This window comes from Buchnera aphidicola (Brachycaudus tragopogonis) (assembly GCF_964059175.1).
GTDB lineage: Bacteria > Pseudomonadota > Gammaproteobacteria > Enterobacterales > Enterobacteriaceae > Buchnera > Buchnera aphidicola_BM.
On sequence record NZ_OZ060418.1, the window covers coordinates 288,358 to 346,028 of the forward strand.

At 25.0% G+C, this 57,671-nt stretch carries 52 protein-coding genes and 1 pseudogene (2 of these 53 only partly in view); 32 read left to right on the plus strand and 21 right to left on the minus strand.

All coding sequences use genetic code 11. From position 1 onward, the window contains the following. Positions 1–281, minus strand: partial view of a translation elongation factor 4 gene (lepA, locus tag AB4W64_RS01340; protein WP_367678255.1) — the 5' end (the start) only. 1,513 nt of this gene lie to the left of the window's left edge; the window shows 281 of its 1,794 coding nt (coding positions 1–281); the start codon lies at positions 279–281; its stop codon lies off the left edge, out of view. A gap of 204 nt (positions 282–485) precedes the next feature. Here lepA and mnmA point away from each other — a divergent pair, with 204 nt between their 5' ends. From mnmA to ribA, 11 genes are all read left to right on the plus strand, one after another. Next, positions 486–1,589, plus strand: a complete 1,104-nt coding sequence (gene mnmA, locus AB4W64_RS01345) for a tRNA 2-thiouridine(34) synthase MnmA (protein WP_367678256.1) — start codon at positions 486–488, stop codon at positions 1,587–1,589. Continuing rightward, a complete protein-coding gene (hflD, locus tag AB4W64_RS01350; protein WP_367678257.1) occupies positions 1,567–2,259 on the plus strand; it encodes a high frequency lysogenization protein HflD in 693 nt (230 codons plus the stop codon). The genes mnmA and hflD overlap by 23 nt, the downstream gene beginning before the upstream one ends. Before the next feature lie 11 nt (positions 2,260–2,270). After that, complete coding sequence (gene purB, locus AB4W64_RS01355) at positions 2,271–3,641, plus strand: adenylosuccinate lyase (protein WP_367678258.1); 1,371 nt, start codon at positions 2,271–2,273, stop codon at positions 3,639–3,641. Between the two features lie 43 nt (positions 3,642–3,684). Then, positions 3,685–4,110: a transglycosylase SLT domain-containing protein gene (locus AB4W64_RS01360; RefSeq protein WP_367678259.1), complete on the plus strand. Its 426-nt coding sequence runs from the start codon at positions 3,685–3,687 to the stop codon at positions 4,108–4,110. Between the two features lie 275 nt (positions 4,111–4,385). Then, positions 4,386–5,168 carry an enoyl-ACP reductase gene (locus AB4W64_RS01365; RefSeq protein ID WP_367678260.1) on the plus strand — a complete coding sequence of 261 codons (783 nt, stop codon included), beginning with the start codon at positions 4,386–4,388 and terminating at the stop codon, positions 5,166–5,168. Between the two features lie 159 nt (positions 5,169–5,327). After that, complete coding sequence (gene rnb / locus AB4W64_RS01370) at positions 5,328–7,265, plus strand: exoribonuclease II (protein ID WP_367678261.1); 1,938 nt, start codon at positions 5,328–5,330, stop codon at positions 7,263–7,265. Between the two features lie 129 nt (positions 7,266–7,394). Next, positions 7,395–8,039, plus strand: a complete 645-nt coding sequence (locus tag AB4W64_RS01375) for a YchE family NAAT transporter (protein WP_367678262.1) — start codon at positions 7,395–7,397, stop codon at positions 8,037–8,039. 43 nt (positions 8,040–8,082) lie between these two features. Continuing rightward, on the plus strand, positions 8,083–8,733 hold the full coding sequence (gene lipB, locus AB4W64_RS01380) for a lipoyl(octanoyl) transferase LipB (protein ID WP_367678263.1): 651 nt from the start codon (positions 8,083–8,085) through the stop codon (positions 8,731–8,733). 130 nt (positions 8,734–8,863) lie between these two features. Beyond that, the gene (lipA, locus tag AB4W64_RS01385) at positions 8,864–9,817 is read left to right on the plus strand and encodes a lipoyl synthase (protein WP_367678264.1); all 954 of its coding nucleotides are present in this window, start codon (positions 8,864–8,866) and stop codon (positions 9,815–9,817) included. Positions 9,818–9,955: 138 nt separating this feature from the next. Further along, positions 9,956–10,666 (plus strand): orotidine-5'-phosphate decarboxylase, encoded by a 711-nt coding sequence (gene pyrF / locus AB4W64_RS01390; RefSeq protein ID WP_367678265.1) that lies wholly within the window; start codon positions 9,956–9,958, stop codon positions 10,664–10,666. Between the two features lie 45 nt (positions 10,667–10,711). After that, the gene (gene ribA, locus AB4W64_RS01395; RefSeq protein WP_367678266.1) at positions 10,712–11,302 is read left to right on the plus strand and encodes a GTP cyclohydrolase II; all 591 of its coding nucleotides are present in this window, start codon (positions 10,712–10,714) and stop codon (positions 11,300–11,302) included. 196 nt (positions 11,303–11,498) lie between these two features. Here ribA and cls read toward each other — a convergent pair whose 3' ends face one another. From cls to trpD, 8 genes are all read right to left on the minus strand, one after another. Beyond that, positions 11,499–12,959 (minus strand): cardiolipin synthase, encoded by a 1,461-nt coding sequence (gene cls, locus AB4W64_RS01400; protein ID WP_367678267.1) that lies wholly within the window; start codon positions 12,957–12,959, stop codon positions 11,499–11,501. Between the two features lie 161 nt (positions 12,960–13,120). Then, positions 13,121–13,528, minus strand: a complete 408-nt coding sequence (gene yciA / locus AB4W64_RS01405; protein ID WP_367678268.1) for an acyl-CoA thioester hydrolase YciA — start codon at positions 13,526–13,528, stop codon at positions 13,121–13,123. A gap of 35 nt (positions 13,529–13,563) precedes the next feature. Then, complete coding sequence (locus AB4W64_RS01410) at positions 13,564–14,097, minus strand: septation protein A (RefSeq protein WP_367678269.1); 534 nt, start codon at positions 14,095–14,097, stop codon at positions 13,564–13,566. A gap of 28 nt (positions 14,098–14,125) precedes the next feature. Then, a complete protein-coding gene (locus tag AB4W64_RS01415; protein ID WP_367678270.1) occupies positions 14,126–14,869 on the minus strand; it encodes a YciC family protein in 744 nt (247 codons plus the stop codon). A gap of 105 nt (positions 14,870–14,974) precedes the next feature. Then, positions 14,975–15,784 carry a tryptophan synthase subunit alpha gene (trpA, locus tag AB4W64_RS01420; RefSeq protein ID WP_367678271.1) on the minus strand — a complete coding sequence of 270 codons (810 nt, stop codon included), beginning with the start codon at positions 15,782–15,784 and terminating at the stop codon, positions 14,975–14,977. Further along, positions 15,784–16,971 (minus strand): tryptophan synthase subunit beta, encoded by a 1,188-nt coding sequence (trpB, locus tag AB4W64_RS01425; protein ID WP_367678272.1) that lies wholly within the window; start codon positions 16,969–16,971, stop codon positions 15,784–15,786. Before trpB ends, trpA begins: the two co-directional genes overlap by 1 nt. Before the next feature lie 35 nt (positions 16,972–17,006). Further along, entirely contained in the window at positions 17,007–18,368 is a 1,362-nt protein-coding gene (gene trpCF / locus AB4W64_RS01430; protein WP_367678273.1) for a bifunctional indole-3-glycerol-phosphate synthase TrpC/phosphoribosylanthranilate isomerase TrpF, read from the minus strand. Continuing rightward, on the minus strand, positions 18,349–19,377 hold the full coding sequence (trpD, locus tag AB4W64_RS01435; RefSeq protein ID WP_367678274.1) for an anthranilate phosphoribosyltransferase: 1,029 nt from the start codon (positions 19,375–19,377) through the stop codon (positions 18,349–18,351). The genes trpCF and trpD overlap by 20 nt, the downstream gene beginning before the upstream one ends. 218 nt (positions 19,378–19,595) lie before the next feature. On the opposite strand from trpD, the gene AB4W64_RS01440 reads away from it, so the two are divergent. From AB4W64_RS01440 to topA, 4 genes are all read left to right on the plus strand, one after another. Further along, positions 19,596–20,504, plus strand: a complete 909-nt coding sequence (locus AB4W64_RS01440; protein ID WP_367678275.1) for a DMT family transporter — start codon at positions 19,596–19,598, stop codon at positions 20,502–20,504. After that, positions 20,497–21,249, plus strand: a complete 753-nt coding sequence (locus AB4W64_RS01445) for a pseudouridine synthase (protein WP_367678276.1) — start codon at positions 20,497–20,499, stop codon at positions 21,247–21,249. The genes AB4W64_RS01440 and AB4W64_RS01445 overlap by 8 nt, the downstream gene beginning before the upstream one ends. Before the next feature lie 84 nt (positions 21,250–21,333). Continuing rightward, on the plus strand, positions 21,334–22,386 hold the full coding sequence (sohB, locus tag AB4W64_RS01450; protein ID WP_367678277.1) for a protease SohB: 1,053 nt from the start codon (positions 21,334–21,336) through the stop codon (positions 22,384–22,386). 89 nt (positions 22,387–22,475) lie between these two features. Beyond that, positions 22,476–25,052, plus strand: a complete 2,577-nt coding sequence (topA, locus tag AB4W64_RS01455; protein WP_367678278.1) for a type I DNA topoisomerase — start codon at positions 22,476–22,478, stop codon at positions 25,050–25,052. Between the two features lie 34 nt (positions 25,053–25,086). Here topA and AB4W64_RS01460 read toward each other — a convergent pair whose 3' ends face one another. Beyond that, positions 25,087–25,884 carry an inositol monophosphatase family protein gene (locus tag AB4W64_RS01460; protein ID WP_367678279.1) on the minus strand — a complete coding sequence of 266 codons (798 nt, stop codon included), beginning with the start codon at positions 25,882–25,884 and terminating at the stop codon, positions 25,087–25,089. Positions 25,885–26,107: 223 nt separating this feature from the next. Between AB4W64_RS01460 and rlmN the strand changes: the two genes are divergently transcribed. The 4 genes from rlmN to glyA all read left to right on the plus strand — a co-directional run bounded on the left by rlmN (position 26,108) and on the right by glyA (position 31,030). Then, entirely contained in the window at positions 26,108–27,202 is a 1,095-nt protein-coding gene (gene rlmN / locus AB4W64_RS01465; RefSeq protein WP_367678280.1) for a 23S rRNA (adenine(2503)-C(2))-methyltransferase RlmN, read from the plus strand. 98 nt (positions 27,203–27,300) lie between these two features. Continuing rightward, a complete protein-coding gene (ispG, locus tag AB4W64_RS01470; protein WP_367678281.1) occupies positions 27,301–28,398 on the plus strand; it encodes a flavodoxin-dependent (E)-4-hydroxy-3-methylbut-2-enyl-diphosphate synthase in 1,098 nt (365 codons plus the stop codon). Positions 28,399–28,452: 54 nt separating this feature from the next. Next, positions 28,453–29,727 carry a histidine--tRNA ligase gene (hisS, locus tag AB4W64_RS01475; RefSeq protein WP_367678282.1) on the plus strand — a complete coding sequence of 425 codons (1,275 nt, stop codon included), beginning with the start codon at positions 28,453–28,455 and terminating at the stop codon, positions 29,725–29,727. A 49-nt stretch (positions 29,728–29,776) separates the two neighbouring features. Beyond that, positions 29,777–31,030: a serine hydroxymethyltransferase gene (gene glyA, locus AB4W64_RS01480; RefSeq protein WP_367678283.1), complete on the plus strand. Its 1,254-nt coding sequence runs from the start codon at positions 29,777–29,779 to the stop codon at positions 31,028–31,030. 95 nt (positions 31,031–31,125) lie between these two features. Here glyA and bioD read toward each other — a convergent pair whose 3' ends face one another. Further along, positions 31,126–31,797 carry a dethiobiotin synthase gene (bioD, locus tag AB4W64_RS01485; protein ID WP_367678284.1) on the minus strand — a complete coding sequence of 224 codons (672 nt, stop codon included), beginning with the start codon at positions 31,795–31,797 and terminating at the stop codon, positions 31,126–31,128. Positions 31,798–32,114: 317 nt separating this feature from the next. Then, positions 32,115–33,080, minus strand: a pseudogene (bioB, locus tag AB4W64_RS01490) (biotin synthase BioB); the annotation flags it as partial. A 79-nt stretch (positions 33,081–33,159) separates the two neighbouring features. Here bioB and bioA point away from each other — a divergent pair. Beyond that, complete coding sequence (gene bioA / locus AB4W64_RS01495) at positions 33,160–34,446, plus strand: adenosylmethionine--8-amino-7-oxononanoate transaminase (RefSeq protein ID WP_367677737.1); 1,287 nt, start codon at positions 33,160–33,162, stop codon at positions 34,444–34,446. A 17-nt stretch (positions 34,447–34,463) separates the two neighbouring features. Here bioA and pgl read toward each other — a convergent pair whose 3' ends face one another. Both pgl and mfd read right to left on the minus strand, forming a co-directional pair. Continuing rightward, entirely contained in the window at positions 34,464–35,474 is a 1,011-nt protein-coding gene (pgl, locus tag AB4W64_RS01500) for a 6-phosphogluconolactonase (protein WP_367677738.1), read from the minus strand. A gap of 93 nt (positions 35,475–35,567) precedes the next feature. After that, a complete protein-coding gene (gene mfd / locus AB4W64_RS01505) occupies positions 35,568–38,048 on the minus strand; it encodes a transcription-repair coupling factor (protein WP_367677739.1) in 2,481 nt (826 codons plus the stop codon). Positions 38,049–38,376: 328 nt separating this feature from the next. Here mfd and AB4W64_RS01510 point away from each other — a divergent pair, with 328 nt between their 5' ends. The 5 genes from AB4W64_RS01510 (at position 38,377) to gap (ending at position 42,565) form a co-directional block, all read left to right on the plus strand. Next, positions 38,377–39,546 (plus strand): FtsX-like permease family protein, encoded by a 1,170-nt coding sequence (locus tag AB4W64_RS01510; RefSeq protein WP_367677740.1) that lies wholly within the window; start codon positions 38,377–38,379, stop codon positions 39,544–39,546. Further along, the gene (gene lolD / locus AB4W64_RS01515) at positions 39,539–40,225 is read left to right on the plus strand and encodes a lipoprotein-releasing ABC transporter ATP-binding protein LolD (RefSeq protein WP_367677741.1); all 687 of its coding nucleotides are present in this window, start codon (positions 39,539–39,541) and stop codon (positions 40,223–40,225) included. Before AB4W64_RS01510 ends, lolD begins: the two co-directional genes overlap by 8 nt. An 18-nt stretch (positions 40,226–40,243) precedes the next feature. Then, a complete protein-coding gene (locus tag AB4W64_RS01520) occupies positions 40,244–40,630 on the plus strand; it encodes a hypothetical protein (RefSeq protein ID WP_367677742.1) in 387 nt (128 codons plus the stop codon). A 20-nt stretch (positions 40,631–40,650) separates the two neighbouring features. Beyond that, positions 40,651–41,472 carry an FtsX-like permease family protein gene (locus AB4W64_RS01525; RefSeq protein ID WP_367677743.1) on the plus strand — a complete coding sequence of 274 codons (822 nt, stop codon included), beginning with the start codon at positions 40,651–40,653 and terminating at the stop codon, positions 41,470–41,472. A gap of 94 nt (positions 41,473–41,566) precedes the next feature. Continuing rightward, entirely contained in the window at positions 41,567–42,565 is a 999-nt protein-coding gene (gene gap / locus AB4W64_RS01530; RefSeq protein ID WP_367677744.1) for a type I glyceraldehyde-3-phosphate dehydrogenase, read from the plus strand. 132 nt (positions 42,566–42,697) lie between these two features. Here gap and queF read toward each other — a convergent pair whose 3' ends face one another. Both queF and fldA read right to left on the minus strand, forming a co-directional pair. Then, entirely contained in the window at positions 42,698–43,486 is a 789-nt protein-coding gene (gene queF, locus AB4W64_RS01535) for an NADPH-dependent 7-cyano-7-deazaguanine reductase QueF (RefSeq protein WP_367677745.1), read from the minus strand. Between the two features lie 130 nt (positions 43,487–43,616). After that, the gene (fldA, locus tag AB4W64_RS01540) at positions 43,617–44,123 is read right to left on the minus strand and encodes a flavodoxin FldA (protein ID WP_367677746.1); all 507 of its coding nucleotides are present in this window, start codon (positions 44,121–44,123) and stop codon (positions 43,617–43,619) included. 194 nt (positions 44,124–44,317) lie between these two features. On the opposite strand from fldA, the gene phrB reads away from it, so the two are divergent. The 7 genes from phrB to AB4W64_RS01575 all read left to right on the plus strand — a co-directional run bounded on the left by phrB (position 44,318) and on the right by AB4W64_RS01575 (position 53,345). Continuing rightward, on the plus strand, positions 44,318–45,751 hold the full coding sequence (phrB, locus tag AB4W64_RS01545; protein WP_367677747.1) for a deoxyribodipyrimidine photo-lyase: 1,434 nt from the start codon (positions 44,318–44,320) through the stop codon (positions 45,749–45,751). A gap of 13 nt (positions 45,752–45,764) precedes the next feature. Continuing rightward, positions 45,765–46,508 (plus strand): Nif3-like dinuclear metal center hexameric protein, encoded by a 744-nt coding sequence (locus AB4W64_RS01550; RefSeq protein WP_367677748.1) that lies wholly within the window; start codon positions 45,765–45,767, stop codon positions 46,506–46,508. Positions 46,509–46,586: 78 nt separating this feature from the next. Continuing rightward, positions 46,587–49,328: a 2-oxoglutarate dehydrogenase E1 component gene (locus tag AB4W64_RS01555; RefSeq protein WP_367677749.1), complete on the plus strand. Its 2,742-nt coding sequence runs from the start codon at positions 46,587–46,589 to the stop codon at positions 49,326–49,328. A gap of 13 nt (positions 49,329–49,341) precedes the next feature. Continuing rightward, positions 49,342–50,529 carry a dihydrolipoyllysine-residue succinyltransferase gene (gene sucB, locus AB4W64_RS01560; RefSeq protein ID WP_367677750.1) on the plus strand — a complete coding sequence of 396 codons (1,188 nt, stop codon included), beginning with the start codon at positions 49,342–49,344 and terminating at the stop codon, positions 50,527–50,529. Between the two features lie 142 nt (positions 50,530–50,671). Beyond that, entirely contained in the window at positions 50,672–51,367 is a 696-nt protein-coding gene (gpmA, locus tag AB4W64_RS01565; protein ID WP_367677751.1) for a 2,3-diphosphoglycerate-dependent phosphoglycerate mutase, read from the plus strand. A 127-nt stretch (positions 51,368–51,494) separates the two neighbouring features. Then, positions 51,495–52,457 (plus strand): 6-phosphofructokinase, encoded by a 963-nt coding sequence (pfkA, locus tag AB4W64_RS01570; RefSeq protein WP_367677752.1) that lies wholly within the window; start codon positions 51,495–51,497, stop codon positions 52,455–52,457. Positions 52,458–52,544: 87 nt separating this feature from the next. Then, a complete protein-coding gene (locus AB4W64_RS01575) occupies positions 52,545–53,345 on the plus strand; it encodes an MIP/aquaporin family protein (protein WP_367677753.1) in 801 nt (266 codons plus the stop codon). A 13-nt stretch (positions 53,346–53,358) separates the two neighbouring features. Here AB4W64_RS01575 and tpiA read toward each other — a convergent pair whose 3' ends face one another. The 5 genes from tpiA to aroA form a co-directional block, all read right to left on the minus strand. Further along, positions 53,359–54,120: a triose-phosphate isomerase gene (gene tpiA / locus AB4W64_RS01580; protein WP_367677754.1), complete on the minus strand. Its 762-nt coding sequence runs from the start codon at positions 54,118–54,120 to the stop codon at positions 53,359–53,361. Between the two features lie 97 nt (positions 54,121–54,217). Beyond that, on the minus strand, positions 54,218–54,502 hold the full coding sequence (gene ihfB / locus AB4W64_RS01585; RefSeq protein WP_367677755.1) for an integration host factor subunit beta: 285 nt from the start codon (positions 54,500–54,502) through the stop codon (positions 54,218–54,220). 69 nt (positions 54,503–54,571) lie between these two features. Then, positions 54,572–56,248 (minus strand): 30S ribosomal protein S1, encoded by a 1,677-nt coding sequence (rpsA, locus tag AB4W64_RS01590; RefSeq protein WP_367677756.1) that lies wholly within the window; start codon positions 56,246–56,248, stop codon positions 54,572–54,574. Positions 56,249–56,371: 123 nt separating this feature from the next. Beyond that, positions 56,372–57,031, minus strand: coding sequence for a (d)CMP kinase (cmk, locus tag AB4W64_RS01595; RefSeq protein WP_367677757.1), 660 nt, complete (start codon positions 57,029–57,031; stop codon positions 56,372–56,374). Positions 57,032–57,078: 47 nt separating this feature from the next. After that, positions 57,079–57,671, minus strand: the 3' portion of a protein-coding gene (aroA, locus tag AB4W64_RS01600) for a 3-phosphoshikimate 1-carboxyvinyltransferase (protein WP_367677758.1). The gene runs 688 nt beyond the window's last position; 593 of the gene's 1,281 nt are visible here — the last part of the coding sequence; its start codon lies beyond the right edge, outside the window; it ends in the stop codon at positions 57,079–57,081.

Sequence of the window (57,671 nt, forward strand, 5' to 3'; positions counted from 1 at the left end):
GCTGCTAATGATCGAGAGACCTCGTAAGAAAAATCTACATGACCTGGTGTATCAATAAAATTCAAATTAAAAATATTATTTTCTCTGTTTTTATAATTAATCATCACACTTTGAGCTTTTATTGTTATACCTCTCTCTCTTTCTAAATCCATAGAATCTAGCACTTGATTAGACATTTCTCGTTCAGATAATCCACCACATATTTGTATTAATCGATCGGATAAAGTTGATTTTCCATGATCAATATGAGCTATAATAGAAAAATTTCTTATATTTTTCATGTGTACTTTTTTTATACCATATTTATTATTAACATTTATTTTAACATGCACTAAAAATATTTTTTATTGTTTTTATTAATTTTTAATTTAAATATTTTTTCAAGAAATTAGTTTAATATGTTTTAAAGATGTATATATAATATATAATACAATATAAAATATTTGGAAAATATATCTATAAAATGTTAGATAACAATATTATTTATGATACTAAAAAAAAATAAAAAAGTAATTGTTGCAATGTCAGGAGGTGTAGACTCATCTGTTGCTGCATGGATTCTAAAAAAAAAATACCAAGTAGAAGGTTTATTTATGAAAAATTGGGAGGAAGATGATAAAGAAAAATATTGTAATGCTAAGAAAGATTTATGTGATGCTGAAAATGTCTGTAAAAAATTAAATATTCATCTTCATAAAATGAATTTTTCTGAAGAATATTGGGAAAAAGTTTTTAAAAATTTTTTAAATGAACATAAAAAAGGAAAAACACCTAATCCAGATATATTATGTAATAAAGAAATTAAATTTAATATCTTATTAAACTACTCTACTCAAGAATTACAAGCAGACTATATTGCAACAGGTCATTATGCTCGTATAAAAATAATCAATGGAAAGCATTTATTATTAAAATCTACAGATCTTAAGAAAGATCAAAGTTATTTTTTATATACTTTAAATGATATGCAACTTAAAAAAATTTTATTTCCTATTGGACACTTTAAAAAACATGAAGTAAGAACTATTGCTAAAAAAATCAATTTAGAAGTTGCTGAAAAAAAAGATTCTACTGGAATTTGCTTTATAGGACCAAAGAAATTAAAAAATTTTCTCAGTCTTTATATTAATAAAAAAATAGGCAATATCACTACAACTAGTGGAAAAATTATAGGACAACATGATGGTGTTTTCTATTACACTTTAGGACAAAGGAAAGGACTAGGTGTTGGTGGAATAAAAGGAACATGTAATATTCCATGGTATGTAGTTGATAAAAATATAGAAAAAAATATATTAGTTGTTGCGCAAGGTTCGTGCAATAGAGATCTTATGTCCATAGGTTTAATCGCTAAAAATATTAATTGGGTTAACGGAAAAAATAAAATAATTTTTCCACTATTTTGTCAAGTAAAAACAAGATATCGTCAAGAAGATGTGAATTGTAATATAGAATATATAAATAATGCCTATATTAGAATTTTATTTTACACCCCAGTCATTGCAGTTACACCTGGACAATCAGTGGTATTTTATCTATCAAAAATATGTATAGGTGGTGGTATTATTGAATCCAGATTACCATTATAATAGTTTTTTTATTAAAAAAGTGAGTAAGGAGATAGCTGTTATTAAAGAAATATATTCAATTACGTTATCATTTGCAGGTATATGTCAATCAGCTTATTTAGTACAACAATTAGCTTATTCAGGAAAATGTGATCATAATGCATTTCAAATATGTTTAGAAAGTGTTTTAGAAATAAAACCAAAATCTTTAATTACAATATATGGTAATAATGAAAAAAATTTACATCTAGGGTTAAAAACATTAATATCTATACTAAAATTTTCTAATTTTTCTTATTTATATGTTGAATTGATGAAATATATTTTGGATATGATTTTCATTGAAAATAAACTAAAAAAAAATCGCGAACATATTGATTTAATCAAGAAAAGTTTAGAAAACATATGCAATGAATATCATCAAAATAACAATTTTAGTACCTTAATTAATAAAATAGCAAATGTATATATCCACAAAATAAGTTCTTTAGGTTCGCAAGTTTTAGTAAAAGGAACAAAGAGTTTTCTAGAAGATATAGAAATACAAAAAAAAATTAGATGTTTATTATTTTCAGGCATTCGTTCTATAGTTTTATGGAGACAATTTGGTGGCAATCGATTAAAATTAATATTTTTTAGGTATCATATTATTCAAAAAGCAAAAAAAATATTATTTGATTTAAAAAACTAGGATTTTAGAATATGAAATTAACTTCATTAACAGCTATTTCTCCTATTGATGGTAGATACAATAATTCCACTGTTTTTTTAAGAAACATTTTTAGTGAATTTGGTTTTTTTAAATATCGTCTGAATATAGAAATTCAGTGGCTAAAAAAAATAATCAACATGGCTGAAGTATTAAAAATAAAGAATATCGATGATAAAAAAATATTTTTACTAGATGATATTCTTAATAATTTCAATGAAAAAGATGCGCTGCATATTAAAAAAATAGAAAAAACAACTAATCATGATGTAAAAGCTTTAGAATATTTTTTAAAAGAGAAAATTTCTAAATTCAACAATTTTTCATCAATTGTAGAATTTGTACATTTTGGTTGTACTTCAGAAGATATTAATAATATAGCATATGCTTTAATGCTTAAAGATACTCGTAATACAATAATTTTACCATTGTGGAAAAAAATTATTAATGTTTTAAAAAAAATCGTTTTTCAGTATCAGAACAATCCTGTATTATCTTTAACTCATGGTCAACCAGCCACTCCGTCAACTATAGGAAAAGAAATTGCTAATTTTTATTTCCGTATGAAACGTCAATATACACGGTTGAAGAGTATAGAAATATTGGGTAAAATTAATGGAAGCACAGGAAATTATAATGCACACTTAGCCGCATATCCTGAAATCAACTGGCATAAAATTAGTGAAGAATTTATTACATCATTAGGAATCAATTGGAACCCATATACTACTCAAATTGAACCGCATGATTATATTGCAGAGTTATTTAGTTGTATATCATTATTTAATACAATATTAATTGACTTCAATCGTGATATTTGGGGTTATATTTCTCTTAATTACTTCAAACAAAAACTAGTAGATTTTGAAATTGGTTCTTCAATAATGCCACATAAAGTGAATCCGATAGATTTTGAAAATTCTGAAGGAAATTTAGGACTATCTAATGCTTTGATGCATCATATGATAACAAAACTACCCATTTCTCGATGGCAACGTGATTTAAGTGATTCTACGGTACTGCGTAATTTAGGTGTTGCTATTTCTTATTCCACAATTGCATATAATTCTGTATTATTAGGTATTAATAAATTAGAAATAAATGAGATTCAATTGTTAAAAAATTTAAATAAAAATTGGTCTGTTTTATCTGAACCCATACAAACAGTCATGCGCCGTTATGGAATTAAGAATGCATATGAAAAATTAAAAGATTTAACACGAGGCAAAGAGATAAATAAAAATATTATACATGTATTTATTTCTAGTTTAGATATTCCCAATGAAGAAAAAAAACGTTTAAAAGAACTGACTCCTGCTAATTATATTGGTTATGCTAGTCAGATTATCAATGAAATTGAATAAAAATAGTTTTTTTATATAATCAATATATTAAGGAAACTTTCTTGTGACATTAGCAATTTTAATTATTTCACTAGTCTTATTGACTGGATGTAATAAATTTTCAAATAAAAAAATATATACAAAAAAAAATTATTTTTTAAATAAACATAGTATAGAAAATACAATTCATAATTGGAGTTATCTTATTAAAATTTCTGCAAATCAATATAATATTGATGAAAAATTAATTAAAGCTATTATTTATACTGAGTCTTCTGGAAATCCTTATGCTAAAAGTCATTCAAATGCAATTGGATTAATGCAAATTAAACCCTCTTCTGCAGGAGCAGAAATATACCGTATGAATGGTAAAAAAGGTCAGCCTTCTATTCAATCATTATATAATCCAAAAATTAATATAAATATAGGAACTGCTTACATTAGTTTGTTACAAAAAAAAAACTATTTGGCATACGAAATAAAGATGTAATGAGATGTGCAACTATAGTTGCATATGTTAATGGAACTAATGCACTTCTTAAAATATTTTCTAAAAATAGACATGAATCAATAAGAATCATTAACACTATGACAATGGAGTCTTTTTGTAAGTATATAAAAAAAAACATCCAGCAAAGCAAGCATCTCTTTATTTGAAAAAAGTAATGATGGTATACAATTTAATTTAAACAATTTATATTAATAATTAAAAAATCTCTAATATCAAAGAATTATTATAAAAATAATACAATTGAGATTTCAAAAATGGAACTGTTAAAGGGTAAAAAAATTTTAATAACTGGAATTTCTAGTACTAGATCTATTGCTTTTGGTATTGCAAAATCTATGTATTATCAGAAAGCAGAATTAGGATTTGTATGTCAAAATGAAAAAATAAGAAAAAAAATTAAAAAAATAGCAGCATCAATGAAATCTGACATTGTACTATCATGCGATGTGTCAAGTGACAAAAATATAAAAAAGTTATTTTTGAATTTAATTAAGGTATGGAAAAAATTTGATGGATTAGTACATTCTATTGCGTATTGTCCTAAAGAGCATTTAAATGGAGATTTTATTAATAATGTTACTAGAAAAGGATTTAATATTTCTCATGAAATTAGTTCATATAGTTTTCTAGGATTAGTAAAAGAATGTAGGAATATGTTAAATAATTCTTCTTCTTTATTAACTTTATCTTATTTAGGTGCACAACGTGTAGTACCAAATTATAATATTATGGGTTTAGCTAAAGCTTCATTAGAAGCAAGTGTGCGTTATATGGCATACACATTAGGTAGAAACAATATTCGAGTTAATGCGATCTCATGCAATCCTATAAAAACCGTCTCATCTTTTCAAATTAAAAACTTTAATCAAATAAATAATTTTCATCGTAAATCTTCTTTGATAAAAAATTCTATTACTACTGAAAATATAGGAAATGTAGCATCTTTTCTATTGTCTAACTTATCTACTGGTATTACTGGTTCAGTTATTTATGTTGATAATGGTTGTAATGTTAGTTATATAAATAATTTTTCATAATATTTTATATAACAATATTATTTATTATTATAAATAATAATAGTATTTTTTTAATAAAACATATAAAATTTTATTTTTAAAAAATAAGTTATATATTTAAATTAATTTTAAATTTATAAGATTATTAATTTTCTACTATGACAATTAGGTTGTACTATTATGTTCCAAAATAATCCATTACTTGCACAGTTAAAAAAAAATCTACATGCTCAAACACCACGAGTTGAAGGCATAGTAAAAAGCACTGAAAGAGGATTTGGATTTTTAGAAATTGATCCACAAAAAAGTTATTTCATCCCTCCCAAAAATATGAAAAAAGTTATGCATGGAGATAAAGTCATTGCATTATTAAAAATAGAAAAAGACAGAGAAATTGTAGAACCTGAAAAGTTAATTGAACCTTTTTTAAATAGGTTTGTTGGGAAAATAGAAAAAAAAGATGACAGATTATTTATTATACCCGATTATCCTTTTTTAAAAGATCTTATAATATGTAAACCTAATAAAAATTGTACAAATATTTTTCAAAGTGGAGACTGGGCAGTAGCTAAACTAATAAAGCATAAACTTAAAGGAGACAATTTTTTTTATGCAGAGTTAATTGAAAAAATTGTACAAAAAGATCATCCATTAACACCATGGTGGGTAACTTTATCACGTCATAATCTTGATAAAAATGAACCTTTAGTAGAAAAAAAAGATCTTTTAATAAAAGAGAATTATCCTAGAAAAGATTTAACAGATTTAGATTTTATTACTATAGATAATGTAAATACTAAAGATATTGATGACGCACTATTTATTAAAGATTTATCTAATGGTGAACTTTGTTTAACTGTAGCTATTGCTGATCCTACTGCATATATAAAACATGGTAGTAAATTAGATATTGTAGCCTCTAAAAGAGGTTTCACAAATTATTTACCAGGTTTTAACATTCCTATGTTACCTAGAATTTTATCAGAAGATATATGTTCATTAAATCCTAATGAACGTCGTCCAGTATTAGCATGTCAGATCACTATTTTAAAAGATGGTAACATTTCTAAAAAAATTCATTTCTTTTTAGCATGGATAAAATCAAAATCAAAACTATCTTACGAAAATGTTTCAGATTGGCTTGAAAAATCTGGTACATGGAAGCCAAAAAAAAAGTCTATTGAAGAACAGATATTACTTTTATATCGCTTATGTTTATTACGCATAAAATGGCGTGAAAAAAATGCAGTATTGTTTAAAGATAGTTTGGAATATCGATTTCATTTATCCGATGCTGGGAAAGTTATAGATGTATTTATTGAAAAACGTCGTATTGCGCATAAGATTATTGAAGAAGCAATGATTATTTCTAATATGTCTGCAGCTAGTTTTTTATCTAGTAATATTGGTTTTGGCATATATAATGTACATACTGGGTTTGATCTTATTAATGCTGAAAATGTAGTTGCATTTTTAAAAAATTATAATTTAAATTTTACTGTACAAGAAATCACTACACTGAGAGGTTTTTGTAATCTTAGACGTGTTTTAAATATATTATCAAATAATTATATTGATAGCCGTATTCGTCGTTTTCAATCTTTTGGAGATTTTAGTATTGTACCAGGTCCTCATTTTGCATTAGGTTTTGCAGAGTACGCAACTTGGACTTCTCCTATTAGAAAATATAGTGACATGATTAATCATCGTTTATTAAAAGCTATTATAAACAATGAAAAACCAATTAAACCTAGTGAAGATATTAAATTAAAAATAAGTGAACAAAGAAGGCGTAATCGTATGTCTGAAAGAGATGTTTCAGATTGGTTATACACCATACTTTTACAGAAAAAACAATATAGAAACAATAAATTTAAAGCTGAAATAATTGATATTTCTAGAAGTGGTCTAAGAGCTCGATTAGTTGAAAATGGTGCTAATGTTTTTATTCCTGGAACATTCTTACATCCAATAAGAGAGCAATTAATATTTAATCAAGATATAGGGAAAGTTTTTGTAAAAGGAGTTGTACAATATCAAGTATCTGATTTAATCGAAGTGACTTTATATGATATTCGATTAGAAACAAGAAGTATTATTGCTAAACCTGAACACTAAATAGAAATGGAAATAAAAAAATAAAAATATTTTGTATGTTAATATGATAAAAAAATATATTATCCTAAATAGGATAAAAGATTTTAAATAATCAAGTTATTAAAATTCAATATAAATTGGGAGCATAGTATGAATATTTCAATTTTTGATTTATCTATATATATAAAATTTTTTATAGGTTTGTGTGCTTTGGTTAATCCGATTGGTATGATTCCCATTTTTACAACTATGACAAATAATCAGTCAATTATAGAAAGAAACAAAACTAATTTAGTAGCTAATTTTTCAGCTGCTTTAATTTTAATAATATCATTATTTTTTGGTAGTAGTGTTTTAAACATTTTTGGCATCTCTATTAATTCTTTTCGTATCGCTGGTGGAATACTAATTATTAGTATAGCTTTTTCTATGATTACTGGTGAATTTATTAAAAATATTCAAAAAAATAAAGATCAAAAAAAAGAAATAATTGATAACATTAGTGTAGTTCCTTTAGCAATGCCTTTAATTGCAGGACCGGGAGCAATTAGTTCAACTATTGTATGGAGTACTTACTATTCTACTTGGTCTAATTTATTTGGATGTAGTTTAGTAATTTTTTTATTTTCATTTGTGTGTTGGTTATGTTTTCAAGCTGCTCCATATTTTGTTCAAATATTAGGACAAACAGGTATTAATATTATTACTCGTATTATGGGTTTATTATTAATGTCTCTTGGAATAGAATTTATTGGAGCTGGTATAAGTGCTATTTTTCCTGGATTATTAAATTAACTTTTTTAACTCGTATTAAATAACTATTTATTGGATAGTGCTTTTGAAAAACAAAATTATTTTTTTTCGTTTGTTAGGTTTAGAAAACTGGTTAACAACTTTTAATAAAATGAATAATTTTACAATATTACGTAATGTAGATACATTTGATGAAATTTGGTTTGTTGAGCATTATCCAATTTTTACTCAAGGACAAATGAAAAAAAAAGAAAATATAAATTTTATTCATAATATCCCAATAGTAAATTCTGATAGAGGTGGTCAAATTACGTATCATGGTCCTGGACAACAAATATTATATTTTTTAATTAATTTAAAACGTCGTAAAATTAATATTCGTCAATTAATAGATATAATGGAAAAAACAGTCATAGAAACTTTAAAAAATTTTTCTATTAAAGGACATGTTCGAAAAAAATTACCAGGTGTTTATGTTAATAAAAAAAAAATATGTTCTTTAGGATTAAGAATCAAAAAAGGATCTACTTTACATGGTTTAGCGCTTAATGTAAACATGGATTTAACACCATTTAATTATATTAATCCTTGTGGAGATATTAATATAAAAATGACACAAATAAAATGTTTTCATCCAAATATTCAATTAAAAGATATACGTATTGTTTTAATTGAAAAATTATCTAAAATTTTAGACGTAGTCATGATTAATGGTGAGTATTATCAAAATAATTAAACATATACTTTTTAATAAGGTATAAAATTCATATGAAATATAAAATTTTTTTGAGCAACTTTTTTTAGTTTTATTGTTAATTTAATATATAGTATATATTTTAATATTTGTAATTGAGATAATAAATTTCATGAATAAACCTAAAAATGTTTTTATGGGAAAAAAAACATCAAAAAAATTAAATATAATTCCCACTAAAAAAATTGTTCAATATGAAAAAAAAATGAAAAAACCTGATTGGATAAAAATCAAAATTCCTATTAACACATCTCGTATAAATCAAATAAAAAATGCTTTACGTAAAAATAATTTACATTCTGTTTGTGAAGAAGCTCATTGTCCTAATTTATCAGAATGTTTTAATAATGGAACTGCAACGTTCATGATTCTTGGATCAATATGTACACGAAATTGTCCTTTTTGCGCAGTATCTCATGGCAAACCTAATCCTGTAAATATAGAAGAACCTGAAAAATTATCTAGTACGATATTTGATATGGGAATTGACTATGTAGTTATCACATCAGTTGTACGTGATGATTTATATGATGGTGGCGCTCAGCATTTTGTTAATTGCATGAAATCTATCCGCAATAGAAATAAAGTAAAAATTGAAATATTGGTTCCTGATTTTCGAGGGAAAATAGAATTAGTTTTAACAATATTTAATACTGAATTACCTGATGTTTTTAATCATAATATAGAAAACATTCCTAGAATGTATAAAAAAATTCGACCTGGAGCTAATTATCAAAGATCATTATTCTTGTTAGAATCATTTAAAAAGAAATATTTTCATATTCCTACAAAATCAGGTTTGATGCTAGGGCTAGGGGAAAAAGATTCAGAAATTATTCAAGTAATGAAAGATTTATATTCTAGCGGAGTTACATTATTGACAATAGGACAATATCTTCAACCTAGCATTCATCATCTCCCAGTACATCGTTATATATCACCCTTAGAATTTGATGACATTCAAAAAGAAGCCTTATCTATTGGTTTTACTAATGCTTTTTGCGGTCCTTTTGTACGTTCATCATATCATGCTAGTTTTCAATCGTGTTTACCTATTAAGAAATAATATTTGATAATTTTTTTAAAAATTTACTTTTGATAAATATTTTTACATATCATGCCATGAACATATTTTACATCAAAAAAATGTATAGAAAACAATATTTTTTATTGATGTATGTTGTTTTATACTAGAGGTTACATAGTGTTAAATCCTAATTTATTTAATATACCCAAAATTATTATTGCATTAGATTTTTGTGATAAAAAATCAGCTATGAAATTAGTAAATCTTCTTAATCCATCTATTTATTATCTAAAAATTGGAAAAGAAATGTTTACAATTTTAGGTTATAAGTTTATAAAAGAATTACATCAACTGGGATTTAACATATTTCTTGATTTAAAATTTCATGATATCCCTAATACTGTCTTTAATGCTACAAAAGCAGCTGCAGATTTAGGAATATGGATGTTAAGTGTACATGCTGCTGGTGGTAAAAAAATGTTAATTTCGGCAAAAAAAGCTTTAAAATCTTTTAAAACAGCACCTTTATTAATAGCTATTACAGCTTTAACTAGTTTAAAAGAAGAAGAATTAAAAGAAATAGGTATTCAGATTTCATTAGCTGAGTACATTTTAACTTTATCTAAGTTATCTAATGATTGTGGTTTAGATGGAATTGTATGCCCAGGAAAAGAAGCAAAAAAAATAAAATTTTTATTTGGCAATAAATACAAAATTGTTACGCCAGGAATTCGAGTTGCTGAAGATTTATTGTATGATCAAAATAACATTATTACTCCTCAAGAAGCAAAAGAATGCAAAATAGATTATATAGTAATAGGACGTTCGATTACTATGTCAAAAGATCCCATTAAAAAATTAGAATCAATTATGAAATCCATGCAATAAAATTTCATATCAAAAAATATATTTGATTTTAAATTAGGAGGATTTATGCAATTAATAAAAACAGAGAAAGCGTTGTTACCAACACCTTGGGGGAATTTTTCTATATTTGGTTTTGAAGAAAAGAAAAGTGGAAAAAATCATATTGCTCTTGTATATGGTGATATTAAAAAAGATGTCCCTATTCTTTCTCGAGTACATTCAGAATGTCTTACAGGAGATGCTCTATTTAGTTTGAGATGTGATTGTGGTAATCAATTAGAAATGGCATTAGAAAGAATTTCTCAAGAAGGAAGTGGTGTGTTAATTTATCACCGTCAAGAAGGAAGAAACATTGGTCTGCTAAATAAAATAAAAGCTTATGCTTTACAAGATAAAGGATTAGACACAGTAGAAGCTAATCATAAACTTGGTTTTTCTGCTGATGAAAGAGATTTTTCATTATGTGCTGATATATTTAATATTTTAAATATTAAAAAAATTCGTTTATTAACAAATAATCCATTCAAAGTAGAAATGTTAAGCAATGCTGGAATTAACATTGTAGAAATAGTTCCTATAATTACAAAAAAAAATGTTCAAAACTCTTATTATTTAAACACTAAAGCTAAAAAAATGGGGCATTTATTACCTGAATAATTTAAAAAAATAAAAAAATGCTTTACTATGATAAATAGTAGGGGTTTTTTTTAATGAACCCCCAAAAAAATTATTTTAAATATTTTTATCTTATAAAAAATATACTGTAAAGCACTTTAAAAGTGTTTTTAGTTGTAAATTTATTACAATTTTATTTTTAGAATGTTGTATGTGAAGAAAGTAAATAATTTTTATATCATAACAATGGACTTAAAAAATAAAATATTTTTTCGAGAATACGGGTCCAATATGCACGCATATACCAAACCTTTTTGTCTAATAATTGTGAATCTAAAATATATTGATTTTGTATATAAAATAAATTTCGACCAAAATTACTATCATCGATTACTAAAGTAATTTCGAAATTTAACCAAAGACTCCTCATGTCTAAATTTGCAGTTCCAATTAAACTCAGCTGTTGATCTACTAATATACTTTTACTATGTAATAAACCCTTTTTAAATTGATAAATTTTTACACCTGCTTCTAATAATTCACTAAAAAAAACTCGGCTAGCCCATTTTACTAAAATAGAATCATGATATAAAGGAATAATAATACTCACTTTCACTCCTCTTTGAGCAGCAGTGCAAATAGCATGCAATAAATCTTCACTAGGAACTAAGTAAGGTGTAGTCATAATTAATTCATTTCTGGCTGCATAAATAGCAGTTAATAATGCTTGATGAATCATATTTTCTGGAAAACCTGGTCCAGATGCAATAACTTGAATGCTAGAATCTTGATTGTATTTATTTTCTAAAATTTTTTTATGTGGTAATTGAGGTAAAATTTTAAAACCAGTCTCAATTTCCCAATCACATGAATAAATTATTCCTATTGTTGCAGCTATAGGACCTTCTATTCGTGTCATTAAATCGATCCATTGACCGATTCCAGAAGATTTTTTAAATAAATATGGATCAACAAGATTCATACTTCCAGAATATGCAATATAATTGTCAATTAATACAATTTTTCTATGTTGTCTAACATCTAATCGTCTTAAAAAAATTCGGAACAAACTAACTTTGAGTGCTTCTACAACTTGAATACCAGATTTTCTCATCATATCAACCCAAGGGCTTCTAAAAAACTCTATACTTCCTGCAGAGTCAAGCATTAATCTGCAATGTATTCCTCGTTTTGCGGATGCAATGAGAGCCATTGCCACATCGTCTGCTATTCCACCTGGCTTCCAAATATAAAAAACCATCTCAATGTTTTTACGTGCTAAATAAATGTCACGTATTAACGTTTGGATTGTTTTTTTTGTATTAGTTAAAAGTTTTAAGTCATTATTTTTAATTCCTGGCATACCTTGCCTATGCTTACATAATTGAAACAAAGAAGTTGCTACTTCACTATTTTTTATTTGAAAAATATATTTACAAGACTTGAGTTCGTTTAGCCATTTATTGGATATAGACCAAATTCTATTAGCAATTTTTTTTTGTCTTTGTCCTAAGTATAATTCACCGAAAAAAAACCAAATAAAAATACCAATAAACGGAATAATATAAATTATTAAAAGCCAAGACATAGAAGAAGGTATACTACGACGTTTAATTAAAATTCGAAAAGTAATATTAGCTATTAGTAACCAATATATTAAAAAAACTAGACATTTTAACAAATTATAGAAAACATCCATCTATTAAAGCTCCTATTTATTATTTTTTTTAAAAACGTTTTATTTTTATGAAATATTGTTTGAATTTAAAAAAAATATTATATTTCAAACATATAATATGCAGAATATTTAAGATAATAGGATACTCAATTAAGTAGTATAAATTTATTTTTTATATTTTTTTAAATAATACTCATGGGTAACAATTCACGAGGTTTTCCTATTTTATTAATGGCTACGTAAATAAATTCTGCTGCGGCAGCACAGTAATATTGACCTAATGGTTTAGAATGAGCTTTTTTAACCCATATTTCCACATTTATTTTAATAGAGCTTTTCCCAATTTTTATACAATTTGCATAGCAAGTTACAATGTCACCTACTGATACAGATTGTAAAAAATTAATTCCATTTACTCGTACGGTTACCACTTTTCCTCCTGCTATTTCTTTTGCTAATATCGCTCCTCCCATATCCATTTGAGACATAATCCAACCGCCAAATATATCACCATTAGCATTAGTATTATCAGGCATAGCAAGAGTTTTTAATACTATTGTTCCCTGTGGTAATTTATTTTTTTCTGACATTGTTAAAATATTCACTCTATTATGTTATAAAAAAATTATTTTTTTTTTGGTGTTTTACAATTTATATAAATACCAGTTATTAAAATCAAAAAAAACGTTAATATCGTAAATCCGAAAACTTTAAAATGCACCCAAGTTTTTTCTGAACACCAAAATGCGATATAAATGTTTAAAAGGCTACAAAATAAAAAAAATAAAGACCATAAAAAGTTAATTTTACGCCAGTAAATATTAGAAATATTGATATCTTTTTCTAAAAATCTTTGTATTATTGGTTTTTTTGTTAAAAATTGACTAACTAATAATATTATAGAAAAAATTATATAAATTATTGTTATTTTCCATTTAATAAATTGACTGTTATGAAAAAATATTGTAAGAGAGCCTAAAATAGAAATAACAAAAAAACTAAATAAATTAATTTTATCTATTTCATGATAAAGAAACCAATAAAGAATGCATATTAAACCTGATACTATAATTAAAGCACCAGACGCTATAAAAATATCGTAAAATTGATAAAATATAAAAAATGTAAGCATTGGTAATATATTTAATATTTGTTTCATCATATAAATCCAAACAAACTTTTAATTTTTAAGAACGCAAAAATATCATATAAAATCGAAATAAGTATATAACTAAAACAGAGAATAGTATATTTGTACTGATGTTTAATACTAAAAAAGTAACATTGTGATTAATAAAATAAATATTAGAAAGTATTGCCGTTAAAATAAATTTTCCAGATATCCAAAATAGTACACCTGGTCCTATTATTTTTATATTTTTCCAAGAAATATTTATACTAAGACGTATAGAATCTATAAAGCTATATTGTTTAAAAGAAAGAATAATTGGTGCTAACGATAACAATATTGATAATAATATACCTGGTATAATAAATAATATAAAACCTAATTGTGTGATAAAAGTAACCATGCAGTTTAGTATAAACAAACTAGGTAAAGATGCAAATAAGGAAGATATTGAATATATAATAGATTTTTTTTTATTATTAGACAAATGAGAAATTAAAGCAATCATGCTGCCTAACAATAATGTTTTACTCATTAATAATTCAACAATTTTAAAAATAGAATATTTCAACAATTCATGTTTTTCATCTAAATTCATATTATTAATTAATTCTAATAATGAATTAAAATTCATAAATTTGTTGTTTTCTATTATAGATATAATATGCATATCTGGTTTAATTAACATATTTACTAATATGCTAATAAAAGTAATAGAAATAGATATAAAAAAAATACTACCGATTTGTTTAGAGAAAAAACAATTTGTATCATGACGTAATTCACTAACTGTCATTGGCATATGTATAACTCCTTGTAAAGACTTTATATAATGTAAAGATTATACATATAATTTTAGACAACGATATTTTTTTAAAATAAAAAAAAAATATTTTTTATAAAAATGCTATACTAATTTAGTAGAAAGTTTCAATTTTTTAGTAAAATTTTTTATTTCTTTAATCATTTCATCTTCTTGAGTTAAATGTTTTTCAATAATATTTATAATTGCTGAGCCACATATAACACCAGAAACTCCTAATGAAAGAGATTTTTTGATTTGTTCAGAATCTGAAATTCCAAAACCTTGCAATAAGGGAACAGAATTATATTTTTTTATTTTTCTTATAAAATCAGTGGACAATGATAATTTTTTATTTTCGATTCCTGTTACTCCTGAACGCGATAATAAATAAATATATCCTTGTGCATATAAGGAAATTTTAGATATAAAATTATCATCAGAATCTGGAGGGCATATGAAAATAGAATTAATTTTATATTTATTTGCAGTTTCATAAAAAATTTTTGATTCTTCAATAGGCACATCTGCTATCAGAACAGAATCTAAACCAGAATTAAAACATTGAAAATAAAAATTATCAATACCTTGATTATATATAAGATTAGCATATATTAAAAGACCAATAGGTATCTGTGGGTTCTTTTCACGTAATGTTTTAAGTGCTTGAAAATATTGAAAAAAAGTATTTTTTTTATACAAAGCTCGTAAATTGGCTTTTTGAATCGTTGGTCCATCAGCTAGTGGATCAGAAAAAGGAATTCCAATTTCTAAAGAATCTGCTCCATTTTTTATTAAAACATCAACAATTTTCAATGAAATATCTAAAGAAGGATCTCCTAAAACTATAAAAGGAACTAAACATCCTTCTTGTAAGAAGGATAATCGTTTAAACATTTTTTTATATCGACTCATTATTGATTACCTTTTTTTAAAATATCATGAACGGTAAAAATATCTTTATCACCCCGACCAGAAAGATTTACAATTAAAATTTGTTCTTTTTTAGGATTTAAATGCATTAATTTTAAAGCATAAGCTATCGCATGTGAAGATTCTAAAGCAGGTATAATTCCTTCTTTTTTACATAGAGTTTGAAATGCATCAATAGCTTCTTTATCAGTGATAGATACATATTCAGCACGATTTATACTATTCAACCAAGCATGTTCAGGGCCAACAGATGGGAAATCTAATCCTGCAGAAATTGACCAAGATTCTTTAATCTGACCTTCTTTATTTTGCATTAAATGAGATTTCATGCCAAAAAATATACCAGTTCTGCCATATTTTAATGGTGCTCCATGTTTTCCTGTGTTGATTCCCTTTCCTCCTGGTTCTACACCAATTAAATTCACTTCATTATCATTGATAAAATCTGAAAAAATACCAATAGCATTAGAACCTCCTCCTATACAAGCAATGATTGAATCTGGAAGTCTTTTTTCTTGTTCTAAAATTTGTCTTTTTGTTTCTTTTCCAATAATTCTTTGAAATTCACGAACCATAGTGGGATAAGGATGAGGTCCAGCTACGGTACCGATCATATAATGTGATGTTTTATAATTGGTAGACCAATCACGTAAAGCTTCATTACATGCATCTTTCAATGTACCAGAACCATTTTTTACTGATATCACTTCTGCACCCATTAATTTCATGCGAAAAACATTAGGATTTTGTCTTTTTATATCTTTTATACCCATATAAATTCTACATTTTAAATTTAACAGTGCACAAGCAATTGCTGTAGCCACACCATGTTGTCCAGCACCAGTTTCAGCAATAATTTCTTTTTTTTTCATTCTAAGTGCTAACATAGCTTGTCCTAAAACTTGATTAGTTTTATGTGCACCACCATGTAATAAATCTTCTCTTTTAAGATAAATACGTGTTTTTGTACCTTTAGTTAAATTATTACACAATGTTAGAGCAGTAGGTCTTCCTGCATAATTTTTTAATAAATTATGTAATTTTTTTTGAAAATTTTCATCTTCTTGTGCATCAACAAAATGTTTTTCTAATTCAAACAAAGCTGGCATTAATATTTGAGGAACGTACATGCCGCCAAATTCACCAAAATAAGGGTTTAGTAAAGTCATCTAATTATTTCCTATCGTGTATTAAATAAAAAAATTTAATAATATCTTAATTTTTGAAAAACTAATTTTATTTTTTTATGATCTTTAATACCAGGCGATATTTCTACACCAGAATTAAGATCTAATCCTGAACAATTTAATGTAGAAGCTTCTATACAATTATCTGGGTTAATACCTCCGGCTAAAATAACTTTGTCTAATATGCAATGTTTAAGTATAGACCAATTAAAAGTTGTATTACTTCCTCCAAATGAGGAATCAAACAAATAATTATTTACATAATCCCAATTAAGACTTGGCAATGTTGATTGAATAGCAAAAGCTTTCCAAATTTTAATATTTTGAGGTAGTATTTTTCTTAGTTTATTAATATATTTTGCATCTTCTTGACCATGCAATTGAACTGCATATAAATCAATTTCTTCAGAAATATTGACAATAATATTAATATCTTCATTTTGAAATACTCCTACATGCCTTAATTTACTATCGATTATAATATTTTTTGCTATTTTTTTAGTAATGTTTCGAAATGAATTTTTTATAAAAATGAATCCACCATAAATTGCTCCATATTTTTCAACTATTTTAATGTCATCATTTCGAGTTAGTCCGCATACTTTGTTATTACCTATAATTATCGAACGTACAGCTACATCTAAATTTTTTTTAGACATCAAATGAGATCCAATTAAAAAACCATGAACAAATTTACTTAATTCTCTTATTTGGCGATATTTTGTTATACCTGATTCACTAATTATTGTTATATTTTTTTTAATTAAGGGAGATAATATGCGAGTACGATTCAAATTAATTGACAAATCGTGTAAATTACGATTATTAATACCAATAATATCAACATTTAAACGAATAGCTCTTTTTAACTCCGTAAGATTATTTACTTCAGTTAATATACCCATATTTAATTCTTTTGCTATGTCGTATAAATTTTTATATTGAGTATCATTTAAAACAGATAACATTAATAAAATAGCATCTGCATTATAATATCTAGCTAAATATACTTGATAAGGATCAATAAAAAAATCTTTACATAAAATAGGTTGAGATACACATTCTCGAACTATTTTTATAAACTTTAAATTGCCATCAAAATATTTTTCGTCTGTTAACACTGAAATAGCAGAAGCATATTTTTTATAAACATTAGCAATTTTAACTAAATTAAAATCATTTCTAATTGTTCCTAAGGAAGGAGATTTTTTTTTACATTCTAATATAAAACAAGGTTTTTTTTTCTTTAATGCATTATTAAAATTACGCGTATTAGTATTAATATTTTTTTTAAAATTAATTAAAGGTTGCTTTTTTTTTCTAATATTAATCCAATTAAATTTTTCTTTTATAATTTTTTTAAGTATTGTTTCTTCCATATTTTTCTTCTTTTAGCATATCAACAATATTAATTATATGTTTATAAACATCTCCACTACGAATTGCATTTAATGCCAATTGAGTGTTTTCTTTTAAATCTTCGTATCCAAATATTTTTAATAATATTGCTACGTTTGCTGCTATTAATTCTTCATGTAATTTACTACCTTTTCCTTGCATTGTTTGATTAATGATATGATAATTTTCTTCTAATGAACTTTCTAAAAACATCTTTTCAGAATGATTTGTTAAACCAAAATCTTGAGGTTGTAATTGATATGAAAAAATGTTTTCATTACAGAGTTCGGAAACATATGTCGTTCCATGTAGTGTTACTTCATCAGTATCATTACCATGCAAAACAATACCTCTTTTATATTTGAGATTTTTTAGTATATTAATTACAGGATTGATAAGTTTTTTATGATAAACACCAATAACAGATAAAGGAGGTTTTGCAGGATTAAGAAAAGGTCCTAATAAATTAAAAATAGTTTTAGTTTTTAATATTTTACGAACATTATTAGAATATTTAAAACCATTATGATATTTAGGTGCAAATAAAAAACAAATATTTAATTGATCTAGACTTTGACGAGATTTTTCTGAAGATATGTTTAAATTAATGTTAAATCTTTTTAAAAGGTCAGATGAACCAGATTTACTAGAAATTCCTTGATTACAATGCTTTGCAATTTTAAAACCACAGGTTGCAGCAACAAAAGCGCTTGCAGTTGAGATATTAATAGTATTTTTAATATCTCCACCTGTACCTACTATATCAGAAAAAATATATTCAGGTCTTGGAAAAAATTGCATTTTTTCTGAAAATGCATAAATTGCTCCTGTTATTTCTTCTATTGATTCACCTCGTACTCGCATTGCCGTCAATATCGATGATAGTTGTATATCTGTAATTTTTCCAGAAGCGATTAATTTAAATAATTTATAACTTTCTTTTTCACTTAAAAATTTTGACTCATAAATTTTATTTAAAAGATTTTGCATTTATTACCTTCATTTTTTTTACAAAAAACATTTATTTTATATAAAATATTTATATATTTATTGTTTTTTTAATTTCACAATAATCTATTGATATAAATAATTCAATTTAAATTTAATAAACTTTTTATGATTTTAAATCAGTTTAAAACTAAAAAATAATATGCAACTATTATTTTAATATTTTACATACAATACTTCTTTTAGGATTATAATAAAAAATGAATAAACTAATAATAATTACATTATTTTCTTTGGTATCTATTACTTGGGGAACAACCTGGATTGCTATGAAAATTGCAACAGAAACTATTCCTCCATTTTTTGCTACGGGTATGCGTTTTTTAATCGCTTCTCCTTTATTAATTATACTTGCTTACTATACAAAAACTCCTCTTCTATTTCCGCACGGACAACGATTATTTCAATTAATGATTGCAATTTTTTATTTTTCTATACCGTTTACATTAATGCTTTATGGAGGTATCTATGTTAGTTCTTCTATTGCATCTATTATTTTTTCAAATATGCCCGTAGCTGTATTAACAGTATCGTTTTTATATTTTAAGCAAAAACTATTTTTTACTCAAAAAATTGGAGTAATAATTTCTTTAATTACATTATTAATTGTTTTATTAATAGAATTAGAATCAAATTGTTTTCTTCAATGGAAGGGAATTTTAGCTTTACTTTTTGCTTTATTTAGTCATGCTATGATTTATTCTGTATGTCAAAAAACATGTTGTAATGTATCTATAATTACATTCAATGCTTTACCATCATTATTTTCTGGCATACTACTATCAACTATATCCTGGTTTTTAGAAAATCCTAATATTAATGGTTTTTCTAATAGATCTATATTAGCTATAATTTATCTTGGAGATTTTTCTGGTATTTTTGGAATTTTGTCTTATTTTTATTTACAACAAAAAGTAAGTGCATTTTATGCATCTACTGTTTTTTTGATTTTTCCACTGATTGCAGGGTTTTTAGAAAGATATATTTATAAAAATACAATTCTATTATGTGAAGTATGGTTTATTATTCCTTTAATTATAGGAATATTATTAACTTTAATTCCAGTCAAAAAAGATTTAAAAATACAAAAGGAATTTAAACATGGCTGAAAAAATACAAAAAATATTATCTCATCTTGGTTGCGGTTCACGTCGCAGTATTGAAAAAATGATTAAATCTGGAAGTATATTAATTAATGAGAAAAAAGCAGAAATTGGTCAACGCGTAGATAAAAAAATCATTAGAAACATTAAAATTCTAGGAAAAGAAATATCTATAAAAAAAATAAAATTTCAAACTAGAGTTTTAATTTATAATAAACCTGAAGGAGAAATTTGTACTAGAAATGATTTTCAAAAACGTTCAACTGTTTTTGATAAATTGCCATTGTTAAGCACGAATAGATGGATTAGCATTGGAAGATTAGATCTTAATACCCAGGGGTTGTTATTGTTTACAAATAACGGAAATTTAGCGCATCAACTGATGCATCCTCAAAATCAAATAGAACGAGAATATTACATGCGTATTTTTGGAAAAATTAATAAAAATACAATGAATATTTTAAAAAATGGAGTTAGAATTAAACATGGTTATGCCTCATTTAAAAAAATAGAGCGCTTTTCTAATAAAGAATCAGGAAAAAATATATGGTTTAAAGGTGTTGTGTGTGAAGGGAAGAATCGTGAAATTAGATCTATCTGGCAAAAAATGAAATGTCAAGTAAGTAGATTAATTAGAATACGATATGGAAATATTCTTTTACCAAAAGATTTAAAATTAGGAAATTGGATTGAGTTAAATTCTATATTACTAGATAATTTATATAATTTAATCTCTTTTAAAGAAAACTAAAAAATATAATTTTTTTAATAAAAAAATTATTGATATATTTATATAATAAAAATCATTATTACATATTTTAAAAAGGTTAATTGTGTGAATTTACTTGTAAATTATGAATTATTTTTAGCTAAAATTATTACCATACTTATTTTCATTGCTTCTATAATAATATTTTTTTGTTTAATAATAAAAAGAAAAAGAAATATTAAAAATACATTTAAAATTACTGTATTAAATGATCATTATAAGGATATAAAAAATAATGTTTTTTTGTCCACAATGAACAGTTTCGAAAAAAAAATATGGTTAAAAAAAGAAAAAGAAAAAAACAAAAAAAACAATAAAGAAGAAAAAAAGAAAATATTACAAAATCAAGCGCAATATTTTCGAAACAAAAAAAAAGTATTATATGTATTAGATTTCAAAGGTGGCGTTTATGCTAATGAAGTTATAGGATTACGAGAAGAAATATCTGCTATACTTTCCGTAGCGAATCAAAAAGATGAAGTTTTATTACGTTTAGAAAGTTCTGGAGGTGTGATTCATGGATACGGATTAGCTGCTTCTCAGTTAAATAGATTACGTGAAAAAGGAATACGATTAATTGTATCAGTAGATAAAATCGCAGCCAGTGGGGGTTACATGATGGCTTGTGTAGCAGATTATATTGTATCTGCCCCGTTTGCTATAATCGGTTCAATTGGTGTAGTAGGACAAATACCTAATTTCAATAAATTATTAAAAAAATGTAATATAGATGTTGAGCTTCATACCGCAGGAGATTACAAACGTACTTTAACAATGTTTGGAAATAATACTGATTCAACACGTAAAAAATTCTGTGAAGAATTAAATAGTACACATCAACTTTTTAAAAATTTTATTCAAGAAATGAGACCATCTTTAGATATTGAGAGTGTATCTAACGGAGAGTATTGGTTTGGAACAATGGCATTAAAAAAAAAACTAGTAGATGAAATTAGTACAAGTGATGATATTTTAATTTCTAAAATGGAAGAATACACTGTATTAAATATTCAGTATATTTATACTAAAAAAATCTTAGAGCGCTTTACATTTTCTGTATTAAATAATATTAGAAAAATGTTAATAAAAGCATTTTTTTATAAAAATTATTTGTTGTAAAATAATTTTTAATTTTTTTAAAAAAATCATCTTAATTTAAAAAATTTTATTTTTTAAAGAATATAAAATATTATTGACCGGATAAAAATATGCAAAAATCTCTTGTTATAGTTGAGTCTCCAGCAAAAGCAAAAACTATAAGTCAATATTTAGGTCATGAATATATAGTTAAATCTAGTATAGGACACGTACGAGATTTACCAACTAATAATTCAAAAAATAAAGATAAGATTAAAGATTCTATATTAATTCCTAAAAAATCTAATAAAAAAAATATTTTGATACAAAAAATGGGAATTGATCCTTATCAAAATTGGAAAGCTGAATATTGTATTTTACCTGGTAAAGAAAAAATAATATCTGAATTAAAAAATCTTGCTAATCAAGTTCATTATATATATCTTGCTACAGATTTAGATAGAGAAGGAGAAGCAATAGCATGGCACTTAAAAGAAGTAATTGGTGGAGATTTATCTAAATTTAGACGAGTTGTGTTTAATGAAATTACAAAACGTTCAATAGAAAAAGCTTTTAAAAATATAGGTCATATAAACATGAATCGAGTACGTGCACAACAAGCGCGTCGTTTTATGGATCGAATTGTAGGTTATATGATATCTCCTTTATTATGGACAAAAATTTCAAGAGGTTTATCTGCAGGACGTGTTCAATCTGTAGCAGTTCGTATTATATCAGAGCGTGAACATGTAATAAAAAATTTTATACCAGAAGAATATTGGCAGTTAAATGTTTCTGTTTTTTCAAAAAAGAAAGAATTTATTACTATAAACGTAACTCATTTCCAAAATAAAAAGTTTTGTCCAATTAAAAAAAGTGAAGTAGATTGCGCTATAAAAAAAATTAAAAATTCATTTTTAATTGTTCAAAAGTATGAAAAAAAAACATGTTTTAAAACAGCACCAGCTCCCTTTATTACTTCTACTTTACAACAATATTCTAGTCTTGTTTTGGGTTTTAGTGTAAAAAAAACAATGTTTTTAGCACAAAAATTATATGAAGCAGGTTATATTACTTATATAAGAACCGATTCAAATTATATAAGTAAGCGTGCTGTTAAAAAAGTTCGGATGTACATTCAGAATCATTACGGAAATGATTATTTACCTGAACAGCCTAACTTATATTCTAATAAAAAATATTCTCAAGAATCTCATGAAGCTATTCGCCCTTCTGATATTCAGATAAAAAAAATAAATTTAGACAACTTAAATTCCGATGCTCAAAAACTATATACATTAATTTGGAATCAATTTATAGCCTCTCAAATGACACCAATGAAATACGAATCTATAATTATAACAGTAATAGCTAACAAATTTAAATTGCAAAAAAGTGAGCGAATAATAATATTTAAAGGTTGGACTGAAATTGTAAAAGAAGAAAAAAACGTTACTTCATATTGTCCTAATTTAGTTATAGGGAGTTTATTATTTATAGATAAATTTTTACCTGTTCAAAAATTTACTAAACCTCCACCACGTTTTAGTGAAGCATCCTTAGTTCGTGAATTAGAAAAAAAAGGAATAGGAAGACCTTCTACATACGCTGCTATTACATCAAAAATACAGGAACGAGGATATGTTAACATTAAAAAAAATAAGTTTTATGCTGAAAAAATGGGAGAAATTTTAACTATTCGATTAAAAAAAAGTTTTAGCGAATTAATTGATTATAATTTTACTGCATCCATGGAGCATAAATTAGATAAAATTGCTAAAAATGAAATTTCATGGAAAAATGTTTTAAATTCTTTTTTTTACGATTTTTCTAAAAATTTAGAACAAGCAAAACAAACACCAGAAGAAGGAGGTATGGAACCAAATATTATGGTCATGACTTCTATAGATTGTCCAATCTGTTGTAAAAAAATGGGCATAAAAACAGCAGTTACCGGTGTTTTTCTGAGTTGTTCAGGATATAATTCCGAACCAAAAAAAAGATGCAAAAAAACTATAAATCTTGTATCATTAAATGAATTGAATAGAAATAAAAAAGATAAAGAAGATATATTTCTAACAACAATCAATCGATGTAAAAAATGTAATATGGCTATGGATAGTTACTTTATAAACAATAAAATTAAGCTACATATTTGTGGTAATAATCCTAGTTGTATTGGTTATGAAATTGAAAAAGGAATATTTAATAGTCCTTCTTATTTATCTCAAATTATTCAATGTGAAAAATGTTCTGCAGAAATGACTTTTAAAACAGGTCGATTTGGGAAATTTTTTATATGTATAAATCAAAATTGCAAAAACACAAGAAAAATTTTATCGAATGGTGAAATATCAGAACCTAAATTAGAACCAATTTCTTTTCCAAATTTATTATGTAAGGAATCTAATGCATGGTTTGTTTTACGAGAAGGAGTTTCTGGTATCTTTTTTGCTGCAAATACTTTTCCGAAATCGCGAGAAACTAGATCTCCATTAGTAGAAGAGCTTGCTCAATTTCAGCATTTACTACCAGAAAAAATACGTTATTTATCTAATGCCCCCCACATTGATAATGAAGGAAATAAAACTATAGTATGTTTTAATAGAAAAACTAAAGAACATTATATCGGTTCTAAAAAAGAAGGAAAATTTACAAATTGGTCAGCTTTATTTTTTAATGGAAAATGGTGTGTTAATAGTAAATAAAAAAATTTTAATAAATTAAATTAAAAAAATAAAATTATAATAAAGAACATTCTCGAATTTTTTCTGTAATTAATCTGACAAATTTTGGACTACTAGTTAAATTTCCTGAATGACAATTATTATTTTCATGACCTCCTGTAAAATCACTAATTAAACAGCCGGATTCTCTTGCTTGTAATTTTCCTGCTATAAAGTTACTAGGTTCCAAATTAAAATCGAAAAAACAATCGATTCTTCCAGCTGCAACGTAAGCTAAATCAAGTACAGTAGAACCAGTACATCTAAAAAACATTCCATATGAAATTAATTTTTTATATAGTTCAAAATAGGATGATGATTTTTCATGAATGTATTTAGGTAAATTTACCGCTACTGTAGTATATTGTAAAGTATTAATATTACTACATCTAGTTCGATAACCATTTAATTGTGAACCTTGTCCTTTTACAGCTGTAAATAAGTCATTTCTTATAGGATCATATATAACAGAAATTTCTGTATTATTTTTTACAATAACCGCAATTGATATGCAAAAATGAGGAAAATGTTTAATAAAATTGTTCTTCCCATCTAGTTCATTAACTATCCAAATAGTATTGTTTTTATTTTTAATAAGTAAGCATTGTTCTTTTTTATTTAAAATAACATGATTAGGATATGATTTATGAATAATTTCACTAATTGTTTTATAAGTTTTATACATAATGTTTCTAATAAATATTTTATTTTTTTCTATGTCTTCTTTAACAAATTTTTGTGAATCATAATTTTGAATAATAATGTTCCCTCCTTTTCGTACTGCACGAATAGCAATATTTAACATGGGATGCATGAAAATCTCCTCAATTTTTTAAATTTATTAAAATCATAACATAATTTAAATATCTTTAATATTTATTAATAATGCAAAAATTTTTATATGTAATAAAAAAATGGATTAATTTCTCATGTAATATAATAATTAAATTTCAACGAAAATAATATTTTAATTATTTATACTATAAGGTAAAAATTTTTAATGAAAAAATATTGTACTGATTTATCAGGAATTTAATATGCATAATATTGATGTATTAAAAATTTCACAACATAAAATTAATTTATTAGATTTAAATCGTCAAGACTTATATCTTTTCCTTGCTTCTTTAGGTGCAAAGAAATTTTCTACAGAACAAATTATGAATTGGATTTACAATCATTATTGCAATGATTTTGATAAAATGCTGAATATTAGCAAGAAAATTAGGACTAAATTACAAGAAAGATCTTATATATTTGCATCTCAATTTATAGAAGAAAGAACTTCTTGTGATGGGACAATAAAATGGATAACATTAATTGATCATCAAAAAATTGAAACAGTTTATATACCAGAAAGAAAACGTTCTACGCTTTGTGTTTCTTCACAAATAGGATGTGCTTTAAAATGTGATTTTTGCGCTACTGGTAAACAAGGTTTTAATAGAAATTTAAAAGTTTCTGAAATTATTGCTCAAATTTGGCAGGCCAATAAAAAATTAAAACAAAAAAATATCACAAATAGTATTAGAAATATAGTTTTTATGGGTATGGGTGAACCTTTATTAAATTTAAATAATGTTGTTTCTGCGTTAAAAATTATTTTAGATGAACATGGTTTTGGTTTATCAAAACGTCGTATTACTTTATCGACTTCAGGAATAGTACCAGCACTCAATAAGTTAAGCAAAATGATTGATGTTTGTTTAGCAATTTCTTTACATGCTTCTAATGATTCTACTAGAGATATTCTTATGCCAATTAATAAAAAATATAATATTGCATCTCTTTTAAGTTCAGTATTAAAATATTTAAAATACTCTAATGCTAACAGAGGAGGAGTTACGATAGAATATGTCATGCTAAAAGGAATTAACGATTCCAATAAAAATGCTGAACAATTAGCCAATCTATTAAATAATATACCTAGTAAAATCAATCTTATTCCCTGGAATTCTTTTTTAGGTTCACCTTTTGTATGCAGTGATGCTAAAAGAATTAATATTTTTGCAGAAATTTTAAGAAATAAAGGCTTTACTACAGTGATTAGAAAAAATAGAGGACAAGATATTAATGCTGCATGTGGTCAACTAACTGGAAAAATAATTAATCGTTTTAAAAGTCTCTCATAATTGTATAAAAAATAATCTTATATGTTCTATTATATATTGATTAGTAATATAATTTGTCATCTAATGTTTTTTAGATAATATGAAAATATATAAAAAATATGAATAAATACAAAAAAATTAATAGAAGAAAATCTGATCGTATTTATGTTGGTGCAATTCCTATTGGTAATAATGCACCTATTGCGGTTCAATCTATGACTAATACTCGTACAACAAATACCTTCAAAACTATTCAACAAATTTTAGAATTACAAAAAGTAGGTGCAGATATTGTTCGTGTTTCTATACCAACTTTAGAAGCTGCAGAATCATTTAAACTCATTAAAAGAAAAGTAACGGTTCCATTAATAGCAGATATACACTTTGATTATAGATTAGCTTTGAAAGCAATAGAATATGGAGCAGATTGTTTAAGAATTAATCCTGGAAACATTGGAAATAAAAAAAGAGTATCAGAAATTATAAAATGTGTAAAAGACAAAAATATACCAATTCGCATTGGTGTTAACTCAGGATCACTAGAAAAAGATATATTAAAAAAATATAATGTTCCTACCCCACAAGCTTTAGTAGAATCAGCTATGAGACATATTGAATATTTTGATGCTTTAAATTTTAATCAATTTAAAGTTAGTGTTAAAGCATCTAATGTATTTTTAGCTGTAGAAGCTTATCAAATATTAGGAAAAAAAATTACACAACCTTTACATATTGGAATAACAGAAGCAGGAAGCTTAAGAAACGGAACAGTAAAATCGTCGATTGGGATAGCTTTTTTATTATTAGAAGGAATTGGAGATACACTAAGAATTTCATTAGCCGCTAATCCTATTGAAGAAGTAAAAGTAGGTTATGATATTTTACAAACTTTAGGTATACGGTCTAGAGGTGTTAACTTTATTGCTTGTCCTACTTGTTCTAGACAAGAGTTTGATGTAATCAATACAGTTAATCAATTAGAAAAAAAATTAGAAGATATATCTACTCCTATCGATATATCTATAATTGGTTGTGTCGTCAACGGGATTGGTGAAGCCAAAATAGCAACGTTAGGATTAACAGGAGGTTGTAAAAAAAGTGCATTTTATGAAGATGGAATACGTCAAAAAAATAAATTAAAAAATGAAGAAATTATCGAGCAAATGGAAATTAAAATAAGAGAAAAAGTAAAAAAAATAAATAAAATAAAGAACTAAAAAATAATACTTAATTTATCTTCATTAGTTATTGTGAACACACAAGAGAAAATAGTGAACAAAGAAATTAAATCAATCCGAGGCATGCATGATTATCTTCCAGAAGAATTAAAAATTTGGAATTATGTAGAGACTATCTTAAAAGAAGTTCTAGCTAGCTATTGTTATTTAGAAATTAGATTACCTTTATTAGAAAAAACAGAGATATTTAAAAGAGCTATTGGTTATATTACTGACGTAGTTGAAAAAGAAATGTATTCTTTTAATGATCGAAAAGGTAATAGTTTAACTTTACGTCCAGAAGGCACCGTAGGTTGTGTACGTGCTATAATACAAAATCATTTATTACATAAAAAAAATAATAAATTTTGGTACTTAGGTCCTATGTTTCGATATGAAAGACCACAAAAGGGACGATATCGTCAATTTTATCAGTTAGGTGCTGAAGCATTCGGATTAGATACAGAAGACATTGATTTCGAAATGATTTTATTAACAAATCGGTTGTGGAAAAAAATTGGTATTGATTTACATATTAACTTAGAAATAAATTCTATTGGTTCTCAAAAAGATCGATTAAAATATAAAAAAGAATTAGTATCTTTTCTTAAAAAAAATGAACATTTATTAGATTTAGATTCTAAAAGACGATTATATACTAATCCTTTAAGGATTTTAGATTCTAAAAATGAAACAATGCAAAAAATACTACAAGAAGCACCATTATTAAGTGAATATATTGATATTCATTCAACTAATCATTTTAAAAATTTATGTAGTATGATTACTGATCACGAAATAAAATACATATATAATAAGAACTTAGTAAGAGGATTAGATTATTATAATAGCACTGTATTTGAATGGAAAAGTGATTATTTAGGTGCACAAAACACGATTTGTGCGGGAGGAAGATACGATTCTTTAATTGAAGAAATGGGAGGCAAAAAAACATCTGCTATAGGTTTTGCAATAGGTATAGAACGTTTAGTATTGTTAATCAAATCACTAAATATTTTTTCTAAAAAAATAGAAGATATTAATATATATATTATATTTATAGGAAAAGAAAATAAATACCATGCTATAAACTTGTCTGAAGAAATAAGGAATTTATATCCAAAATTAAAAATATTTATTAATTTTTTAAATCAAAATCTTCAAAAAAAAATCAAAAATGCTATTTGTTCTTCAGCGAAAATCGCTATTATTATCAATCGATATCATATTAAAGAAAAATATTTTGTAATAAAAGATTTAAAAAATAAAAAAGAGTTTTATCTTTTAAAACATGAACTAATGATAAAAATTCAAGAATTTTTTAAATAAATGTAATACATTATTTTTTTATAATATTTTTAATTGTTTTAGGGGAAATATGTTTAATTCTAAAATAGAATTCAAAAAATATGATCCAGAATTATGGACCGCTATAGAAAAAGAAAATAAAAGACAAGAATTACATATAGAATTAATTGCATCTGAAAATTATACAAGTCATTATGTTATGCAAGCTCAGGGGTCACAGTTAACAAATAAATATGCAGAAGGTTATCCTGGAAAAAGATATTATGGTGGTTGTAAATATGTAGATATCATTGAAGAATTAGCAATTAATAGAGCAAAAAAACTATTTGATGCTGATTATGTTAACGTTCAACCGCATTCCGGATCTCAAGCTAATTTTGCTGTTTATACAGCGCTATTAAATCCTGGTGATACTATATTAGGTATGAAGTTATCTCATGGAGGTCATTTAACTCATGGTTCTCCTGTCAATTTTTCAGGTAAAATGTATAATGTTATTTCATATGGAGTAGATCTTAACGGTGATATTAATTATGAAGAACTATTATCTTTAACTAAAAAATATAAACCAAAAATGATTATTGGTGGTTTTTCAGCATATTCTGGTATCTGTGATTGGAAAAAAATGCGTCAAATTGCAGATGAAGTAAATGCATATTTTGTTGTTGATATAGCTCATATTGCTGGTCTAGTTGCAGCCAAAATTTATCCTAATCCAATTAGTTATGCACATATTGTCACTAGTACAACTCATAAAACATTAGCAGGACCGCGAGGTGGGTTGATTCTTGCTAAAAATGGAAATGAAAATTTATATAAAAAATTAAATTTATCAGTTTTTCCTGGCGCACAAGGAGGTCCTCTGATGCATATTATTGCAGGAAAAGCAGTTGCATTTAAAGAAGCTTTAGAACCAGAATTCAGAAAATATCAAATACAAATAGTTAAAAACGCAAAAAAAATGGCTCAAAATTTCTTAATAAAGGGATATAAAATAATATCTGGTGGTACTTATAATCATTTATTTTTAATTGATTTAACAAATAAAAAATTAACAGGAAAAGATGCTGATATAGCTTTAAGCAAAGCTAATATTACTGTTAATAAAAATACTATACCTAATGATGTACAAAGTCCTTTTGTCACTTCAGGCATTCGTATTGGCACATCTGCTGTAACTAGAAGAGGATTTAAAGAAAAAGAGGTTGTTACAGTATCAAACTGGATAGCTAATATTTTAGACGATGTGAATGATAATAATAATATTATTAATATTAAAAATCAAGTATTAGAGATTTGTAAAGAATATCCAGTTTATTTTTAATGAAAAAAAATAAGATATATCCATCTTTGTTAAAAAAAATATATTAACAAATAATTAAATATAATACTTTTAATAAAATTTATTTAAAACTGGTATTAAGGTAATCTAATTTTTATTTTTTCAATATTAATTTTATTTTTATTATTGAAATAAGGAATTATACCTAATAATGGAGATTTAATATAATTTAACAAAGTTTGGATATAATGTATATTATATCTATTATTTGGTAATATATAATTAGCAATCCAACCACCGCATTTGATTTCTTCTGAAAGAATAGCTTTTTCTGTTAAAATAGCATGATTTATACATCCTAATTTAATTCCAACAACAATAATGACAGTTAATTGTTCTTTTTTAACCCAATCAGAAAAAGTATTTGTATAAGATAAAGGAGTGTACCATCCACCAGCACCTTCTATTAAAACCCAATTACTTTTTGCAGTGATTTTTTTTAAACCTAAAGATAAATCTTCAATTTTAATAGTTTTTTTTTGAAATTTACTTAACATATGAGGAGGAGCATTTTCTAAAAATGAAATAGGGTTTACTTCTGTATAACTTAAAGTTATTGAACTATTCATTTTAAGAATCATTGCATCATGATTTATGATGCCGTATGATTTTTTTTTAGATCCAGAAGAAACAGGTTTATATCCTGCTGTATCATACCCTGCTTTTGTTGCTTTTTTTAATAGAATACTGCTTGTAAAAGTTTTACCAACATTGGTATCAGTACCAGTAATAAAAAATTTTTTAATCATAATTTTATCTTATTTTAACAATTAATTGAACTTTAATAAAGTTAATTCCCTATAAAGTTATTAACAATATTTAGTATATTTCTATAATTGAGTAACTCGATAAATTTAATTGTGTGCAATTTATAAAAATAACACAATAATTATAATATTGAGTTACTCTAGATTATAAAATATAAAATTTTTTAAAAAAAATATATAAGATTTATATAAAAAATGTTTATTAAAAATTCTTTAACATAACATGTTTTATATTATTATGTTGCTGCATTATAATATTTATCTTCTTTAATTTTTGATGATTTCATAATAGAATTATATTTATTTTCTTTTGGTATAGTTTGTTTCTTATATTCACGATTTAAATTTAATTTTTTCAATAATTTTAAATCACTTTCTTCTTCTGGATTGCTTGCAGTAAGTAATTTACATCCATAAAAAATAGAATTTGCTCCAGCCATAAAACACATTGCTTGAGTTTGATCATTCATATTTTGACGTCCAGCAGATAATCTAATATAAGATTGTGGCATCATGATACGAGCAGCAGCCACTACTCTAATAAATTCAAATGGTTCTATATTTTGATTATTCTCCAAAGGCGTTCCTGCAATTTTTACTAACATATTAATAGGTACACTTTCTGGTGGAACAGATAAATTAGATAGTTCCATTAATAATTCCATACGATCTTGTGTTTTTTCTCCTAAACCCATGATGCCGCCAGAACAAATTTTCATACCAGCATCTCGAACTATATTTAAAGTATCTAATCGTTCTTGATACGTACGTGTAGTAATAACGTTACTATAAAAATTACGCGATGTATCTAAATTATGATTATAAAAATCTAAACCTGCGCTAGCTAATTTTTTTGCTTGTAAACTATTTAAAGTTCCTAAAGTCATACAAGTTTCCATACCCATCAATTTAATTTCTTTAATAATTTTTTCTAAATAAGGAATATCTTTTTCTTTTGGATTTTTCCAGGCTGCACCCATACAAAATCGACTAGAACCTGAAGATTTTGCTTTTTTTGCAGCACTTATAATTTTTTCCATTTCTAATAACGGTTCTTTTTTTAAGCCTGTTTTATATCTAGAGCTCTGGGGACAATATTTACAATCTTCTGGACAAGAACCTGTTTTTATTGAAAGTAATGTACTAATTTGTATTTTATTTGGATTAAAATACTTCCTGTGTTTTTTTTGAGCTTCAAACATAAGATCAAAAAATGGTTTTTTAAAGAGTATTTTTGTTTCTTCTAGAGTCCATTTTTTTTTCATATTATCTCCAAAAAAATTATGATTTTGTTTTATTAAAGGTTTATACTAGATTATTGAATATTTTTATATATAAATAATAATGAGTCAATCTGATACACTTTTTGATTATAAACATATTTGGCATCCTTATTCATCTATGATTAATCCTATTCCGTGTTATTCTGTTGTATCAGCTAAAGGGGTATATTTAAAACTTACAAATAAAAAAAATATAATAGATGGTATGTCTTCATGGTGGTCTGCAATACATGGTTACAATCATCCTGTTTTAAATCGAGCTTTAAAGAAACAGATAAAAAAAATGTCTCATGTTATGTTTGGAGGGATTACGCATCCTCCAGCTATAGCACTTTGTCGTCAATTAATTGAATTAACACCAAAAAAACTAGATTGTGTATTTCTTTCTGATTCCGGTTCAGTTGCGATTGAAGTAGCAATAAAAATGTTAATTCAATATTGGCAATCATTAGGTCAAAAAAGAAAACAATTCCTCACTATTCGCAATGGATATCATGGTGATACTTTTGCTGCAATGTCAATTTCTGATCCCGACAATTCTATTCATCAAATATACAATAATTTATTACCAAATAATTTATTTGCAGATGCACCAGTTTCTTCTTTTCATAAAAAATGGCAAAAAAGTGATCTTATATCTTTTAAAAAAATAATAGAAGAAAACTCATTAAAAATAGCAGGAGTGATATTAGAACCTATAGTACAAGGTGTAGGAGGAATGAATTTTTATCATCCTGCATATTTAAAAAAAATAAAAAAATTGTGTGATAATTATTCTATTCCGATAATTTTTGATGAAATTGCAACAGGTTTTGGTCGTACCGGAAGACTTTTTGCTTTTGAACATGCTGGTGTTATACCAGACATATTATGTTTAGGAAAAGCTATTACTGGCGGTACAATTACTTTGGCTGCTACTTTAACATCGCGACATATTGCAGATACTATTAGTATAAGTCAAGCTGGTTGCTTTATGCACGGTCCCACTTATATGGCGAATCCTTTAGCATGTGCTGTTGCAAATGCAAATATAAAAATATTAAAAACTAATAAATGGAAAATACAGGTGTCTAATATTGAAAAACAATTATCTAAAAATTTGTTGCCTTTAATCCATTATCCATATGTTGTTGATGTACGTGTATTAGGTGCTATTGGTGTAGTTGAGTGTTCTCATTTAGCGAATGTATTCTTAATGCAAAAATTTTTTGTTGAAAATGGAGTCTGGATTCGGCCATTTAAAAAGTTAATTTATATTGTTCCGCCTTATACCATTAGTGTTGCTCAATTAAATAAACTAACTAATGTTATCACTCAAGCTGTCAACAATAGATCATTATTTATATAAAAATGTAAAAAAATATATTAATATTTATTTAGTTTGTGTATAAGAACCCATATCGGATTTTTACTAGTATTATAGATATGGATTTTTTTTAATTCTCCATTTAACTTAGAAATACTATATACAACAAATGTATTAGATTTTTCTCCAGCTACTACTAAAAAAGTATTATTAGAATTGATACAAAAAGATCTAGGTTGTTCTTCTGTTTCATAGCTTCTAAAAAAAATAATTTTGTAGTTATTTTGATCGATGTGAAATAAAGAAATAATATTTAATAATCGATCGGAAGCGTATAAAAAACGACCACAAGTTGTGACATGAATATCAGAAGACCAATAATGTTCTGAAGATAAATTATTTAATAGATTAATATTTTGTATGTTTTCTATTTTTATTATATTGTTTTTTTGATATATTTTCCATACATCAATAGTGCCATTAAGTTCATTAATAGTGTAAATAAAATCTTGATTAGGATGGAATACAATATGACGTGGTCCTGATTTTTTTTTAGTATGAAGTAATTTTTGATCAATATTTTTTAATATACCAAAATTTGTTAAATAATATAGATAAATAGCATCTTCTTTTAAAGACATAACAAATAAAATATTATATTTATGATTTATTTTTGCAGCATGACAACCTTCTATGTCATAAATAATTTGTATTGGATTTTGAGGGACGCCATGTTTATTTAAAGGACTTACACTAATACAATTTGAATGATATGAGCTACAAAACAAAAATTTTTCTGTACAATTTAGTGAAAGATAATTTGGATGTCCTGGAATGAAACTTTCATTTTTTTTTTTCAAGAAACCATTATCATCTATGTCATATGTAATAATTTTATTACTCGGACGAACACCAGCATATAATAATTTTTTGCTTGCAATAATTGTAAGCGGTTGTACTTGACCTTCTGTTATAACTGTTTGTATAAGATTCATGTGTCCATTTTTATATAAATTCCATACTTCTATATTTTCACTAACTGAATTTGAAATATATACGATTTCTTTCATACAATTCCTTTAATATTTTTTTTATAATTATGTCATAGAAATTATTTTGATAATAATTAAAATAACAAAAAAGTTTTTATTAAAATATTTTTTTTAATCCTCTTTTTTATTTAAATTTTTTAATATGCCTTTTATCCATTTTAGACGTAAATAATCCTCATTATTATGCCAAATAAATTTTAATTTTGTTGAATTTTCCATTTTCCAAGTATTAGGTTCATTTTTAAATATTTTTAACAAATCTTGAGTATCCACTGAATTTTTATAATTGAATTTTATCACACCTATTTTTTTGTTAGCTTTAATATATTTTATACCTATTTTATATGCTATTAATCTAATTTTGGCAATTATAATTAAATTTTTAGAAAAATCTGGCAATGGCCCAAATTGATAAGTTAATTCATTTTTTATTTTTTCTATTTTTTTTTCATTTTCAGCATTAAAAATTTTTTTATAAAAAAATAATCTAGTATTCACGTCTGTAATATAATCTTCTGGTAATAAAGAAGATACATATAATTCAATTTCTAATGGTTTTTTAAATAACTTGTCAATAGATAAGTTTTCTCCATTTTTTAATACATTAATAGCATTTCCTAACAATTTCATATATAAAGAAAATCCGATATTTTTTATATGCCCACTTTGTTCTTTACCTAATATCTTACCTACTCCTCTAATTTCAAGATCTTGATTAGATAAAGAAAAACCACCTCCAAAATTATCAACTGATGAAATAGCTTCTAGTCTTTTTTTGGCATGTACAGTCATTTTATTAAAACTATTGACAAGAAACAAAGCATATGCCTGGTAATGTGATCTACCAATGCGACCACGTAGTTGATGAAGTTGAGATAATCCAAAGTGATCAGAATTTTCAATAATGATTGTATTAGCTCTGGGTATATCAATGCCACTTTCTATTATTGTAGTACAAATTAAAACATCAAATTTTTTATTATAAAAATCATTCATTACTTTCTTTAAATCAATATTGCTCATTTGTCCATGACCTATTTTAATATGAGCTTCAGGAACTAATTTTGATAATCTTTCAGCAATATTCATAATGTTTTGAACTTTGTTATATACGTAATAAATCTGACCACCTCGCAATATTTCTCGTAAAATGGTTTTTCTAACTAATGTTGGGTTATACTCTTCGATATAAGTTTTTACTGCTAATCTTTGAGCTGGTGGTTTTTCTATAATTGATAAATCTTTTATACCAGTCATAGCCATATTTAAAGTACGAGGAATAGGTGTAGCTGTTAAAGTTAATATATCAATATTAGAATATTTTTTTTTAATAATTTCTTTGTGATTTACACCAAATCGGTGTTCTTCATCAATAATTAACAATCCAAGATTGTGCCAAGCTATTTCTTTTAATAAAAGTTTATGAGTTCCTATTAAAATATTAATTTTTCCGTTTTTAGTATTTTCAAGAAGTAAGGTTTGTTGTTTTTGGTTTTGAAATCTAGATAATAGATCAATACAAAAAGACCAATTAGAAAAACGTTTTTTAAAATTTTCGTAATGTTGTTGAGCTAATAAAGTAGTTGGAACTAAAACAGCTACTTGTTTGTTATTAGAAACAGATAAAAAAGCAGCTCGCATTGCAATTTCTGTTTTTCCAAAACCTACATCACCACAAATCAAACGATCCATAGGAGTAGATTTTTGCATATCTTTTAACACAGATTTAATTACTTTATCTTGATCTGGTGTAATTTGGAACAAACAATCTTTAGAAAATATTTGATATTGTTCTTCATCTTTTTTAAATGAAAATCCCAATATTGATGCTCTATTAGAATAAATATCTAATAATTGTGCGGCATGATCATATAAAGTTTTACTGATTTTTTCTTTTTGTTTATTCCATTCATCACCTCCTAATTTATGAAGCGGTGCATTTTCTACTGATGTTTCTGTATAAGGTGAAATAAGATGGAGATATGAAACCGGCAAATATAATTTATCTCCTTCTGCATATAAAATAATTAAATATTCAGATTTTATACTTAAAGTTTTTATTGTTGTTAATCCAAGATATCGCCCGACTCCATGTTGAATATGTATAATAGGATGATTTAAAATTAATTTAGATAAATGATTTTTTTTAACTGTAGTATAATTTTTAGATGATAAAAAAGATCTATTTTGAGTAACTATTGGTAATAAATCTTCTGTAAAGATAAATAAAATATTATTTTTTTTATAAAAAAAATCATTTTTTAGAGTACTTGTCATGTAAAAAAACTTAATTTTTTTATCAAAATTAATAATTTTTTCTATATATTGAGGATAAATTTTATTTTCTTTTAAAAAATTTAAGATTTTTTCTAAAGATTCTTTTTTAGTTAAAAAAAATATTATTTTTCCCGAAAATGAATGCATAAAAGATAATAATTTTTTTGTTTTTTCTTGATTATCAATATTTTGAAAGATATGCGATAATTTTTTGTATTGCCAATTAATAATTTTTTTGTTTTTTAAAATTCTATCATTTGTAATTTTCATGCAAGCATCTTTCTTTAAAGAAAGTAATATATCTTTATTTTTCATTAATATGTTTTAGGTTTAAATATAACATTATATCTATTTTATTTTTTTAAAAAAAGTTATTTAGTTTTCACTAAAAGTTTTTATTGAAAAACATTATATCGTAAGGAAAAAAATAATTTATTAATTATAAAAAATATTACTGCATAATAAAAAAAATGTTTTTTTTTAATTTCGTATGCAAATAAAACGAATTTCATTATTCTAACAATGATAATATAAAGTTAACAATAAATAATAATTTTATTTTTATAAAATATTGTTATGTTTTTAAAAAATAAAATATCTTCAAAATATTTTATTATAAATCTTTCAATGTAAGACAAAATTTATGTATCATCCTATATATATTTTTATCGGTTTGCGTTATCTATGGAATTCTCATTTACCCAGATTTAAAAAATTTCTTACTCTTTTATCTGTTATAGGTATTAGTATTAGTGTTACTGCACTTATTATTATTATGTCTATAATGAATGGATGCGAAGAAAATTTTAAAAAAAATGTTTTATCTTTCATTCCACATTTAATTATTACTAATAATATGAAATATATCAATAAATCAGAATTTCCTAAAAATATTTTAAAGTTAAATAATATTGAAAAAATTTCTGATGTTATTAAAAAAGATGTTTTAGTAGAAAATAAAAACAATATAACTATAGGAGAAATAGTTGGCATCGATAATGATAAAAACATAGTTAATTACAATATAAAATATATTTCAGATTTATTAAAACCAAATAAATATCATGCAATTATAGGAAAAGAATTATCTAAAAAACTACATGTAAAAATTGGTGATAAAATTAAACTTATTCTTCTATCAAATAATATCAAACAAAAAACATTTAAAATTGTTAATTTTTTTTCTACTCAAAATGAAATCGATTATTATCAAATATTAATTAATAAACAAGATAGTATGAATTTTTTAAACTATGCTAAAAACTATATTACCGGTTGGAGGATATGGTTAAAAGAACCACTATCTTTTAATTTCGAAGAAATACAAAAAACAGTCTATCCCTTGATATTATACGATTGGACATCACAAAAAGGTGAGTTGTTTAAAGCTATAAAAATTGAAAAATATATGATGATATTTTTATTTTTATTAGTCTTAATAGTATCTGTTTTTAATATTTTTATAACTTTTTCTATATATATAATAGAAAAAAAGAATACGATTGCTATTTTAAAATCTCAAGGATTACCGGATTGGAAAATTATGTTAATATTTATTACACTAGGATCCAGTACTTCTATTTTTGGCAGTTTATTAGGTACAATTATCAGTATTGTATTGATCATAGAAAATAGTTTTTTGCAAAATTTTATTCAAGTCTTATTTGATAGTACAAATATTCCAATAATTATTGTTCCATATCAAATTTTATTTATTAATATCATATCAATATTTATTACAATGTTTTCAACATTATATCCATCTTGGAAGGCTATAAAAACATCACCATCTAGGACTTTATCTAATGAATAATATTATCATACAATGCATTAATTTAACAAAATCTTATCAAGATGGAGACCTTACTGTTAATATTTTAAAAAAAATATCATTTGAATTATACAAGGGGGAAATAGCAGCTATTATTGGAAGATCTGGATCAGGTAAAACTACATTATTACATTTAATTGCGGGTTTAGATAATCCTACTTCTGGATCTATCTTGTTTGATGGAAAAACATTAAGATCTATGACATCTAATGAAATATCAAAATTGAGAAATCAAAAAATAGGTTTCATTTATCAATTTCATCATTTAATGTTAGATTTTAATGTATTAGAAAATGTTGCAATACCTCTTCTAATTGATCATAAAAATAAGCAAGAATCTAAAGAAATTGCATTTGAAATGTTAAAAAAAGTTCATTTACAAGATAAAATAAAAAAATATCCATCTGAATTATCTGGTGGTGAAAGACAGCGTGTTGCTATTGCTCGAGCTTTTGTCAATAATCCTTGTTTAATCATAGCAGATGAACCCACTGGAAACCTAGATCAATATAATACTAATGTTGTATTTGATTTAATATTAAAATTAAACAATGATTTTAATACTACTTTTTTGATTGTAACACATGATACTATTCTCACAAAAAAAATACCCATTTTATTTAAAATGAAAAATGGTCAATTATTCAATTACGAAAATTAACATAAAAAGAAATGTTCAATGAATTTTTTACCTTTCTTGATTGCAAAACGATTAGATGCAAAACAAAAAAAAAACTGTATGATATTATTTATTTCTATTTTATCTAAGATAGGAATATTTATTAGTGTGTTTGCATTAATTATAAGTTTTAGTGCATTTAACGGTTTTCAAGTATTTTTAAATAAAAAAATGTTATCTACCTTGCCCCATGGAATTATTCAATTAACTAATCAATCATTATTCAAGTATCAAGATATAATGAAAAAATTATTTTTATTTCCAGAAATTACTTATTGTGAACCTTATATTGTACATACTGGATTTTTAATAAAAAACAATGAAGTTAAACTCATTGAAGTTAAAAGCTTTAGTGATATAAAATATTTAAAAAAAAAATTTCTTTAAACAATAAAAGAATTAATTCTTTGCAAATCAATCATTTTAACCGTAAAAATGATCATCAAATTATTATTTCATCTCATTTAGCAAAAGATTTATTAATTAACAAGAACGATTTAATTGAATTACTTTTTTTCAATTCACATTTACAGCGTTTTTCTTTTACAATCAAAGATACATTCGAATCTAATGGACTTTTAGATGCAAATATAGCATATATACCCTTTATTTTTTTTAAAAATTTTTTTAATGAAAACAATCATATCAATGCAATTGAATTACATATGTTTCATCCTTTTGATGCTGATCAGATTCTGAAAAAAGTAGTAAAAAAAATAGGTGTTCCTCTTATTACATATAGTTGGATTGATAGTTATCATTATATATATAATGACATAAAAAAAATGAAGGCAATAATATATTTTATACTATTATTACTAGTGATTATTTCATCTTTTAGCATTACATCTCTTTCAATCATGACGATATCTAAAAAAACACAAGAAATTGCTATTTTACGAACTATCGGTGCTAATAATTGTTTAATTCAAATAATTTTTTTATATTATGGATTACGTTCTGTAATGATTGGAACTTTTTTGGGTTTAATTACAGGTATAATAATAGTTTTAAACTTTAAAGGAATAGTATTTTTTTTAGACAAATCCTTTAAGGATAATATATTATTAGATAATATTTATTATCATCATTTTTTATTGTTAAAAATAAATATATCAGATGTAATAACAATATTAATAAGTACTATAATCATAGGAATTATAGCAAATTGGTATCCAGCATATTATGCTTCAAAAATTAATCCTAGCAAAATACTAAAAGAGTATTAACATTGAATATATTTTTTATATAAAATTAATAACAATACATATATTAATTATTTTTTAAATTCAGAAACACTATATTTTTAAAATGGAGAAAAAAATGACTATTAAAGTAGGAATTAATGGATTTGGTCGTATTGGACGTGTATTATTTCGATTAGCTCAAAAACGTTCTAACATTGAAATTGTAGCTATTAATGATTTATTAAGTCCTGAATATATAGCTTATATGTTAAAATATGATTCTACTCATGGAACTTTTAAAAAAAATATTAAAGTTAATAAGGAATCTATCATTATAGATGATAAAAAAATTAGAATTACTGCAATAAAAGATCCTGAAAAATTAATGTGGAATAATGTATCAGTTGATGTAGTCATTGAATCAACAGGTCTTTTTTTAACAAAAGAAACAGCTTATAAACATATTTTAGCCGGATCAAAAAAAGTAGTTATAACAGGACCTTCTAAAGACGATATTCCAATGTTCGTTAGAGGTGCTAATTTTAATCAATATAAAGGAGAAGATATTGTTTCGAATGCTTCGTGTACTACTAATTGTTTAGCCCCTTTATCTAAAATTATAGATGATGAATTAGGTATCATAGAAGGTTTAATGACAACTGTTCATGCTAGTACTGCTACTCAAAAAATTGTCGATGGTCCATCTCATAAAGATTGGAGAGGTGGACGAGGAGCATTACAAAATATTATCCCATCTTCTACTGGAGCCGCTATTGCTGTAGGTAAAGTATTACCTAATCTGAATGGTAAATTAACTGGTATAGCATTCAGAGTTCCTGTATCTAATATATCTGTAGTAGATCTAACGGTACGATATCAAAAACCAGCTACATATCAAGAAATATGTGAGATAATTAAAATTGCATCTGAAGAGGAAATGAAGGGAATTATAGGATATACAGAAGATGAAGTAGTATCTTCAGATTTTAATGGTCAAGAATTAACTTCTATATTTGATGCTAAAGCAGGTTTGTCTTTAAATAAAAATTTTGTTAAATTAGTTTCTTGGTATGATAATGAAACAGGTTATTCTAGCAAAGTTCTTGACTTAGTATCTCTAGTAGCTGGAATATAGATATAAAATATAATATTTTTTTATACCTTAATTATATAATAAGAACGTGTTTTATTTTTTATCTAAAATAAATAGCAGTATTAAGTATGCTACTTAATACTGCTACTTATATTTTGAAATATTTTATCTTTTTTATTGCCTAGCCATTCTAATAAGACATGGAGAGAAAGTAGTATTACTGCGCCATGGATTAATATCAATGCCACCTCTACGTGTGTATCTTGCATATACAGTAAGTTTTTCAGGTTTGCAAACATTTTCAATATCATTAAAAATTCTTTCAATACATTCTTCATGAAATTCATTGCAACTACGAAAAGAAATTAAATAACATAATAGTGCTGTATGATCGATCTTTTGACCAGAATATATAATTTGTATTGATGCCCAGTCTGGTTGTTGAGTAATTGGACAATTTGTTTTTAACAAATGACTATATAAAGATTCTTCTATAATTGAGTGATTAGAAGAACAAGTCAATAATGATGGATTGTATTTATAAGATGTAACTTGAACATCTTGTTTATCTATACATATACCATAAAATTCTGATATGTTTTGTTTTTTAATCTCATTTAAATTAAATAATGTTATAGAAACTTTTCCACAAACGCATTTTGTAAGATCTAACTCTAAAATTTTAATGAATGTTGTATAATGATCAAATTTAATTTGATTAAAACTATTTATATAAATTTTAAAACTTTTAGATTCAATAATATTGATACTAGTTATATTAACTTCTATTCTGGCAATAGCAATTTGTGGTAATCCATTGTTATTGAGCCATGATAATTCATATAATGTCCAAATATCTTTTCCAATAAAAGGTAAATGAATACAATTTAATTGAATAATTTCACGATGTTTTTTACGGGGTATGCTTTTTAATAAAGCAAAATGATCTATTTTAAAACTCATATTTTTTCTTTTGATTTGTTTTTTTAATAACTAATATAAAATATTATTTTATGTTTATTTAAAATAATATAATAGTATAAGTATTTTAAAAAATATTATTAATAATAATATTAATATATGGTAAATTTAATTAAGAAGTAGGAAGTATTTGTTTAATCCATTCAGCTACTCTCAATTTAGTTTTATCTGATTGTCGATCTTCATCTAAAACTAATCCCACAAAATAATCTTTGTTTAATAAAGCTTTAGAATGTTCAAAACTATATTTTTTAGTAGACCATTTTCCAACTATATTAGCTTTATTTTTTTTAATAACATTATATATGATTCCTAATGCATCACAAAAATATTCACCATAATCTTCTTGATCTCCGCATCCAAATAATGCTACAGTTTTATTTGAAAAATCAATTTTTTTTAAAATAGGTAAAAAATCATCCCAATCACATTGAACCTCTCCATAATACCAAGTAGGTACTCCTAATATTAAAAAATCAAAATGTTCAATATCTTTTTTAGAACTATTACTAATGTCATGTAATATAGAGATATCTTTTCCTATAAATTTTTGAATTAATCTCGCTATTTTCTCTGTATTTCCAGTATCACTGCCAAAAAAAATACCTATTTTTTTCATTATAACCATCCATAATAAATATATTATTAAAAAATAAATAATATGTTAATGTATAAGCATCTATATTCACTCATGTATAGAAAAAAAATAACGCTTTTGAAAAATTTATTATATTAATAAAAAATTAGTAAAAATATTTTTTTAATATTCATTAAAAAAAAATAGTCCAACTTTCTTATAAAAATATAAATATTATGCAAAAAAATTTGATTTGGTTTCGAAATGATTTTCGTTTATATGATCATACAGCTTTACATCAAGCATGTAAATCTGATGAAGATAAAGTCATAGCTTTATTCATAGCGACTCCTGAACAATGGAATAATCACTCTATGTCTAGTAAAAAAATGTCTTTTATTTACTCTCATTTAATATCTTTAAAAAAAGAATTATTAAAATTAAACATTGTTTTACACTATCATGAGTCTACTAATTTTTTAAATTCCATTGAATATTTAATGTATTTTTGCTTTAAACATAAAATAAATAATTTATTTTATCATTATCAATATGAAAGTGATGAACGTCATCGTGATGTTTTAGTAAAAAAAAAATTATCTCAACAAGGCATTTGTGTAAAAGGTTTTCACGATAATCTTTTAGTTTCATATCAATGTATCAAAAATAAAAAAAATGAAACTTATAAAGTCTTTTCTTTCTTTAAAAAAAAAATTATAAAACATTTAAATAATAATATACCTATATGTTTTCCTATTCCTTCTAAAAGAAAACTTGATAAAAATTTCTTTTCTAATACTTTTTTGTCTAAAAAAATAAATATTAACTTTGATAAGAAAAAATTCCCTATTGGAGAAAAATCAGCCGTTAATAGATTAAAAAATTTTTGCAAGCATAAGATGAATAATTATTTATTAAATAGAAATTTTCCTTATTCAGATAGTACGAGTATGTTATCTCCTTATTTATCTTCAGGTATAATATCATCTCGACAATGTCTTTCAATATTTTTAAAAGAACAAAAAAATATTTTTTCAAATATTTTTTTTCCTGCATCCTGGTTTGATCAAATATTATGGCGTGAATTTTATTATCATTTATTAATTTCTTTTCCAAAAATCAGTCAGTCTCAATCATTATCATTATGGGAAAAAAAAATTGATTGGAATGATAATATAAAACATTTAAATGCTTGGAAAGAAGGATGTACTGGTTTTCCTATAGTAGATGCTGGAATGAGACAACTAAATAGATTAGGTTGGATGCATAATCGATTAAGAATGATTACTGCTAATTTTTTAGTAAAAAATCTTTTGATTAATTGGCGAGAAGGTGAAAAATATTTTATATCTCGTTTAATTGATGGCGATTTAGCACTAAATAATGGGGGGTGGCAGTGGTGTGCATCAGTTGGATGTGATTCTGTTCCTTACATACGTATTTTTAATCCATTAAATCAATCGAAAACTTTTGACGAATCTGGTTTTTTTATAAAAAAATTTATTCCAGAATTAAAACATGTGCCTAATCAGTATATCCATCAACCACATGAATGGTCACATAAAACAAATTATAAAATAGACTATCCTGATCCAATTATAGATTATAATGATAGCAGAAAAAAATGTCTATTAATATTTAGTAAAGCAAAATTGTCTTTAAAAAAATAGGTATATAAAATTTATGAATAATTTTATTTTAGAAGACATTATTAACAAAAAACTATTATCTAACAAATATAATGACATAGTTCCTAATGGCTTACAAATTGAAGGAACGAGAATAGTAAAAAAAATTATTACTGGAGTAACAGCTTGTCAAGATTTGATAGATAAAGCATTGCTTTATAATGCTAATGCTATAATAGTACATCATGGTTATTTCTGGAAAAATGAATCTCAATATATACATAATATGAAAAGGAATAGACTAAAATCTATACTATCTAATAATATTAATTTATATAGTTGGCACTTACCTTTAGATATTCATTCTGAATTAGGTAATAATGCACAAATAGCTAAACAATTAAATATTTGTATTCAAGGTCGTATTACACCTTATGTATTTTGGGGTATAATAAAAGATAAAATAACTGGTGTACAGTTTGCAAAAAAAATAGAAAAAAAATATAAAAAATATCCCATCCATATATATAAAAATGCTCCTCTTTATATTAAACGCATTGCTTGGTGTAGCGGAAAAGGGCAAAGCTTTATTAAAGAAGCGCATGCATTTGGAGTAGATGCTTTTTTAACAGGTGAAATTTCAGAAGAAACTACTCATATTGCTAAAGAATTAGGTATACATTTTTTTTCTTTAGGTCATCATGCTACTGAAAAAGATGGAATTAAATCCTTAGGGAATTGGTTATATAATAAATATCATTTAGATGTTACTTTTATTGATATTTACAATCCAGCATAATTACTAAAAATAAAATTGTAATATAAGTATTTCAAAATTTGTAATATTTAAGGTGATAATATTTTAAAAAATAAAATTATGAATAAAAATAAAATGAAATATTGGTTAAGTTCTTCTTGGTTATCTGTAAATAATCAAGATTATATAGAAAAAATATATAAAAAATTTTTAAAAAATCCTCAATCTGTTGATATGATTTGGCATAATGCATTTTTAGATATCTCTAAAAATGAAACGAATACATACAGTGTAAATAATATAAAAAAAAATAGTTTTCAACTAATTCATACAATTAATTATATTATTAATGCATTTCGTACACAAGGTTATAAAAAATCTTTAATCGATCCGCTTCAATTATCAGAACAACAAATAATTCAAGATTTAGAACTTTCATATTATAGTTTTACTGAAAAACAAATAAAAAAAAATCTCAAAATAAACTTTAAAAGTTGCGATCAATTTGAAACAAATATTTTAGATTTACATAAAACGTTATCTAAAAAATATTGTAGTTCTATTGGTTTTGAATATATGTATATAGACAACTTATTAGAAAAAAAATGCATTACAGAATACATAGAATCTTTTTTTCAAGAAGGATCTATAGAAACAGAAAAAAAAATAAATTTTTTAAAAGAAATCACCTATGCTGAAACTTTAGAAAAACATTTAGGAAAAAAATTTCCTGGTGCTAAGCGTTTTTCTTTAGAAGGAGCAGAAGCATTAATTCCTATGTTACATGAAATAATAAGATATTCAAAAAAAAATAATATTTCTGAAATAATATTAGGCATGGCTCATAGAGGCAGATTAAATGTATTAGTAAACGTTTTAAATAAAAGCCCAAAGACTTTATTTAAAGAATTTTCTGGTTTTAATAATATACCGAAAAATTGTAGTGGTGATGTTAAATATCATTTAGGAGGTATTTCAGAAATAAATCATGAAAAAAAAATATTATTTAAAATGGCATGTAATCCTTCTCACTTAGAAATAATTAGTCCAGTTATTTTAGGAATGGCTCGATCTTCAATCGATCAGTTAGGTAAATCTACAAGTGAAATATTACCTATTAATATTCACGGAGATGCTGCTGTTATTGGTCAAGGTGTAATTCAAGAAACATTAAATATGTCTCAAACAGAAGGATACCAAGTAGGCGGGACAATTCATATAGTTATTAATAATCAAATTGGATTTACCACTTCTGATTCAAAAACACTTCGTTCTAGTAAATATTGCACTGATATTGCTAAAATGATTCAAGCACCAATATTTCATGTTAATGCAGACGATATAGAATCGTGTATTTTTACTATTCAATTAGCTCTTTATTTTAGAACAAAATTTAAAAAAGATGTTTTTATAGACCTTGTGTGTTATAGACGTCATGGACATAATGAAGTAGATGAACCTTCTGTAACACAACCTATTATGTACAAAAAAATAAAAATTCACCCTACTGTAAGAGAAATATATTCTAATTTATTAATCGTTAATAAAATAATTACATCTCAACAAAATGAAGAAATTATAAATCAATATTTTAATAAGTTAAAAACAGGTCAGCATATTTTTTCTAAAACAAAAGAAATAAATTTTCAATATGAAAAATATAAAAGACCTTTAAAAGAAAAAATAACAAAAAATATAATAAAAAAAATAAATCAATCTAATATAAAAACACTATCTTCTTTAATTAATAATATTCCTAGTTCAATTAACATTCATTATCGAGTAAAAAATATTTATGAAGATAGATGTAAAATGGCTCAAGAATTAAAATTGTTTGATTGGGGTGCAGCAGAAACATTGGCTTATGCAACAATTGTTAATGAAGGTATTTCTTGTAGATTTTCAGGGGAAGATGTAAGTAGGGGTACATTTTTTCATCGTCATGCATTTATTCATGATCAAATAGATGGTTCTGTTTATATACCTTTAAAGAATATTAGTAAAAAACAAGGAAAGTTTGAAATTTGGAATTCTGTATTATCAGAAGAAGCAGTATTGGCTTTTGAATATGGTTATTCTTTATTTCCATCTAAAAAATTAACTATTTGGGAAGCACAATTTGGAGATTTTGTTAATGGTGCTCAAATAGTTATTGATCAGTTTATCGCTTCAAGTGAACAAAAATGGAATCAAAACTGTAATTTAGTGATCTTGTTACCTCACGGATATGAAGGGCAAGGTCCTGAGCATTCCTCATCAAGAATTGAAAGATTTTTACAACTTTGTGCTGAAGAAAATATACAAATATGTATACCTACCACATCATCACAAATTTTTCATCTTTTACAACGACAAATATTTTATAAAATTTATAAACCACTAATCATATTTACTCCAAAATCTCTTTTAAGAAATCCGATAGCAGGTTCTTCTTTAAATTCTCTTATTAATGGAGAGTTTCAAAAAATAATAGATGAAATAGATAATTTTAATGAACAAGCCACACGTCTTATTTTTTGTTCTGGAAAAATTTATTATGATTTATTAGAAAAACGTCGTAAAAGTAATATTTTTAATATTATTTTAATACGTATTGAACAATTATATCCATTTCCTAAAAATGAAATATTGAAAACATTAAAAAAGTATTTTTACATAAAAGATTTTATTTGGTGTCAAGAAGAACCTTATAATCAAGGTGCATGGTTTTATATTAAAAACTATTTAGATGATATTCTTCCGACACATAGTTCATTAAAATACATTGGTCGCCTTTCCTCTGCTTCACCTGCTGTTGGTTGTATGTCTCTTCATAAAGAACAACAAGAAAAAATAGTTTATGATGCATTAAATATTAATTAAAATAGGGCAAGGAATGAAAAAAATAAATATTATTGTTCCAGATTTACCAGAATCTATTAGTGATGCAACAATTGTAAAATGGTATAAAAAAATAGGAGATATAGTTTATTGTGATGATAACATAGTTGATATTGAAACAGATAAAGTAATGTTAGAAGTTTCATCTCCATGTGATGGAGAATTGGAATCAATTTTAGAAGAGTCAGGAAAAATAGTTAAATCTCGACAAATTATAGGTTATATAAATCATTTAGATTATGTTAAAAAAAATATTACTAATAATACTATCATAGAAAAAAAAGAAGATCAATTACATGAAAAAAATTTAATTACACACTATACACCTTCCACAAGACGCTTAATGAAAATTAATAAAATTAACAATGATCTTCAAAATATAAAAACAAAATCAGAAATTAAAAATAATCATGAAAAAATTACAGAAAAAAAATTAAATACAAATATTGCCAATAAAAATACTATTGATCTATCAGAAAATAACAATTGTCAAACAAGAGTTACAATGAGTCGATTACGACAAAGAATTGCAGAAAGATTATTGTATAGCATTCAAAATACAGCAATGCTAACAACTTTCAATGAAGTAAATATGAAACCAATCATTCTGTTACGTAAAAAATATGGTGAAGATTTTGAAAAAAAACATGGTATCCGAATTGGATTTATGTCTTTTTTTGTAAAAGCAGTAATACAATCCTTAAAAAAATTTCCAGAAATAAATGCTTCTATAGACCAAAAAGATATAATATATTATAAAAATTTTGATATTAGTATTGCTATTTCAACCCCAAGAGGATTAATAACACCAGTATTAAGAAATGCTGAAACAATGACAATGTCAGAAATAGAGAAAAAAATCAAGGAATTTTCTATTAAGGGATGTGAAAATAAAATTGATATAAAAGATCTTACAGGAGGTAATTTTACTATTACTAATGGCGGTATTTTTGGATCTTTAATGTCGACACCAATTATCAATCCTCCTCAAACAGCTATATTAGGCATGCATACTATTCAAGATCGACCAATGGTAATTAATGGAAAAATAAAAATTCTTCCAATGATGTATTTAGCTTTATCATATGATCATCGTTTAATAGATGGCAAAGAATCAGTAGGATTTCTAGTATCTATAAAAAATATATTAGAAGATTTTACTCGTATTTTAATTAATATTTGAAACTATATTTATTCTCTAGAATATTTTTATATAGTTTAAAAGTACAGTTATTAAATTTGATATCAACTGTACTTTTATTATCAAAGAAATATAAGTTTAAATAATAAAACAGCTTATTATAATTCAATTAAACGAGAAAAATATGACAAATAAAAAAGTAGTTTTAATTAGACATGGTCAAAGTGTATGGAATGAATTAAATCAGTTTACTGGATGGCATGATGTAGAATTAACTAAAAAAGGAAAAAATGAAGCCAAATTAGCAGCTTTATTATTAAAAAAAAATAATTTTTATTTTGATTATGCCTATACATCTGTACTAAAAAGAGCAATACATACTTTACATTATATTTTAGATGAACTAAATCAATCTTGGCTATCAGTAAAAAAAACTTGGCGTTTAAACGAAAGACATTATGGTGCCTTAGAAGGATTAAATAAAAATCAAGTTGTTGAAAAATACGGAGAGCAGCAAGTGATGTTATGGAGAAGAAGTTTTAACATTAGTCCTCCTCCAATTAATATGAATGATAAAAGGTTTCCTGGATATGATAGACGTTATTCTCAGTTAGATTTTAATAAAATTCCTTTAGGAGAGAGTTTAGAAACGACTGGAATAAGAGTCATTCCTTACTGGAATAAAATTATTTACCCTGAATTAAAAAAGAACAAAAAAATAATTATTGTAGCACATGGAAATTCTTTACGTGCTTTAATACAATATCTAAATAAAATAGATAATCAAGAAATTATAGAATTAAACATCCCAACTGCTAAACCTATTATTTTAGAATTTAACGAAAAATACATGCCTATAAAATGGTATTATTTAAAATAGTTCTGTTCAAAACATTTTTGTCATTCTTAAAAATTTACACTTAAGTAATATACTTATACTTAAAATACTATTAATGTTCTAGATATATAAAGTATATTTTTTACAGAAGTTTTCAATAGAGGTTGTAATGATTAAAAAAATTGGAGTCTTGACCAGTGGTGGAGATGCTCCAGGTATGAATGCTGCAATTCGAGGAGTAGTAAGAACAGCACTTAGTGAAAAACTAGAAGTATTTGGAATTTATGATGGATATTTAGGTTTATACGAAAATCGTATGACACAACTTGATAGATATAGTGTGTCTGATATGATAAATAAAGGTGGAACATTTTTAGGATCAGCAAGATTTTCTAATTTTTATAAAAAAACAATACGTTCTATTGCTGCTAAAAATGTAAAAAAAAGAAAAATTGATGGTCTTGTTGTTATTGGAGGTGATGGATCGTATATAGGAGCTCAAAAATTAACGGAAATAGGTGTTCCATGTATTAGTATTCCTGGTACTATAGATAATGATGTTGCAGGCACTGACTATACAATAGGTTATTTCACAGCTTTACAAACAGTTGTTGAAGCTATTGATCGATTACGTGATACCTCTTCTTCTCATCAACGTATTTCTATTGTAGAAGTAATGGGAAGGTATTGTGGAGATTTAACATTAGCTGCAGCAATTGCCGGAGGATGTGAATTTATTGTATTACCCGAAATTCATTATACAAAAGAAGAATTAGTTATTGAAATAGAAGCAGGTATAGCTAAAGGTAAAAAACATGCTATTGTTGCAATTACAGAATATATTTGTGATGTAGAAAAATTAGCGCAATACATTGAAAAGAAAACAAATCGAGAAACTAGAGCTACAATTTTAGGTCACATTCAAAGAGGTGGTGCACCAGTTGTATATGATCGTATTCTAGCTTCTAGAATGGGTGCATACGCTGTTGAATTGTTAATAAAAGGCTATCAAGGTAAATGCGTAGGAATACAAAATGAAAAAATGGTATTTAACGATATAACAGACGCATTAAAAAATATGAAACGTACTTTTAAAAAAGATTGGTTGATTACCGCTAAAAAGTTATACTAATATAAAAAATTAGTGCCGGTTTTTCCGGCGCTCTCTCATTTTTAAAATGTTTTTGTATTATAGTAAGATTATATAGGTTATTGAGCAATGAATTTTTTTAGAAAAAATCTTATCCAACAATGTGTTATTGAATTTTTTGGAACGGGCTTAATAATATTTTTTGGAACGAGTTGTTTGGCGGCTTCAAAATTAACACATGTTCATTTTAATCCATTTGAAATAAGTTGTATTTGGGGTTTAGCAGTATCTATGTCAATTTATTTCAGTGCTTCAACATCAGGAGCTCATTTAAATCCAGCTATTACTATTTTTTTTTGGTTATCTTCTAAAGATTTTAATAAGAAAAAAGTACTTCCATATATTATTTCTCAAATTTTTGGTTCTTTTTTTTTTAGCATGTTAACATATTTTCTTTATTATCATGCATTTATTTCATTTAAAAATCAAAATAATATTATTTTAGGTACTCAAGAAAGCCTAAAATTAGCTTCTATTTTTTGTGTATATCCTAACTTTAATCATAGTTTTATTCGTAATTCTACAATAGAAATATTGACAACTGCTCTTTTTATGATAATTTTGTTGCAGTTAAATAATAAAAAAAATAATAAAATATTTTATTATAAATCTATTGCACCATTCCTAATAGGAGTATTGATTTTTATGATTAATATATCTATTACTCCTTTAAATAATATTAGTTTAAATCCAGCTCGAGATTTAGGACCTAAAATTTTTCTAAGTCTAACTGGATGGGGTATTTTTTCTTTCACAGGAGGCAATAATTCTCTATATTTTTTAATTCCTATAATAGGTCCAATTTTAGGTGTTAATTTAGGCGGTTGGATTCATAAAATACTTATCGATAATTACTTTTTTAAAAAATGAAAATTACTTTATTTTAAGTATAATAATTAGCTATTTCTATAATTTTTAAAAATTCTTTAGCATCTAAAGATGCACTTCCAATTAATAAACCATCTATATCGGGTTGTTGAATAAACTCTTCTGTGTTAACAGAATTAATAGAACCTCCATACTGAATAATTGTACTTTTTATACTAATAGGATCATATTCTTGAATATAATTTCTAATAAATTTATGTATATATTGTACATGTTTTGGATCAGCTGATAAACCTGTACCAATTGCCCAAATAGGTTCATATGCAATTACTGTGTTTCTAAATGCTTCTTTACCTAATACTTTAAATATGCAATTAAGTTGTTCTTCAATAATTTTTTTTGTTTGACTATAATTATTATTTTGTATTTCACCTATACACAAAATAGGTATTAAATTTAAATTTTTAATTAAATTAAATTTTTTTATAATAATATTATTAGTTTCATTATGAAATAAACGTCTTTCAGAATGTCCAACAATAACATATTTTACACCTATATCTTTTAGCATTAGAACAGAAGTTTCACCTGTAAAAGCTCCTTTCAGATTAATATCAACATTTTGTGCACCAAGAAAAATATCAATATTATTTATATCTTTGTAGACTTGACTCAGATATATAGTAGGAGGAGCAATAACAATAATATTTTTTTTTGAATAAACTGATGCCAATGATTTTAAACTAGATAAATAGTCAGAAATCATTTTTTTACTTCCATTTAATTTCCAGTTTGCTACTAATAAAAATTTTTTCATTTTTTTACCTAAATATTTTTGCATAAAATTATAGAAACTAAGTTTTTTTATAAAAAATTATATAGACTTAGTTTCTATTGTAGAATTTTAAAATATGCTATTTATATACATTGGTACGATTACGTAATTCTTTTCCTGGTTTAAAATAAGGAACATATCTTGCATTCAATTTTACTGTTTTTCCAGTTTTTGGATTTCGACCAATACGAGAAGGGCGATAGTGTAAAGAAAAACTCCCAAATCCTCTAATTTCAATTCTTTTACCCTTTGCTAATGACATTGCCATGTGTTCCAACATTTCTTTTATAGCACATTCTATTATTTTATTTGAGATATTATTTTTTTTTTCTGAGATTCTTTCAAATAATTCTGACTTTGTCATAAAACCTCTACATTTGTATACCTTAAAAATTTATTTTTTTATAGAAAAAACATGTTTTACAATAAAAAATTATTCAGTATTTTTAGCGGCTTTAAATGCTTCTGCCATTACATTAGAAAATGCATCATCATTTATTTTTTTACTTGATAAAACGGTTAAGTCTTTTTTTTCAATTTCATCTAAAACATGAATAGCAAGATAAACTATTCTATTTTTACGATCGAAACTAGATAATTTAACTAAAATTTCACTATCTATTTTATATCTTTTTATAAATTCTTCATAATGTAAACGGGAAACATCGGAAAATTTTAAAATTCCTTCTATGTCTTCTGATAGTTTGATTATTGCATTTTTTTTATCAATAAATTTAATTTTACCAGTAATTATTGATCCTTTTTTATGATTTGAAATATATATATTAAAAGGGTCTTCTTCTAATTGTTTAATTCCTAAAGATATGCGCTCTCTTTCAGCGTCTACTTGAAGAACTACAGCAGAAATTTCATCACCTTTTCTATATTTTTTTACTGCTTCTTCACCAGATGTTTTCCAAGAAATGTCAGATAAATGAACTAGTCCGTCAATTCCTCCATTTAAACCAATAAAAATACCAAAATCTGTAATAGATTTTATTTTTCCAGCTACATGAATACCTTTTTTATGAGTTTCAGAAAATTGTTGCCATGGGTTAATTTTACATTGTTTTAAACCAAGTGAAATACGACGACGATCTTCGTCAATGTCTAAAACCATAACTTCGACTACATCATTTACAGAAACTACCTTAGATGGATGAATATTTTTATTAGTCCAATCCATTTCAGAAACGTGCACAAGACCTTCTACACCTTCTTCAATTTCTACAAAACAACCATAATCTGTTAAATTCGTAACACGTCCACTTAATTTAGTATTTTCTGGATAACGTTTAGAAATAGCTATCCATGGATCCTCACCTAATTGTTTTAATCCCAATGATACACGTGTTCTTTCTCTATCAAATTTTAAAATTTTAATGTTAATTTCATCACCTACATTAACTATTTCACTAGGATGTTTAACTCTTTTCCAAGCCATGTCAGTAATATGCAAAAGACCATCTACTCCGCCTAAATCTACAAAAGCTCCATAATCTGTTAAGTTTTTTACAATACCCTTAACATGCATACCTTCTTGTAAACTTTCTAGCAATTGATCTCTTTCAGCACTATTTTCTGATTCAATAACCGCTCGACGCGAAACAACAACGTTATTGCGTTTTTGATCTAATTTAATCACTTTAAATTCTAATTCTTTTCCTTCAAGATGAATTGTTTCTCGAACAGGTCGAATATCTACCAAAGAACCCGGTAAAAATGCACGTATATCGTTTAATTCAACAGTAAAACCACCTTTAACTTTACCATTAATAATACCTGTTACTGTTTCTGATTTTTCATGAGCTTGCTCTAATATCAACCATGCTTCATGACGTTTTGCTTTTTCACGAGATAATAATGTCTCGCCAAATCCATCTTCAATAGCATCTAAAGCAACATCTACTTGATCGCCGACATTAACATCTATTAAACCTTGAGAATTTTTAAATTGTTCAGCAGGAATTGCAGACTCTGATTTAAGACCTGCATCTACTAGAATTATATCTTTTTCTATAGAAATGATGGTTCCACGAATAATTGAACCTGGACGAGTTTTAATCTCTTTTAGTGATTCTTCAAATAATTGAGCAAAAGATTCATTCATATTAATAGTATTAAGAAATTTTTATGTGATGTTCATTTTAACTTCATGCTAAAATGAGCTTATTTTATATATCTTATAATAGTCCCTATTAAAGAGTGTTATATTTAAAAATAAAATTATTTTCTATGATATTGATATTTTTTTTAAAATATATTCCATTAAAGTTGCAATCACCTCTGATAAACTCATATTAGTAGAATCTAATATTATAGCATTTTTTGGAATGCATAAAGGAGAAATTAAACGATTTTCATCTCGTTTATCACGATTTTTCATCTGTATGAATAAATTTTTAAAACTTATGTCATAACCATTTTTATTTAATTCTAACATTCTTCTTTTTGCTCGTGTTTCTAAGCAAGCTTGTAAAAAAAATTTAAGTATGGCATCTGGAAATACTACAGTACCCATATCACGTCCTTCAGCTATTAGACCAGGAAAGCATCTTAGTGATCTTTGTTTTTCTAATAAAATTTTTCTAACATTGGGATAAGATGCTAATTGCGAAGATATTTCACTAACTTTGTTAAAATCAAACGATTTATAATAATACTTTATGTTTTTTTTTTTAATTAATGAAAAATCTATTTTATTTGCAAGTGAAATTATATTTTTTTCAACAATAGTAATATTTTTATTTAACGCAAACGAAGCAAGTAATCGATATATTTTACCTGATTCTAATAGAGACCAATTTAATTGATGTGCTATCATGTTAGCTAAAGTGCTTTTTCCAGCACCACTAGGACCATCAATAGTAATAACAGGAATTTTATTTATCATGTGTTGTATTTAAAATTATCAAAAAAATTTTTCTATTAAAAATAATATTATTTACTAATGGATAAAAAATCTTTGAAATAAGATGGAAAAGTTTTAGTAGTACAACCTGGATTTAGTATATTTACACCAATGTTAGACAAAGATATCAGTGAAAAACACATAGCCATACGATGGTCGTTATAAGTGTTAATATTAGAATATTTAAAAAAAATAGGTGGAGTGATAGATAAAAAATCTTTTCCTTCTTCAACTATAGCGCCAACCTTTCTTAACTCTATAGACATTGCAGATAAGCGATCAGTTTCTTTTACACGCCAATTATATATATTTCTTATAATAGTAGTACCTTTAGAAAAAAGAGCTACTATTGCAATAGTCATTGCTGCATCAGGAATATGATTCATATCTAAATCTATTGCATTTAATGTATTACGAGTACAAGTAATAAAATTATCTCCCCAAAAAATGATTGCACCCATTTTTTCAAGGATATTTGCAAATTTCACATCACCTTGTATACTTTTCTTTCCAACACCAATCACTTTAATTGAACCACCTTTAATAGCAGCAGCAGCTAAAAAATACGAGGCTGATGAAGCATCTCCTTCAATTATAAACTTGCCGGGTGTTTTATATTTTT

Excerpts from the sequence above, each read along its gene's own strand:
- rnb (WP_367678261.1), top strand. The coding sequence starts at position 5,328 with ATGTTCCAAAATAATCCATTACTTGCACAGTTAAAAAAAAATCTACAT.
- rlmN (WP_367678280.1), top strand. The coding sequence starts at position 26,108 with ATGCATAATATTGATGTATTAAAAATTTCACAACATAAAATTAATTTA.
- purB (WP_367678258.1), top strand. The coding sequence starts at position 2,271 with ATGAAATTAACTTCATTAACAGCTATTTCTCCTATTGATGGTAGATAC.
- cmk (WP_367677757.1), bottom strand. The coding sequence starts at position 57,031 with ATGATAAATAAAATTCCTGTTATTACTATTGATGGTCCTAGTGGTGCT.
- AB4W64_RS01575 (WP_367677753.1), top strand. The coding sequence starts at position 52,545 with ATGAATTTTTTTAGAAAAAATCTTATCCAACAATGTGTTATTGAATTT.
- lolD (WP_367677741.1), top strand. The coding sequence starts at position 39,539 with ATGAATAATATTATCATACAATGCATTAATTTAACAAAATCTTATCAA.
- AB4W64_RS01510 (WP_367677740.1), top strand. The coding sequence starts at position 38,377 with ATGTATCATCCTATATATATTTTTATCGGTTTGCGTTATCTATGGAAT.
- trpB (WP_367678272.1), bottom strand. The coding sequence starts at position 16,971 with ATGACTTTACTAAACCCTTATTTTGGTGAATTTGGCGGCATGTACGTT.
- tpiA (WP_367677754.1), bottom strand. The coding sequence starts at position 54,120 with ATGAAAAAATTTTTATTAGTAGCAAACTGGAAATTAAATGGAAGTAAA.
- sucB (WP_367677750.1), top strand. The coding sequence starts at position 49,342 with ATGAAAAAAATAAATATTATTGTTCCAGATTTACCAGAATCTATTAGT.
- gap (WP_367677744.1), top strand. The coding sequence starts at position 41,567 with ATGACTATTAAAGTAGGAATTAATGGATTTGGTCGTATTGGACGTGTA.
- AB4W64_RS01375 (WP_367678262.1), top strand. The coding sequence starts at position 7,395 with ATGAATATTTCAATTTTTGATTTATCTATATATATAAAATTTTTTATA.
- mfd (WP_367677739.1), bottom strand. The coding sequence starts at position 38,048 with ATGAAAAATAAAGATATATTACTTTCTTTAAAGAAAGATGCTTGCATG.
- pfkA (WP_367677752.1), top strand. The coding sequence starts at position 51,495 with ATGATTAAAAAAATTGGAGTCTTGACCAGTGGTGGAGATGCTCCAGGT.
- glyA (WP_367678283.1), top strand. The coding sequence starts at position 29,777 with ATGTTTAATTCTAAAATAGAATTCAAAAAATATGATCCAGAATTATGG.
- ispG (WP_367678281.1), top strand. The coding sequence starts at position 27,301 with ATGAATAAATACAAAAAAATTAATAGAAGAAAATCTGATCGTATTTAT.
- phrB (WP_367677747.1), top strand. The coding sequence starts at position 44,318 with ATGCAAAAAAATTTGATTTGGTTTCGAAATGATTTTCGTTTATATGAT.
- gpmA (WP_367677751.1), top strand. The coding sequence starts at position 50,672 with ATGACAAATAAAAAAGTAGTTTTAATTAGACATGGTCAAAGTGTATGG.
- trpD (WP_367678274.1), bottom strand. The coding sequence starts at position 19,377 with ATGCAAAATCTTTTAAATAAAATTTATGAGTCAAAATTTTTAAGTGAA.
- AB4W64_RS01410 (WP_367678269.1), bottom strand. The coding sequence starts at position 14,097 with ATGAAACAAATATTAAATATATTACCAATGCTTACATTTTTTATATTT.
- trpA (WP_367678271.1), bottom strand. The coding sequence starts at position 15,784 with ATGAGTCGATATAAAAAAATGTTTAAACGATTATCCTTCTTACAAGAA.
- AB4W64_RS01555 (WP_367677749.1), top strand. The coding sequence starts at position 46,587 with ATGAATAAAAATAAAATGAAATATTGGTTAAGTTCTTCTTGGTTATCT.
- bioD (WP_367678284.1), bottom strand. The coding sequence starts at position 31,797 with ATGATTAAAAAATTTTTTATTACTGGTACTGATACCAATGTTGGTAAA.
- pgl (WP_367677738.1), bottom strand. The coding sequence starts at position 35,474 with ATGAAAGAAATCGTATATATTTCAAATTCAGTTAGTGAAAATATAGAA.
- ribA (WP_367678266.1), top strand. The coding sequence starts at position 10,712 with ATGCAATTAATAAAAACAGAGAAAGCGTTGTTACCAACACCTTGGGGG.
- AB4W64_RS01415 (WP_367678270.1), bottom strand. The coding sequence starts at position 14,869 with ATGCCAATGACAGTTAGTGAATTACGTCATGATACAAATTGTTTTTTC.
- lipA (WP_367678264.1), top strand. The coding sequence starts at position 8,864 with ATGAATAAACCTAAAAATGTTTTTATGGGAAAAAAAACATCAAAAAAA.
- queF (WP_367677745.1), bottom strand. The coding sequence starts at position 43,486 with ATGAGTTTTAAAATAGATCATTTTGCTTTATTAAAAAGCATACCCCGT.
- bioA (WP_367677737.1), top strand. The coding sequence starts at position 33,160 with ATGAGTCAATCTGATACACTTTTTGATTATAAACATATTTGGCATCCT.
- AB4W64_RS01550 (WP_367677748.1), top strand. The coding sequence starts at position 45,765 with ATGAATAATTTTATTTTAGAAGACATTATTAACAAAAAACTATTATCT.
- ihfB (WP_367677755.1), bottom strand. The coding sequence starts at position 54,502 with ATGACAAAGTCAGAATTATTTGAAAGAATCTCAGAAAAAAAAAATAAT.
- cls (WP_367678267.1), bottom strand. The coding sequence starts at position 12,959 with ATGGATGTTTTCTATAATTTGTTAAAATGTCTAGTTTTTTTAATATAT.
- yciA (WP_367678268.1), bottom strand. The coding sequence starts at position 13,528 with ATGTCAGAAAAAAATAAATTACCACAGGGAACAATAGTATTAAAAACT.
- AB4W64_RS01365 (WP_367678260.1), top strand. The coding sequence starts at position 4,386 with ATGGAACTGTTAAAGGGTAAAAAAATTTTAATAACTGGAATTTCTAGT.
- mnmA (WP_367678256.1), top strand. The coding sequence starts at position 486 with ATGATACTAAAAAAAAATAAAAAAGTAATTGTTGCAATGTCAGGAGGT.
- trpCF (WP_367678273.1), bottom strand. The coding sequence starts at position 18,368 with ATGGAAGAAACAATACTTAAAAAAATTATAAAAGAAAAATTTAATTGG.
- fldA (WP_367677746.1), bottom strand. The coding sequence starts at position 44,123 with ATGAAAAAAATAGGTATTTTTTTTGGCAGTGATACTGGAAATACAGAG.
- rpsA (WP_367677756.1), bottom strand. The coding sequence starts at position 56,248 with ATGAATGAATCTTTTGCTCAATTATTTGAAGAATCACTAAAAGAGATT.
- AB4W64_RS01445 (WP_367678276.1), top strand. The coding sequence starts at position 20,497 with ATGGCTGAAAAAATACAAAAAATATTATCTCATCTTGGTTGCGGTTCA.
- AB4W64_RS01440 (WP_367678275.1), top strand. The coding sequence starts at position 19,596 with ATGAATAAACTAATAATAATTACATTATTTTCTTTGGTATCTATTACT.
- topA (WP_367678278.1), top strand. The coding sequence starts at position 22,476 with ATGCAAAAATCTCTTGTTATAGTTGAGTCTCCAGCAAAAGCAAAAACT.
- AB4W64_RS01460 (WP_367678279.1), bottom strand. The coding sequence starts at position 25,884 with ATGCATCCCATGTTAAATATTGCTATTCGTGCAGTACGAAAAGGAGGG.
- AB4W64_RS01520 (WP_367677742.1), top strand. The coding sequence starts at position 40,244 with ATGAATTTTTTACCTTTCTTGATTGCAAAACGATTAGATGCAAAACAA.